Below are 55,048 nucleotides of genomic sequence, written 5' to 3' on the forward strand. Positions count from 1 at the left end.
CGAAGTGATCAACCCGGCCACCCAGGAGGTGCTGGCGCGGGTGCCCTTCGCCACCACTGAGGAGGTACAGCGCGCCGTGGCCAGTGCCAAGGCGGCCTTCGCCACCTGGCGCAAGACGCCCATCGGCGCCCGGGCACGCATCTTCCTGCGCTACCAGCAGCTGATCCGCGAACACATGAGCGAACTGGCCGCCCTGCTCACCGCCGAGCAGGGCAAGACCCTGGCCGACGCCGAGGGCGATGTCTTCCGCGGCCTGGAGGTAGTGGAGCACGCCGCGGCCATCGGCAATCTGCAACTGGGCGAACTGGCCAACAACGTCGCCAGCGGGGTGGACACCTATACGCTGCTGCAACCCCTGGGCGTCTGCGCCGGCATCACCCCCTTCAACTTCCCGGCGATGATTCCGCTGTGGATGTTTCCCATGGCCATCGCCTGCGGCAATACCTTCGTCCTCAAGCCCTCGGAGCAGGATCCGCTGGTGACCATGCGCCTGGCCGAGCTGGCGCTGGAAGCCGGGGTACCGCCCGGGGTGCTCAACGTGGTCCATGGCGGACCGGCGGTGGTGGACGCCCTCTGCGATCACCCGGATATCAAGGCGCTGTCCTTTGTCGGCTCGACCCGCGTAGGTACCCATGTCTATCGCCGCGCCAGCGAGGCTGGCAAGCGCGTGCAGTGCATGATGGGCGCCAAGAACCATGCGGTGGTGATGCCCGACGCGCCCCGCGAACAGACCCTGGCCAACCTGGTGGGCGCCGCCTTCGGTGCGGCCGGTCAGCGCTGCATGGCGGTCTCGGTGGTGGTGCTGGTGGGCGAAGCCAACAGCTGGGTACCGGACCTGGTGGCCAAGGCGCGCAGCCTCAAGGTGGGTGCGGGTCACGAGCACGGCACCGACGTCGGCCCGCTGATCTCCTGCCAGGCCCTGGACCGGGTCAGCGGCCTGATCGAGCGCGGGCTGAGCGAAGGCGCGACCCTGGAGCTGGACGGCCGCAACATCCAGGTCGAGCGCTACGAGAAGGGCAACTTCGTCGGCCCGACGCTGTTTTCCGGGGTGACCACCGACATGACCCTGTACCGCGAAGAACTGTTCGGACCGGTGCTCTGCGTGATGCACGCCGCCACCCTCGACGAGGCCATCGCCCTGATCAACGCCAACCCCAACGGCAACGGCGTTGCCCTCTTCACTCGCTCCGGCGCCGCGGCACGGCGCTTCCAGGAAGACATCGACGTCGGCCAGGTCGGCATCAACGTGCCCATTCCGGTACCGGTGCCGCTGTTCTCCTTCAGCGGTTCGCGCGCCTCCAAGCTGGGTGACCTGGGGCCCTACGGCAAGCAGGCGGTGCTCTTCTATACCCAGACCAAGACCATCACCACGCGCTGGCCCGACGAGCAGGACGTCGGCAGCGCCGGGGTCGTCAACACCACCATCACCCTCAAGTAAGGGAGACGCCAGCATGCATCTGGGATTTCTGGGACTGGGCAACATGGGCGCGCCCATGGCCCGCAACCTGCTCAAGGCCGGCCATCAGCTGACCGTCTTCGACCTCTCCACCGCCGCGCTGGAAGCGCTGCGCGCCGAAGGGGCCGAGGTTGCCGCCTCGCCCACCGCCGTGGCGGAAAGTGGCGCGGAAGTGATCATCACCATGCTGCCCGCGGCCGCCCATGTAAAGACGGTCTATCTCGGTGAAGACGGGCTGATCGCCCGGGCCCGCCCGGGCACCCTGCTGATCGATTCCTCCACCATCGATCCGCTCAGCGCCCGGGCGGTGGCCAGCGCCGCCGCCGAACGTGGCCTGGAAGTGCTGGACGCCCCGGTCTCCGGCGGCACCGGCGGCGCCGCGGCCGGCACCCTGACCTTCATGATCGGCGGCAGCGAGGCGGGCTTCCAGCGTGCCCAGCCGCTGCTGGCCGCCATGGGTCGCAACCTGGTGCACTGCGGCGCCAGTGGCAACGGCCAGGTGGCCAAGGTCGCCAACAACCTGTTGCTGGGCATCTCCATGATCGGGGTGGCCGAGGCCATGGCCCTGGGTACCCGCCTGGGCATGGACGCCAAGACCCTGGCCGGGGTGATCAATACCAGCAGCGGGCGCTGCTGGAGTTCGGAGGTCAACAACCCCTATCCGGACGTACTGCCCCAGGCGCCGGCCTCGCGCGGCTACCAGGGCGGCTTCGCCGCCGAGCTCATGCTCAAGGACCTGGGCCTGGCCACCGAGGCGGCGCGTGCCGTGCGCCAGCCGGTGATCCTTGGGGCGGTCGCGCAGCAGCTCTATCAGAGATTCAGCCGCGCGGGTGGCGGCGGCCTGGATTTCTCAGCCATCATCCAGGACTACCTGGACGAGGACGGTGCATGAGCGACGCCAAGGTACTGCTGGAAAGACGTGGCGGGGTCGGCTATCTGACCCTCGATCGCCCGACCGGGCTCAATGCCCTGGACCTGGAGATGGTGCGCGCGCTGCACGGAGCCCTGCGCGACTGGGAACAGGACCCCGGCGTGCGGGTGATCGTGCTGCGCGGCAACGGCCCCAAGGCCTTTTGCGCCGGCGGCGATGTCCGTGCGCTCTACGACAGCTACCAGCGTGGCGACGACCTGCACCTGACCTTCTTCACCGAGGAATACGCCCTGGACCTAGCGCTGCACCGCTATCCCAAGCCGGTGCTGGCGCTGGCCCACGGCCTGGTCCTGGGCGGCGGCATGGGCCTGGTGCAGGCGGCGCGCCTGCGGATCGTCAGCGAGCGCACCCGCATGGCCATGCCGGAAACAGCCATCGGGTACTTCCCCGATGTCGGCGCCAGCCACTTCCTGCCACGCCTGCCGGATCAGCTGGGCCTCTATCTGGGCCTGACCGGCGTGCAGATCGGTCCGGCCGATGCCCTGGCCGCCGGCCTGGCCGATGTCTTCATTGCCGAAGCGACGACCGACGACCTCCTTCAACGGCTGGAGGCGGCCACTGCCCAGGGGCCGACCGATCTGGCCGCCCTGCTGCAGGAGTTCGCCACGGCGCCGGCCGAGTCGGCGCGTCTGACCGACCTGCGCCCCGCCATCGCCGAACATTTCGCCGCGGCGACCGTGGAAGAGTTGCGCGGCAGCCTGCAGGCAGAAAGCCGCTCCGCCTATCGCGACTGGGCCCAAGAGACCCTGGCCACCCTGGACGCCCGCTCGCCACTGGCGGTCGCCACCGCCCTGGAATTGCTGCGTCAAGGCGGCGGGCTGTCGCTGGAGCAGTGTTTCGCGCTGGAGCTGCACCTGGATCGCCGCTGGTTCGAAAAGGGCGAGATCATCGAAGGGGTGCGCGCCATGCTGGTGGACAAGGACCGCACGCCGCACTGGAATCCGGCTCGCTGGCAGGATCTGGATCCACGCCGCGTCGCGGCCTTTTTCACCGATTTTCGCCATTCCTGAGGAAGGCTTCCATGCACCACATCGAACTCACCGAAGAACAATGCATGATCCGCGACATGGCGCGCGACTTCGCCCGCCGCGAGGTCGCGCCCCACGCCCGGGCCTGGGAAAAGGCCGAGTGGATCGACGACGCCGTGGTCGCCCAACTGGGTGAACTGGGCCTACTGGGCATGGTGGTGCCCGAGCAATGGGGCGGCACCTATATGGACTACGTCGCCTATGCCCTGGCCGTGGAAGAGATCTCCGCCGGCGACGGCAGCCTCGGCGCCCTGATGAGCATCCACAGCTCGGTGGGTTGCGGCCCACTGCTGCGCTACGGCACCGCCGAACAGCAGGATCACTGGTTGCCCGACCTGGCCGCCGGCAAGGTCATCGGCTGCTTCTGTCTGACCGAACCCCAGGCCGGCTCCGAGGCGCACAATCTGCGCACCCGCGCGGTCCTCGACGGCGACAGCTGGGTGCTCAATGGCAGCAAGCAGTTCGTCAGCAACGGGCGCCGCGCCGGCCTGGCCATCGTCTTCGCGGTGACCGATCCGGAGCTGGGCAAGAAGGGCCTGTCGGCCTTTCTGGTACCCACCGACACTCCCGGTTTTCGCGTCGAGCGCACCGAACACAAGATGGGCCTGCGCGCCTCCGACACCTGCGCGGTCACCCTGGACAACTGCCGGATCCCGGCGGCCAACCTGCTGGGCGAGCGCGGCAAGGGGCTGGCTATCGCCCTGTCCAACCTGGAAGGCGGGCGCATCGGCATCGCCGCCCAGGCCCTGGGCATCGCTCGCGCGGCCTTCGAGGCGGCGCTGGGCTACGCCCGCGAACGTATCCAGTTCGACAAGGCCATCATCCAGCACCAGAGCATCGCCAACATGCTGGCCGACATGCACACACGGCTCAATGCCGCGCGGCTGCTGATCCTGCATGCGGCGCGGTTGCGCACGGCGGGCCAGCCCTGCCTCAGCGAGGCCTCCCAGGCCAAGCTGTTCGCCACCGAGACGGGCGAATGGGTGTGCTCCAAGGCCATCCAGATCCATGGCGGCTATGGCTACCTGGAGGACTATCCGGTGGAGCAGTACTACCGCGATATCCGCATCACCCAGATCTACGAAGGCTCCAGTGAAATTCAGCGTTTGCTGATCACCCGGGAACTCGATCGCTACGAAATGTGAGGGCGTCCGGGATGACGGCCGTGACCTGCCCAGCAAAAGCCGAAGATGACACCCAAGCGTCATCAGCAGGCGCTGGGCGGGTGCTACGCTCCTGACAGGGATCGTGTCTGGTCCCGGTCTCGTCAAGGAATACCGTTATGGCCTCCCTGCTCGCCTGCATCGATGGATCCCCCCACGCCGAAAGCGTCTGCGACCACACCGCCTGGTTGTCGCGGCGGCTGGATGCACCCGTCACCCTGCTGCACGTGCAGGAATCGGCCAACAGCGGCAAGAAGGTCGCCAACGGCGCCCCGGTCTATCTGGACGATGATGTCGGTGCCGGGATGGCCAAGGCGCTGTTGCTCAATGCCCGCCAGCGCATGCTGCAGCAGGGCCTGACCTCCGCCCCGCAGATCCTGCGGCGGCCCGAGGGCCTGGTGGATACCCTCAAGACCCTGGAAGCCGACACCCGCCTGCTGGTGATCGGCAAGCGCGGCGAGCGCTCAGGGGACAGCGGCATCGGCAGCCAGCTGGAAGCCGTGGTGCGCGCCGTGCACCGGCCGATCCTGATCTGCTCGGGGCCATTCAAGCCGCCACGGCAATTCACCATCGCCTACGACGGCCGGGAAGCCACTCACCAGGGCATCCTGGCGCTGGCGCGCAGTCCGCTGCTGGCCGGCATGAGCGGCACCCTGCTGCGGGTCGGCGAAGACGATCCGATCCTGCGCAAGCGCCTGGAGGACCTGGCCCTGCTGCTGCGCAGCGCCGGTTGCCGGGTGGACACCACCGTCGCCCATGGTGACGTGGAGCGCATCGTCCCCCGCCACCTCGACGAACGCCGGGCGGATCTGCTGATCATGGGTGCCTACAGCCACTCTTCGGTCTGGCGCTTCCTGCGCGGCAGTCGCACCACCCAGTTGCTGCACAAGACCGAAGTGCCGATGCTGCTGCTGCGCTAATCTCGCGGCTGCGCTCAGGCGCAGCCCATCCGTCTGGGACGCGCTTCGTCGGCCAGCCGACGCCAGCACTCAAGCCCGGCCGAAAGTCGCCGAAGCAACTCCTATAGAGCCCGCCTTCCGCCGGGCTCCCCGGCGCGTCGGTAGGCCCCATGAGCACCCATGTCATCCATTTCACCGGTCCCATCAATTCCACCAGTTGCGGCCAGCTGATCGCCCAGTGCTCTCAGGCGGTCCAGCAGGACGCCTCGCGCATCCTGCTCAAGATCGCCACCATGGGCGGCGATTGCAGCTACGGCTTCACGATGTACAACTTCCTCCTGTCCCTGCCGGTACCGGTGCACACCCACAACCTGGGTACCGTCGAATCCATGGGCAACATCCTTTTTCTCGCCGGTGAGCAGCGTACCGCCAGTCGCCACAGCAAGTTCCTCTATCATTCCTTCTACTGGAATCTGAACAACTCGGTGGACCACGCACGCATGGCCGAATACGCCATGTGCCTGGACTACGACCTCGACCTCTATGCCCGCATCGTCGCTGAGCGCACCGCCGGTGCCGCAGAGGCCCTGGACATCTACAGCTGCCTCAAGGCCAACGCCCGGCTGCTGAGTCCGGAAGCGGCCCTGACCACCGGGGTGATCCATGCCGTGGATGAATGCCGGGTGCAGGCGGGAGAGGTCACCACCTTCATCCATCTTTAAGCGGGCAACAAAAAACCCGGTGGCCGTTGGCCACCGGGTTTTTTGTTGCCTGATCCCGAGGATCAGCGACTGAAGGACATCAGGGTGTTGGGATAGCCGACGCTGGCATCCAGCCGGCTGGCATCGAAGAACACGCCCAGGTTTTTCGCCCCATCCTGCACGTAGCTGATCTTGAGGATCTGGCCGTTGACGAGGCGTACCGAGCCACCCAGCTTGAAGGCCGAGCGATTGGCTGCGGTCGCCGGGATGGAAATGGCCGCGGCGCGACGGTAGACGCCGCGATTCCAGTCGGCGTTGGTGAAGTCGTTGATGGCACTGCTGACGCTGGCGGCGCTGGTCACCCCGGTGGGCGAGACCGTCACGGTCTTGGGATAGCCCACGGCGTTGCCGTTGAAGGGCGTGCCCTCGGTGAAGACGCCCAGGCTATTGCCGGCCTGCACCGAGGAGATCCGCCGTACCTGGCCATCCGCGGTGGTCAGGTAGGCACCGGCCTTGAAGGCGGCGCGATTCACCGCGGTTCCGGGTACCGAGATCGCAGCCTTTTTGAGGAACACCCCCTTGTGCCAGTCCGGGTTGGTGAAGTCGTTGACCACGGAGGTGACAGTGCCTGCGGTGGCACCGGTGCTCGGCGGAATCTGGACCCCGGCGTTGCTCCCCGTATTGCCAGTGTTGCCGGTGTTGCCAGCGCTGCCACCACCGGAATTGCCCACGGCGCCGGCATTGCCACCGGTGGAGCCGCTGTTGCCAGTACCGGTACCGCCGGCGGCCGGCGCGGTGCTGCCACTGGCGTTTGGACCGATGGCGGTGCAGCTGCTGTCGTCCAGGTATTTGCGCAGGGTCGGCCACTGCGGGCGCTCCTGGCCATTGATGGGCTCCACCGACATGAAGTAGCTGCCCCAGCCGGGACCTGCGGCCCAGTAGGAGGCCGGAATGCAGTTCTGCTTCAGGTAAGCCAGCATGTTGTCCATCAGCAGGTTCCAGCGCGGATTGTTGTCCGGGACACCGAACTCGCCGATATAGCCACGCTTGCCGTTCTTCTTCAGCCAATCGACGAAGGGCTTCACTCGCGTCACGCCATAGTTGGCATCGAGCTTGTTGACGTCGGTCTTGTCATAGCTGCCGCCGGCGTTCTCGTCGAAGTAGGAGTGCGCCGAAAAGATGATGTTGTTGGCCGGATCCTTCAGCCCCAGCAGGGCATCGTTGAATTCGGCCCAGCGGGTGGCGCTCGACCAGCCGTTGCCTTCGACGATCACCGGCCGGGTGCTGTCCACCGCCCGGACGCCATTGATGCCGTACTGGGCCGCGGTCGGCCAGTAGGCCATGGCATCGTGGGGCTCGTTCATGATGTCGTAGGCGTACAGCGAGGACTGGCCGCTCCACTGCCGCGCGATGTGGGTCATGATCTCTTGATAGCGGGCGTAAGGTACGCCGCTGGTACCTATCACCTGACCGCGATAGCGGGCGTAGTTGTGCAGGTCGAGGATGATCTTGATGCCGTGCTTCTGCGCATAGCCGAAGGTTTGGTTCACCAGGGCCACGTAGGCGCTATCCAGAGGTCCGCCCAGGCGTGGCTGCAGGCGTTCCCAGATGATGGGGAAGCGAATCAGCTTCACGCCCCGCGCGCTCCACTGCTGGAAGTAGGCTTCCACCGGGAAGATGTAGTTGGTGCCATTGATGCCGGGCAACACCTGGGGCGCGAAGCCCGCACCAGACAGATTCAGACCTACCAGGCTGACAGGCTCGGCCTGGGCGAAGCCAGCGGACAGCGCGACGACAGCAGCGGCCGCGGCGAGCGGACGACGAAGGGCGGTAACAACGGAGCGAATAGGTGTCATGGACAGGTACTGCTTTGGGAGGCGTGGCGTCGATGTCCTTTGTGTACGAGCAAAGCCTGGGTTTAGGTAAGGCCACTGGGACGTGACAAAAAAAGCGCTCTGCGTCCTGCAGTTGTCTCACCTAATACAAGTCATATGCCAGCCAAGTGAAACCTTTCACCCAACGGGAAGTCTCCGCTTCCAAAGAAGCGCTGAAAGCACCGGAACAGAGCCCTTTCGGCAAACGTAACCAAATGTGCGCGACACAGGGTCGCAGCTTGGAAAGCGGGCACCTGGTTGGTCTTTCGACCCCGCGAAGACAGAAATCTGACGCCAAAATTCTCCGAGCTCTCTCAGGGAATTTTCCTCCACCGTTACCCTCCAAGGCTCAGCAATGTCTTGTATATAAGGTCCAGTCATGCGCGCAGAACAGCCGGGAACCCCTGTCTTCCGACCCACTCTCCTGGTGGTGGACGACGAGCCACTGGTAGCGGATTTCGTCCGCGAAATCCTCGAGCCCGAAGGCTTCAACATCATCGCCGCTGACTCGGCCGACACCGCCCTGTCGTTGCTGGAGAAAGAAGACGCCAACATCGACATTCTATTGACGGACATTCGCATGCCCGGCTCGATGGATGGCGCGCAGCTGGCCAACATGGTGTGCCAGCGGTGGCCAGACATGCCGATTATTGTCATGTCCGGCTACGAAACGCCGTCCACGGCCAGCATCAAATGCAAGGTTCGGTTCCTGCCCAAGCCCTGGTCGATCGGTCAGCTGATCGACGCGGTGAATGGCGTGGCCTATTCGGTGACGCCCAGCGCCTGACTGGCGAGGAACCTCGGCAATGTGAACGCTGTCACATTGCCACCTCGACCGTCCGGACCGCCATAATGCTCGCCCTGACCCAGCAATTCGTTGCCCAGCTCCCCAACGTCACCTGCCTGTTCGGCCCGCTCACGCCGGATGGCGGTCTGCCCGCCCAGCTCTGCAACTCCTCCGGTCGACGTCGCCTGACGCTGATGCTGGATATCGCCCGGCTCCGCGATTCGAATTATTGTGCCGTTCAGGCGCAGCAGGTGCGCCGCTCACTGGGCACCTAACCGCTCGCTCGATCGTTCAGAGGGGTGGCGCCGGTCTGAGCAGGACCGCCTTGAGCGAAAAGGCCGAGGTCACGCTGGCCACCCCGGGAATGCAGGTCAGAGTATCGGCCAGAAAGTGCTGGTAGGCCGCCAGATCCTGCACTACCACCCGCAACACATAGTCGGCATCGCCGGTCATCTGGAAACAGCTCATCACCTGGGGTGCCTTGACGATCTCCCGTTCGAAGGCGCGCAGGTAATCGGTGGATTGCTTTTCCAGACGTACCGAGACGAAGACGCTGACACTGCCGGCCAGCCGGGTTTCGTCGAGCTGGGCGTGATACCCCTGGATATAGCGCTCCTCCTCCAGACGCTTGACCCGCCGTAGCGTCGGGGTCAGCGACAGCCCGATCTTCTGTGCCAGATCGCGCCAGCTCAGCCGGCCATCGGCGGACAGGGCATTGAGGATGCGCAGGTCGATACGGTCCAGACCAGCCATGGTGCAAAACCTCTACTGTTGTTCTTGTAGGGAGTTCAATAGCACCAAACGACCCTGCTGCCCACCGCCAAATTGCGGCAAAACGGCTAGCAGAGCCGGCCTATACTCAGGTGACCAATAACAAGAATGCCGAGGCCTCCACCATGTGGCACCCTGCATCGCACCCGGACGGCCAACCCGTCCTGCGACCCGCCCGCCCCCTTACCTACCTGGGGGGTCGGCCATGAGCGACTACCCACCCCTGCGCCTGCACGTCCCCGAACCCAGTGGCCGACCGGGCCGTCCTACCGACTTCAACTATCTGCAGCTCTGCCCCGCTGGCCGTGCGGAAAAGCCACCCGTCGACGTGGCGCCGGTGGATACCCGCGAGCTGGCGACCCAGCTGATCCGCATCCTCGATGAAGAGGGTCGCGCCGTCGGCCCCTGGGCCACGGAAGAGGCGCCCGACCTGTTGCTGCAAGGCCTGAGGGCCATGCTCAAGACGCGGCTGTTCGATGCGCGCATGCTCAAGGCCCAGCGGCAGAAGAAGCTGTCCTTCTATATGCAGTGCCTGGGCGAGGAAGCCATCGCCGTGGGCCAGACCCTGGCGCTGCGCCCGGACGACATGCATTTCCCCACCTACCGCCAGCAGGGCATCCTCATCGCCCGCGAGGCGCCGCTGGACGAGATGATCTGCCAGCTGCTGTCCAATGCCCGGGATCCGCTCAAGGGTCGCCAGTTGCCGGTGATGTACTCCTACCGCGACCTCGGCTTCTTTTCCATCTCCGGCAACCTGGGCACCCAGTACATCCAGGCAGTGGGCTGGGCCATGGCCTCGGCGATCAAGGGGGACACCCGCATCGCCGCCGGCTGGATCGGCGATGGCGCCACCGCTGAAGGCGATTTCCACGCCGCCCTCACCTTCGCCCATGTCTACCGGGCGCCGGTGATCCTCAACATCGTCAACAACCAGTGGGCCATCTCCACCTTCCAGGCCATCGCCGGCGGCGAGGGCATCACCCTGGCCACCCGCGGTATTGGCTACGGCATCGCTGCGCTACGGGTGGATGGCAACGACTTCCTCGCGGTACTGGCCGCCTCGCGCTGGGCCGCCGAACGCGCCCGGCGCAACCTGGGGCCGACCCTGATCGAATGGGTGACCTATCGCGCCGGTCCCCACTCCACCTCCGACGATCCGTCCAAGTACCGACCCGCCGATGACTGGGCGCACTTCCCCCTGGGCGACCCCATCGACCGGCTCAAGGCGCATCTGATCGGTCGTGGTCTCTGGTCGGACGCGCAGCACCAGGCGCTGGCCGCCGAGCTGGAAGCCGAGGTGGCCGCCGCACAGAAGGCCGCGGAAGCCCACGGCACCTTTGCCAGCGATCTCGCCCCTAGCGCCGCCGACATGTTCGAGGAGGTCTACCAGGACCTGCCGTCGCACCTGCGCCGCCAACGCCAACAGCTCGGGAAGTGACGCCATGACCGTACAACAGGAAACCGACCTGCCGACCCAGGCCGGCAGCCGCAGCACCCTGACCATGATCCAGGCCATCCGCTCGGCGATGGACGTGATGCTCGAACGCGACGACAACGTGGTGGTGTTCGGCGAGGACGTCGGCTACTTCGGCGGCGTCTTTCGCTGCACCGAGGGCCTGCAGGCCAAATATGGCGCCTCGCGGGTATTCGATGCGCCCATCTCGGAGAACGGCATTGCCGGCGCCGCGGTGGGCATGGGCGCCTACGGCCTGCGCCCGGTGGCGGAGATCCAGTTCGCCGACTATGTCTACCCGGCCATCGACCAGATCGTCTCCGAGGCGGCGCGCCTGCGCTATCGCTCAGTCGGCCAGTTCACCTCGCCGCTGGTATTTCGCATGCCCTGCGGCGGCGGCATCTATGGCGGCCAGACCCATAGCCAGAGTCCCGAGGCCATGTTCACCCAGGTCTGCGGCCTGCGCACGGTGATGCCCTCCAATCCCTACGACGCCAAGGGCCTGCTGATCGCCTCCATCGAGAGCGACGACCCGGTGATCTTTCTCGAACCCAAGCGCCTCTACAACGGCCCCTTCGACGGCCACCATGATCGTCCGGTAACGCCCTGGTCGGGCCACCCGGCCAGCGCCGTGCCGGACGGCTATTACCGCGTGGAGCTGGAACGGGCCGCCGTGGTCCGCCCTGGCAAGCAGGTCACGGTGCTGACCTATGGCACCACCGTCTGGGTCGCCTTGGCCGCCGCTGCCGAGACCGGCATCGATGCCGAGGTGATCGACATCCGCAGCCTCTGGCCGCTGGACCTGCAGACCCTCACCGATTCGGTGACCAAGACCGGCCGCTGCGTGGTGGTCCACGAAGCCACCCGTACCTGCGGCTACGGCGCCGAGCTGGTGTCCCTGATGCAGGAGCACTGCTTCCATCGCCTGGAGGCGCCCATCGAGCGGGTCACCGGCTGGGATACCCCCTATCCCCACGCCCAGGAATGGGACTACTTCCCGGGTCCGTCCCGGGTCGGCGCCGCGCTCAAGCGCGTCATGGAGGTCTGAGATGGGTACCCATGTCATCAAGATGCCCGACATCGGCGAAGGCATCGCCGAGGTGGAATTGGTCAAGTGGTACGTGGCGGTAGGGGATGAAGTCGGCGAGGACCAGACCCTGGCCGACGTCATGACCGACAAGGCCATGGTGGAGATCCCTTCCCCGGTGGTGGGCCGGGTGGTCGCCCTGGGCGGCCAGCCTGGCCAGGTGCTGGCCGTGGGCGCCGAGCTGATCCGCCTGGAGGTGGCCGGTGACGGCAATCTGCGCGAGGCCAGTCGCCCCGTGCCGATGGAAGCCGCGCCGGCGCCAGCACCGAAGGCGGAAGCGCCCAAGCCCGAGGCGGCACCTGCTCCGCGACACCCGGAAGCGGAGCTCCCGCGCGACGACGAGCGACCGGCCTCCCGACCAGCCCCGGGCAGTCCGCCGCTGGCGTCTCCCGCGGTGCGCCAGCACGCCTGGGACCTGGGCATCGAATTGCGCTTCGTCACCGGCAGCGGTCAGGGCGGGCGCATCCTGCATGGCGATCTGGAAGCCTATGTGCAGCAACGCGACGCCGGACTGCCACCGGCCACTGGCGGCGGTGGCCTGGCGAAACGCAGTGGCGAGGAGCGCATCCCGCTGATCGGCCTGAGACGCAAGATCGCCGAGAAGATGCAGGCCGCCAAGCGGCATATCCCCCACTTCACCTATGTGGAAGAGGTGGATGTCACCGAGCTGGAAGCCTTGCGCGCCACCCTCAACCAGCGCTGGCAGGGGCGTCGTGCCCATCTCACCCTGCTGCCCTTCCTGGCTCGCGCCCTGGTCGTAGCGGTGCGGGACTTTCCGCAGATGAATGCGCGCTTCGACGAAGACAGCAGCACCGTGACGCGTTATGGCGCGGTACATCTCGGCATCGCCACCCAGGGTGAGCAGGGCCTGGCGGTACCGGTGGTGCGCCACGCCGAGGCGCTGGATCTCTGGGGCTGTGCCCAGGAGGTGGCGCGCCTCGCCACCGCAGTGCGCGGCGGCAAGGCCGGGCGCGACGAACTGTCCGGCTCTACCCTGACCATCAGCAGCCTCGGTCCGCTGGGGGGCATCGCCTCCACGCCCATCATCAACCATCCCGAGGTGGCCATCATCGGCGTCAACCGCATCGTCGAGCGCCCGGCCTTCCGCCATGGCCTGGTGGTGCCACGCAAGCTGATGAATCTTTCCGCCTCCTTCGACCACCGGCTGATCGATGGCCAGGACGCCGCCAGTTTCATCCAGGCCGTGCGCCAGCTGCTCGAACAACCCGCCACCCTCTTCCTGGAGTAGCCATGGATACCCGACTCCTCATCATCGGCGGCGGCCCCGGCGGTTATGTCGCCGCCCTGCGCGCCGCCCAGCTGGGCATCGCCACCACCCTGGTGGAGGGCGTCGCCCTCGGCGGTACCTGCCTCAACGTCGGCTGCATTCCCTCCAAGGCGATGATCCATGTCGCCGAGGAATACCATCGCGCCAGCGGTCGCGCTGAGCATGGCAGCCTGGGCATCCGCCACGGCCGCCCGGAGCTGGATCTTGGCCAGGCCGTGGCCTGGAAGAACGGCATCGTCGATCGTCTCACCACCGGCGTCGCCGCGCTGCTCAAGAAGCAGGGCGTGACGGTAATCGAGGGCTGGGCCGAAATCCTCGATGGCAAGACCGTCGAGGTGCAGCGCGCCGGCGGCGATCGGCTGCGCATCCGCACCGAGCACCTGGTGCTGGCGATGGGCTCCACCTCGGTGGAATTGCCCAGCCTGCCCTTCGGTGGTCCGGTGATATCGGCCACCGAGGCCTTGTCACCCACGGAAATTCCCGACCACCTGGTGGTGGTGGGCGCTGGCTATATCGGTTTGGAACTGGGCATCGCCTATCGCAAGCTAGGCGCCCGGGTCGCGGTGGTGGAAGCCCAGTCGCGTCTGCTGCCCGGCTACGACGCCGAGCTCACGGCGCCGCTGCGGCAGCGGTTGGAACGCCTGGGCATTGAGCTGCACCTGGGCTGCACCGTCGCCGGTCTGGCCGCGGACGGCGCGGGTCTGCGGATGACTCGTGGCGACGGTCGGGAAGAGCTTCTGCCGGCCCAGCGCATCCTGGTCGCCGCCGGCCGCCGCCCCCGCACCGAAGGCCTGGAGCGCCTGCCGCTGGACTACGACGGTCGCTACATCCGCGTCGACGACGGCTGTCGTACCAGCATGACCGACGTCTGGGCCATTGGTGATCTCACCGGCGAACCCCTGCTGGCCCACCGCGCCATGGCCCAGGCCGAGGTGGTGGCCGAGCTGATCGCCGGCAAGCGGCGGCGTTTCGCCCCGGTGGCCATCCCGGCGGTCTGCTACACCGATCCGGAGATCGTGGTGGTAGGCCTCACCCCCGAGCAGGCCAAGGCGCAAGGCCTGGAGACCAAGGTCGCCAGCTTCCCCTTCGCCGCCAATGGCCGCGCCCTCACCCTGGAGGCGCCGGAAGGCTTCGTGCGGGTGGTGGCCCGCGCGGATGACCATCGCATTCTCGGCTGGCAGGCCACCGGGCAGCAGGTGGCGGAACTGGCCACGGCCTTTTCCCACAGCCTGGAGATGGGCATGCAACTGGAAGACGTCGCCGCCACCCTGCACCCCCACCCCACCCTGGGTGAGGCGGTGCAGGAGGCGGCGCTGCGTGCCCTGGGCCGGGCGCTGCATCTGTGACCGACCTGCCGCGCGACAGCCTGGCCCCGGGCATCCTCGACGAGGCCCTGGCCGGGCTTTGCCGGCAAAGCGGTCAGTTGCCGGACGCCCTGCTCGCCGCGGAAGGCGTCCGGCTATCCGACCTGCTACTTGGCCGCGAACGTCTCTCGGCGCCGCTGTTCGGCCAGCTGTGGTATCGCCTGGCGCGGCGCTTCGATGACGAATTCTTCGCCCTGGGTCCGCGCCCGTTGCCGGCGGGCAGCTTTGCCTTTCTCTGCCAGAGCACCCGCCTGCAACCGACCCTGGGCAATGCCCTGCGGCACAGCGCCGACTTCCTGCGCCTTACCTTGGGTGTAAACCTGCGGCTGCAACCCGACGGAGAGCGGGCGACCTTGCGACTGGCACCCGGTGGTCTGCCGGGTAGCTTCGCGGTCTTTACCCTCTGGCTGATCCTGCATGGCCTGGCCTGCTGGCTAGTGGGCCGCCGGCTGCCGCTAGAGGAGATCCGTCTGACCGCTCAGACGCCGGGAGCGGACCTGCTGGCCGACTATCAGCAACGCTTCGGGCCACGGCTAAGCTTCGCCAGCGATGACGACTGCCTGGTGCTGGACGCCGCCCTGCTGGTCCTGCCGATCCGGCGCAGTGCCACGGACGCGCGGCGTTTCATCGCCGGCGCGCCGGGCAATCTGCTGGTGCACTATCGCGACGACGCCAACCTGATCGCCCGCATCCGCACCCTGTTGCGCAGCCGTGCACCCGAAGACTGGCCAGACGCCGTCGGCCTGGCGGCAGACCTGGGGCTCTCGCCCGCCACCCTGAGACGCCAGCTGGCGGCAGGCGGCCAGTCCTACCAACGCCTCAAGGACGAACGCCGGTGCCGGCTAGCCTGTCGCCAGCTGGATCAAGGCGCCCTGCCCCTGGATGAACTGGCCCTGCGCCTGGGTTTCGCCGATCCCCGCTCCTTCCAGCGCGCCTTTCGCAAGTGGACGGGCCTCAGTCCCCTGGGCTATCGCCAGCGCCAAAGTCGAGCGGGTTAGCCGTCGGCCAGCTGGGCAGCGATGGCGGCGGTATCTATCACCGAGCGCACCTCGCGGATTCGCCCGTTCTCGAAACGATAGAAGACATGCTCGCTGAAGCGTACCCGCCTCCCGTTCACCGCCAGCCCGAAAAGCTCGCCACGCGGCGTGCAGTCGAAATCCAGCTGCGCGGCCAGCCAGGACGCCTCCACCACCAGCAATCGCGCGGCGAAGTGCAGATCGGGAATCGCGGCATGATCGCCTTCGAGCATGGCCTGGTAGCCCGCCAATCCCAGGGGCCGGCCATTGTGTTCGACGGCCTCGTCGACATAACGGCCCAGCTCCGCCCAGGCCTGGCGGTTGAGGCAGTCGAGGTAGGCCTGATAACGCTCGCGTAACCCGTCGACTGACACGATCTGCCTCTCCTCGTCGCTAGGGCCTAGCGATGCTCGAACTTCGCCGGACGCTTCTCAACGAAGGCGGCCATGCCTTCCTTCTGGTCGGTGCTGGCGAACAGCGAATGGAAGACCCGGCGCTCGAAGCGGATGCCCTCAGCCAGACTGGTTTCGAAGGCGCGATTGACGCTTTCCTTGAGCAGCAGGGTCGCTGGTAGGGAGCGACTGGCGATACCGCGGGCGGCCTCCAGGGTGCGCTCCAGCAGCTCGTCGGCGGGAAAGACCTGGGCGACCAGGCCGGCGCGTTCGGCTTCGGCGGCCTCCAGCTGTCGACCGGTCAGACACAGTTCCATGGCCTTAGCCTTGCCCAGGGCACGGGTCAGGCGCTGGGTGCCGCCGATGCCGGGAATGACGCCCAAGGTGATCTCCGGCAGGCCGAAGCGGGCGGTGTCGGCGGCGTAGATGAAGTCGCACAGCAGCGCCAGTTCGCAGCCACCACCCAGGGCGTAGCCGGCCACGGCGGCGATCAAGGGCTTGCGGCGCTCGGCGATGCGGTCGGCGACGCGGAAATAGTCGTCCAGATAGATCTGCGGATAACCCTGCCCGGCCATTTCCTTGATGTCGGCGCCGGCGGCGAAGGCCTTGGCCGAGCCGGTGAGCACCACGCACCCCACCTCGGGATCGGCGTCCAGCCGCGCCAGCATGGCGTCCAACTCAATGAGTAGCTGGGCATTGAGGGCGTTGAGCGCCTTGGGTCTGTTGAGGGTGATGAGGGCCACACGGTCCTCGATGTCCAGCAACAGGGTGGATTCGGTAGAGGCTTCGCTCATGATCTTGTCCTTGTCTAGTCGTTGAGTTCCAGAGCCAGGGCCGTAGCCTCGCCGCCGCCAATGCAGATGGCGGCTACGCCCCGCCGCAGGCCACGCTGGCGCAGCGCCTGGATCAGGGTCACCAGGATGCGCGCGCCGGAGGCACCGATGGGATGGCCCAGGGCACAGGCACCACCGTGCACGTTCAACCGCTCCGGGTCCAGCCCCAGGGCATCCTGGGCGGCCAGCGCCACCACGGCGAAGGCTTCGTTGATTTCGAAGAGATCGACATCCGCCAATTGCCAGTCGATGCGTTCGAGCAGCGTGCGAATGGCGCCGATGGGGGCGGTGGGAAAGTCGCCTGGCGCGCCGGCATGGGCGGCATGGCCACGGATGGTCGCCAGCGGGGTCAGGCCCTCCCGCGCGGCCGTGCTAGCGCGCATCAGCAGCAGCGCCGCGGCGCCATCGGAGATGGAGCTGGCATTGGCCGCGGTCACTGTGCCGCCTTCGCGGAAAGCCGGCTTGAGCGTAGGAATCCGCGCAGGGTCGGCGCGGCGGGGTTGCTCGTCGGTGTCGAGGCGCAGGGTCTCCTTGCGCGTCACCACCTCCACCGGGACGATCTCGGCGGCGAAGGCGCTGCTGGCCTGGGCCTGACGTGCCCGTGCGAGAGACTGCTGAGCATAGGCATCCTGGCGTTCGCGGCCGATGCCCAGACGTGCGGCGCAATCCTCGGCGAAGGTGCCCATCAGGCGCCCGGGTTCATAGGCGTCTTCCAGGCCGTCGAGAAACATGCTGTCGATCAGGGCGCCATGGCCAAGGCGATAGCCGCTGCGGGCCTTTTCCAGCAGATAGGGCGCACGGCTCATGCTTTCCATGCCGCCCGCCACCACCACCTCGGCGCTACCAGCGCGCAGCAGGTCATGAGCGAGGATGGTCGCCTGCATGCCCGAGCCGCACATCTTGTTCAGGGTGGTGCAGCGCGTGCTCTGGGCCAGACCGGCGCCAAGCGCCGCCTGGCGTGCCGGTGCCTGGCCGAGGCCGGCGGGCAGCACGCAACCCAGCAGCACCTCGTCGACCCGTTCCGGCGACCAACCCGCCCGCTCCAGTACGGCGCGGACCACGGTACTGCCCAGTTGCGGCGCTGACAGCGCGGCCAGCTCGCCACCCAGGGCGCCCATGGGCGTACGGGCGGCGGCGACGATGACAATGGGATCATTCATGGCGATTCTCCTAGCGCGGGGCCATGCGCAGGGCGCCGTCCAGACGGATCACCTCACCGTTGAGCATGGAGTTCTCGATGATGTGGCGGACCAGGGCGGCGAATTCCTCGCCGCGACCGAGCCGCGGCGGAAAGGGCACGTTGGCGGCCAGGGCCTCGCGGACCTCGGGGGTCATGCCGGCCATCATGGGTGTCTCGAAGACACCCGGCGCTATGGTCATGACCCGGATGCCCTGCCCGGCCAGTTCGCGCGCTGCCGGCAGGGTGAGAGAGGCGACACCGCCCTTGGAGGCCGCATAGGCCGCCTGGCCGATCTGGCCGTCGAAGGCGGCGATGGAGGCGGTGTTGATGATCACCCCGCGCTCGCCACCGGCATCGGCCTCGCCCTTGGCCATGGCGGCCGCGGCCAGGCGCAGAACGTTGAAGCTGCCCACCAGGTTGACCGTGACGATACGAGCGAAGGCGGCGAGATCATGGGGACCGTTGCGTCCGAGGATGCGGGCGCCACCGACGATACCGGCGCAATTGACCGCGCCCTGCAGACTGCCCCAGCGGGCCAGTACGGTATCGATGGCCGCGCTCAGGGCCTCGGCATCGGTCACGTCCACCGGCAGCGCCAGGGCCCGCTCACCCAGTCGTTCGGCCTGGGCCTGCACGGCATCGGCCTGCAGATCCAGCAGCGCCACCCGGGCGCCTGCCGCGGTCAGTACCTCGGCCGTAGCGGCGCCCAGGCCGGAGCCGGCGCCGGTTACCAGAAAGGTTCGCTCGTCGATGCGCATGATGACACTCCCCAGGGTGGTGTCTGCATCTTCGATCCTCGACAGAGGTCGGACAAGGGCCAGAACGCTCAGCCGTGCTGAGCGATCCGGTTCCTCGCTCACCAGGGCAGGGCTTGCCCCTGATAGTCGAGAAAGGCGCTGCCGCTTTGGCCGGCCCGAGCGTCGATAGTCGCGACCAGACCCGCGACGCTATCGGCCACCTCGACCGGCGCCTGGTCGCCACTCAGTTCGGTGCGGACCCAGCCCGGGTGCAGCGCCAGCACCGCGAAAGCCGGCTGCCGCCCAACCACCCAGCTCTGCAGCAGGCTGTTCAGCGCCGCCTTGCTGGCGCCATAGAGCGGCATCTCGGCGGCACGCGCCAGGCTGACGCTGCCCATCTGCGAACTCAGGCAGGCCACAACCCCCGCGGCGGCCATCCGTGGCGCCAGGGCGTCTAGCAGGCGTAGCGGGGCCACGGCATTGGTGAGAAACAACTCCCCTAGCTCCGTGGCGGTCGCCCGCTGCCCGTCTTCCTCCAGCGGCCCCATGATCCCGGCATTGACGATCAGCCGGTCCAGCGAGCCGTCGCCCAATTCGTCCAGCAGTCGCGTGCCCAGCTCGGGATCGCGCAGATCGCCAGTCACCACCCGCAGCCGCCCCCCTGCTGTAGCCGCCAGGGCATCCAAGGCCGCATTCGGCGTTCGCACCAGCGCCAGTACCTGGTCGCCGCGGGCCAGATAGGCCTTTACCACCCCTAGTCCTATGCCACGCGAAGCACCAATCACCCAGTTGTTCATGTCGTTCTCCTCAGTCCACCACCGCGATGCGCAGGTGTCGTTTCTTGCCCAGACTCACCCGCCGGCCGGCGTCGCTCGCCGTCAGCAGGACATCGGGATCCACCACCGGTTGCTCGTCCAGCCGCAGGCCACCGCCCTCTGCCAGCCGGCGGACCGCACTGCGCGACGGTTGCAGTCCCGCTTCGACCAGCAACTCCACCAGGGTGACGCCTGCGTCCAGCTGCCGGCGGCTCAGGACGACCTCCGGCAATTGACCCGCGCCGTCGCGAGCGGCGAACACCTGGGCGGCCGCGGCCTCGGCCTCGCGCTGGGCCCGCTCGCCATGGGCCAGTCGGGTCGCCTCGTTGGCCAGCACGGTCTTGGCCAGGTTGATCTCCGCCCCACCCAGGGCGCCGAGCCGCCGGACCTCGTCCAGCGGCAACTCGGTGAACAGCGCCAGGAAACGCTCGACATCGGCATCGTCGCAGTTGCGCCAGAATTGCCAGAAGTCGAAGGCCGACAGTCGCTCCTCGTTGAGCCAGACCGCGCCCTGGGCCGACTTGCCCATCTTGCGCCCGTCACGGGTGGCCAGCAGCGGCATGGTCAGGCCATAGAGTTGGGGACCGCCCTGCCGGCGCGACAGCTCCACACCATTGATGATGTTGGCCCACTGGTCCGCGCCGCCTAGTTGCAGGGTGCAGCCATAGCGCCGCGACAGCTCGACGAAGTCGTAGGCCTGCAACAGGGTGTAGCCGAATTCCTCGAAGGACAGCGAGTGCTCGCGGTCGAGACGATTCTTGATGGCATCGAAGGTGAGCAGCCGGTTGATGGAAAAATGCCGGCCGACGGCGCCGAGAAAATCCAGGTAGCCCAGGCCGTCGAGCCACTCGGCGTTGTCCACCACCTGGGCACGACCGTGGCCATCGCCCACTTCGAGATAGCGGTGAAAGGCCTTGGCGATGCCGGCCATGTTCAGGGCGATCTGGCCGTCGGTGAGTACCGGGCGACTGCTGTCGCGGAAACTGGGATCGCCGATGCGGGTGGTGGCGCCACCGATCAGCAAGAGGATGGGATGGCCAGCACGCTGCAGCCAGCGCATCAGCATCAGGCCTTGCAGATGGCCGACGTGGAGGCTGTCGGCGGTGGCGTCGAAGCCGAGATAGCCGGTCACCGGCCCTGCGGCGAAGGCGCGCGCGAGGCCATCACGATCGGTGGTCTGGTGGACGAAGCCGCGGGCTTCGAGGGTGGCGAGCAGGTCTTGCTGGGTGCTGTCCATGGGGTCTCCTGTGGCTGGACGGTGCCAGGGAGACCGGGAGAAGTTGCCTTGACCGAGCCGCCCTGGGCGGTTCGGTCATGCAGCGCAGTACCTACCACCCGATATTGGTCAGGTAGCGGTAATAGGCGCTGATGGGGCAAAGGAAGGTTCGCATGGGGCGCCACGCTACCGGCTCGCCTGCCGCTTGGCAACTGCGAACCGCTCGCACTGCCGCTTCGACCAGATGTCGCACCTCCTCTGGCGGCGGCTGAACGAACGGCGAGAGTGGCGTTCCGACTCCTGTCCTTTGCCAGCAGTATCGAGACGCAGAGATGAACCTACCCGCTCCACCCCCCGAGATCCCCAGCACCGGCATGGCAGCCCCAGGTGTACCTGGACAAGGAACCGCCCTTGCGTGAAAGGATCTCCCCGATGAAAAGCATTACCCCGGCCAACCTGCTGTTGCTGCTGCTCTGCCTGACCGTACTGGCCTACGCCACCGACCTGATCGGCTAGACGGCGACTGCCCGAGCGTCCGCCACGCGGATCGCTCGGCGGGTTGACGGTTGCCCTCTGGCGTCTCTTGGCCTAGCGTTCAGGGCCTGTCCGTCAGAGAACTACCGTGCCATGCCCAGCCAACCCTCCAGTACCGTCGAAAGCATCGAGCTGCTGGCGTCCCTGGATTCCGTCGCGGCGCTCCTGCGCGTCGTCTGCGATGTCAGCGGCCTTGGAGTCGCCACCGTTGCCGAGGTCACCGAGCAGCGCTGGATCGCCTGCGCGGTGGAGGATCGTATCGCCTTCGGCCTGCGACCCGGCGCCGAACTGGATCTCGAGTCTACCCTGTGCAACCACGTGCGCTCCTCCCACGACGCCGTGATCATCAGCGACGTGACCCGGAACCCCACCTACTGCGATCATCCGGCGCCCAGCCTCTATGGCTGGAAGAGTTATCTATCGGTCCCGGTATTTCGTCCCAACGGGACCTTCTTCGGGACGCTATGCGCCTTCGATCCCCAGCCCAGGCCACTGCTGGAGCAGCGCTCGGTGATCGATACCCTGGACGGTTTCGCCCGTCTGCTGGGTGAATTGCTCGCCCGCGAAGAACAGCGTCGCGAAGAAAGCCCCGGTGCGCGCGTCGACCGGGATCTGACGCCCTTGCACGACCAATTGCTGGTACTGCTGGAGGAGGATCTGCAGCGCCCGCTGCAGGCGCTGGCCGCTCAGGACCTGCGCGCGGACGCATCCCAGATGCGGCACTGGCACACCGAGGCCCAGCGCCTGGCCGAACGCAGCGGCGTGGCCGCCGACTTCGTCCGCGCGCGCCTGGGCCATGGCCTGCCCCTGAAACCGGCGCTGGTTGACGACTTCAATGAGCAGCTCCTGGGCTTGTTCGCCACGCTGCAGACGCGCTTTCCCGGGCAGACCTTGAGCAGCAAATTGCCGGCCTTACCGGCTGCCTTGCGGCTGGATCTGCCGCGGGTGCTGCAGGCGCTGGACGCCGTGCTGGAGCAGGTCGCTTCCCGCAATCCTTCTGGGGGCAACCTGTTGCTGCGTGGCGCGATCAAGGATCGCTGCTACAGCCTTATCGTGGAAAGCAGCACCGCCGTGGTGGAACCTGGCACCCTGAGTCAACTGTTCCAGCCGGCGCTGACCAGGGCCGACCTTGCGCAGCCCGCCCGCCTGGACCTGGGCCTCTATCTCGCCCAGGAAATCGCCCGCGGCCATGGCGGCAGCCTGGTCGCGCGCCTGGAAGCCGGTCACTTGAGATTCCTCCTTACCCTGCCCACTGCTCTGGATTGATGCCCTTGCCCTTCCCTTCTCCCCTGCTGGTGATCCGTCACGGCGAAACCGACTGGAACGCCAGCGGTCGCCTCCAGGGTCGCCAGGACATACCGCTCAACGCGCGCGGTCGTGTCCAGGCCGAAGCCGTGGGCCTGGCCCTGCGCGACCGCCTCGACATCTCTCGCTTCGCCTGCCTGAGCAGTCCGCTGCAACGCGCCAGCGTAACGCTCGATCTGATCCTGGCGCAGCTGCCAGGCACGCCAAGAAACCTGGGCCGCGATGCGCGCCTGGCGGAAAAGGCCTTTGGCGACTGGGAGGGCCTGGACATGCCCACCATCGCCCAGCGTTATCCCGAGCAGCACGCCCGCCGCGCCGCCGAGCCCTATACCTTTCGGGTATCCGGTGGCGAAAGCTATGCCGATGCCGCCGAACGGGTGCGCCCGCTGCTGGAGGAACTCCAGGGCCCCACCCTGCTGGTGGCCCACGGTGCTCTGATCCGCAGCCTGCTGGTAGCCGCCGGCCTGGCCAGCCCGGAGGTGGCGACCCGAATGGTCATCCACCAGGGCCGCTGGCTGGAGCTCACGACCGCGGGCTATGAGTGGTACAGCGCCCCGGGCTGGGGCGAACAGCCCTAACTCAGCCGGCGGGCGAATTGGCTGACCGCGCCCACCACCTGGCGGGCGCCATCCTGGATCTCGGTGATGCGCACCCCGGCGTTGCTGGCCAGGTGCAGCCCCTGCTCCGCCTGCTGCCGGCTGGCGGCCATGTTGCTGACCGCCGTCTGCGCCAGTTGCTGGTTCTGCTGCACCACCCCGACGATCTCTTCGGTGGCCTTGCTGGTGCGCCCGGCCAACTGCCGGACTTCGTCCGCCACCACCGCGAAGCCACGCCCCTGCTCACCGGCCCGGGCAGCTTCGATGGCAGCGTTGAGCGCCAGCAGATTGGTCTGCTCGGCGATGCCGCTGATGGTCTTGACGATGGCGCTGATCACCAGCGACTGCTTGCCGAGGTCTTCGATGCCGTTGGCGGCGACCTGGATCTCGTCGGCGATGCGGGTCATCACCGCCACGGTGTCCTGCACCACGGCCGCGCCCTGACGCGCGCTTTCGTCGGTGGTCTGGGAGATGTCGAAGGCGACCCGTGCGGCCTCGGCCACGGCCAGTTCCTGCTCCACCTGCTCGGTGATGACGGTGGCGAACTTGATGACCTTGTACAGCTCGCCGCGGGTGTTAAGGACGGGATTGTAGGAGGCTTCCAGCCAGACCGTGCGGCCATGGCTGTCGATGCGCTTGAAGCGACTGGCGACGTAGTCGCCACGATTGAGCCGCTCCCAGAAGACGCGATAGTCAGCGGACTCCGACTCTTCGCGGCTGCAGAACATCCGATGATGCTTGCCGACGATCTGCGCCAGCGAATAACCCATGCCCTGCAGGAAGCGCTCGTTGGCGGTGAGCACCTCGCCGGACAGGTTGAATTCGATCACCGCGGTGGAACGCAGCAGCGCATTGATGATGCCCGAGTGCTCGGTGGAGGTTTCCACCTGCTCGGTACGGTCATAGGCATAGCAGCGGATCTGTTTGACCTGGCCCTGGGTGTCGCGCACGGGCGTCCAGATCGCATAGAGCCAGGCGACGCCACCCGTCCCGCGCAGCAGCCGATAGATGCCACTGGCCTGGCGACCTTCGTTGAAGCTGCGCTTCAGATCGCCATAGCAGACCAACTTCTTCACGTAGTCCGGAATGATGTCGTCCAGGTTCCGCCCGGTGAGGCTACCCGGTGCGTAACCCAGGCACTGGGCGAAATTGTCATTGAAGTCTTCGATCCGGCCCTGGGCGTCCAGCAGTAGGCAAAGGGCGTCATTGCAGAACGCCGCGCGCAGCTGACGGTGCTCGGCCAGCTCGGCTTCGAGATCAGCGATACGGCGTTTGAGTGCGGAGTTGAACATGGGATCACCCAGGAAAGTTGTGTCTTTCTCTGGTTCGACGCGCCGCGAGATTTCTTGACCAGGCGCTGATGAACGCTGGACGCGGACACGTCAGTAGAAGCGTCGACGATGCGCTTCGCGTAGTGCCGGCTGGAAAGCGCGACGGGCTCTAGCCTGCCGCTACCGCTTTGATAACAAACTCCGCCGAGGTCGACGAAGGCGCGGGCGATCCGTTACCCGACCGCTCAGCGAAGTGACGAGCGGTCTAGTCAAATAGTCGCGGGCCCAGGCTCGGGCACGGCCTGGCGGGCCTGTCGTTCCAGGCGCTGCACCAGCGCGCCAAGATCGATCAGGGTGGCCTGGCGGCTGTTGCCCCCGGTACTTACGCCCACCCAGCTCTGCGCCCGCTGTGCCGGCATCGCCCCACCCTCCCCGGGCAATTGCCAGCTGCGCGCCAGGGCATCCGCCCGCAGGTCGGTAAAGGCCTCGATGGCCTCCACCCGCTGTACCACGAAGCCCAGGCGCTGGCGCTGTCCTTCCACCACGATCACCTGATCGCCCGGACCGGACTCGACCCTCTGCGCACCGGCCAGGGTCCGCAGGCACACCAGGGTGATCTGCTGGCCCCGGACCTCCATCACCCCCAGCAGCCGCGGATCCCGCTGCCCGAGGCGCAGGTAGCGCGACGGCAGGGGCAAGACCTCGGCCACCTGCTCCAGCGGGACGGCGAACAGCAATTCGGCGAGAAAGGTGAGGCAAGGCTGGCGGCGGATCTGGCGCCGTTCCTCCTGCAACAGATCGCGGTCGGTGCGATAGATCCGCGCATAGGCGACCGCCGCCGCCTGGCAACCCAGGGCCAGGTGATCGATCACGATCGCCGTCTCGCCATCCGCTGCGCTGAAAACCCCGCACAACAGCTCGGGCTGCTCCAGGCCAAAGCCGAGCAGCGGCGCGCACTGCGCCGGATCCCGTCGCCACATGCCGAGCAGCCGCTCGAAACCGAAGGCCACCCGATACTGACCCTGGTCGCCCGCCGCCAGCACCAGCAGTTGCTCCCGGCGACTGTGCGCGGGCGTGGTCAGCCCCAACAGTGCGGACAGCTCCAGCACCGGCAACGTCTGGCCGCGTAACTGCACCTGGTGGCGACAGCTGTCGCTGGCGAATTCGCTAGGCGCCAGCTGCGGTCGATCCACCAATTCCTGCACCACCGCCGCATCCAGGCAGAGGCGACGCCCGTCGCATTCGAACAGCAGATAGAGCCGCTCGCCATCCTTGCCGGCGCTGGCCCCCTGCCGATGGGCGTGGGGCACGTCGGCGCTGACCTCGAAGCCTGGCAAGGCGGCCAGGGCTTCCAGGTCCAGCAGATGGACCAGCCGGCCGCTTTCCGGGCGCAGGTGGACCTGCCCCAGGAGGCGCCCGGGTGCCCCCTGCAACTGCACGATGGCGTCCGCCGGCAGCCTGAGGATATCCACCACGTTATCGATGGCCAGGCCGAAGCGACCGCCGCCCTGGCGAATCACGGCGATCCGGCGCTCGCGCTCGACCGGCGGCACCCCCAGCAAGCCATGGCCGTCCACCAGCGGCAGTGGCTGACCGCCCAACTCGAAGAGACCGAGCAGCCAGGGCACCGGACTCGGATGGGCGGCCAGGCGGTCCGGCCAGGGCACCACGCGTTCCAGGGCCTGGGCGGGCAAGGCGACTTCCAGTTCGCCGATCCGCACGATACCCCGCATCACGAACGGGTGCCTCCGATGATGGGCGCCACCGTGGTGGCCGCGTCGAGCTCCTGGATCAACTGATTGACCCGCGCCGCATCGTCGAGCTGGGCGGCGGTGGAGCCGTTGATCGCCTCGATGGACTGTTGGGTCTTGCCCACCCCTTCGGCGATCAGCCCGAAGGCCTCGCCCACGCTGCGCGAGATTTCGCTGCCCTGGGCGATGCTCTTGACCGATTCCAGGATCAGCTTGTTGATCTCCTTGGTCGCCTGGGACGACTTCTCGGCCAGCTTGCGCACCTCGTCGGCCACCACCGAGAAGCCCAGGCCATGCTCACCGGCGCGGGCGGCTTCGATGGCCGCGTTGAAGGCCAGCATGTTGGTCTGGTTGGCGATATCGCTGATCACCTGGACGATGTCCTGGATGCCGCCGGCGGTGGTGCCTATGGCCGCCATTGCGTCCAGCGAGCGCGTCAAGGTCAGGGAGCCGCGCTCCGCTTCCTCTAGCGTGCGGCGGGCCATGCGGTTGGCGTCATCGGTGGTCTCGGCGATCTGGTTGATGGAGCGGGTCAGGGCGTGCAGCGAGAGATTCATCTGCTCGATCTTCTGCCGCACATGCTGCTCCATCTCCACCTGCCGGGTGATGTCGGTGGCGAACTTCACCACCTTGTGCACCTGGCCTTCGGCATCGAAGATCGGGTTGTAGGTGGCCTGGATCCAGATGCGCTGACCGAACTTGCTCAGGCGCATGAAGCGGCCGCCGAACACCTCGCCCTGGGCCAGCCGCGCCCAGAATTCGCGGTACTCGCTGGAGGCGACGTGGTCGGCCTCGCAGAAGATGCGGTGGTGCTGACCGCGGATCTCCTCCAGGCGATAGCCCAGGGTCGCCAGGAAATTGCGGTTGGCCTCGAGGATCTTGCCGGTCAGGTCGAATTCGATCACCGCCTGGCCGCGGTCGACGGCCGCCACCTTGCCGGCATAGTCGCTGTTGCGAATCTGGCTTTCGGTGATGTCCACGGCGAACTTCACCACCTTGCACGGCTTGCCGTCGGCGTCGAAGATGGGGTTGTAGGTGGCCTGGATCCAGATCTCCTCACCCCGGCTGTTGCGCCTCTTGTACACCCCGGCGTCGAATTCGCCGCGCGCCAACTTATCCCAGAACAATCGGTACTCGGCCGAACGGGCGTAGTCGTCGGAGCAGAAGAGGCGGTGGTGTTTGCCCACCACCTCGTCGGACTGGTAACCCAGGGCCAGCAGGAAGTTGCGGTTGGCGGTGAGCACCGTGCCGTCGACGGAGAACTCGGCGATGGCCTGGGATCGGTCGATGGCCGCCACCTTGCCTTCGTAGTCGCTGTTGCGCAGCTGGCTCTCGGTCACGTCGCTGGCGAACTTGACCACCTTGTAGGGCTTGCCCTCGGCGTCGAGGATGGGATTGTAGGTCGCCTGGATCCATACCTGGCGGCCGTCGCTGGCGCGTCTCTTGTACAAGCCGGCATCGAAGTCGCCCCGACCGAGCTTTTCCCAGAACAGGCGATAGCCCGGCGAACGGGCATGCTCGGGTTCGCAGAAGATCCGGTGATGCTTGCCACGTACCTCGTCCAGGCTGTAACCCAGGGCGGACAGGAAGTTTTCGTTGGCGGAGAGGATGTTGCCGTGCAGATCGAATTCGATCACCGCCTGGGCGCGGTCGATGGCGGCCATCTTGCCTTCGAATTCGGCAGCCTGCAGTTGCGCATCGGTGACGTCAGTGGCGAACTTCACCACCTTGTAGGGACGACCGTCGCTGTCGAGGATGGGATTGTAGGTGGCCTGGATCCAGATCGGCCGGCCATCCCGGCGGATGCGCTTGTAGACCCCGGTATCGAAGAGACCCTGCCCCAGGCGATTCCACAGCAGCGCGTATTCTGGCGAACGGGCATAGTCGGCCGGGCACATCAGGCTGTGATGGCGGCCGCGCAACTCCTCCAGCGCATAGCCGGTCATGCCGAGGAAATTGTCGTTGGCCCAGAGCACATTACCCTGCAGGTCGAATTCGATCACCGCCTGGGAGCGGTGAATGGCAGCGATCTTGCCCTCGTACTCCACCGCCTGCAGGCGACTCTCGGTAATGTCGGTGGCGAACTTGATGATGCGCTGCGGTCGTCCCTCGGCATCCAGCAGCGGATTGTAGGTGGCGCGGATCCACCTCAGGCTGCCATCCTTGTGCTGGCGCCGATAAACGCCGCTGTGGAACTCGCCGCGCCCCAGGGTCTGCCAGAACTGCTGATAATCCTCGCTCTCCACCACCCCTGGCGGGCAGAACAGACGATGATGCCGGCCGCTGACTTCCTCCAGGCGGTAACCGAAGGCCTGCAGGAAGTTGTCATTGGCGTGCAGCACCTTGCCTTGCAGATCGAATTCGATCACTGCCAGGGAACGGTCCAGCGCCTGACGCAAGGCATGATAGGCGGAGGTATCGTCGACAGTGACAGATTCGGAAAACATGGGCAGCTCCAGGAAGGGGACTCGACAATCAGGTTATCGGCAATCGCGATAACAAATTGAACGCTGCCTATCCTAGAACCGTTTTCCGCTGGTGGAATCGCCAATGGTCGTCCGACGAACGACCCCCATGCTGGCCAGACGCCTTCAGACCACCAGCTTGGTGCCTATGACCAATAGCATGACCGCCAGACAGGGCCGCAGCACGCCATCCGGTACCCGCCCCGACAGGTGACTGCCCAGGAAGATGCCTGGCAGTGAGCCCAACAGCAAAAAGCCCAGCACATGCCAGTCCAGATTGCCCAGGCCGGCATGCCCAAGTCCCGCCACCAGGGTCAGGGGCACCGCATGGGCGATCTCGGTGCCGACCAGGCGCCGAGTCGCCATCAGCGGATAGAGCAGGAACAGCGCCACCGTGCCCAGGGCGCCGGCGCCGATGGAGGTCAGGGTCACCATGAAGCCCAGCACCGCACCGGTCAGCACCGTGAGGGCATTGAGACGCCCCGCACTCAGGTGAAATCGGTCGCCGGCGTGTCGGCTGGCGAAGGCGAAAATCTGTTGCTTGAACAGGATGGCCAGGGCGGTCAGCAGCAGCACGATACCGAGGGCATGCTTGATGAGCGCATTGGTGGCGTGTTGGTCACCCGGGAGCAAAGCCAGCGCGAGGAGTGTGAGAGCCGCGGCGGGTACGCTGCCAGCGGCCAGCCAGCCGGTCACCGTCCAATCGATGTTGCGATTACGTTGATGGACGAAGACGCCGCCCGCCTTGGTGATGGCGGCATAGAGCAGATCGGTGCCCACGGCCGCGGCCGGGTTGATGCCGAACCAGAGCAGAATGGGCGTCATTAGGGACCCACCGCCTACCCCTGTCATACCCACGATGAAACCTACCACCAGCCCCGCGATCACGAAGCCCATTGCCCCAACTTCCATTACAGCCCCAATTGCCGTTGTCGGCTCATCTTGCGGCCGCACAGGATAACCACTCAGGTTATGCCGAGATATATTGAAAGAGTCTTTGCTTATAACAGCTGGAACTATGAATCAGCCGTCATCGTGGGCGACGGGTGTCCAGATAGGCCAGGACTTCCTCATCGCCATAGCCCGCACGTCGCGCATGGGCCTCAATGGCCGCGCGGCAAGCGGGATCGGTGATGGTCGCCGGCATTGAGGCGCCGCAGGGCGCCAGTGCGGCCTGGGCCAGGAAGCTGTCCAGATCCTGCTTGTGTTCGTCAGCAACGGCGTGGGTGCCCGTGGTGGGCGCATGCGCTGCGACTGGCGGCGTGGTGGTCGCCACGACGGCGGGCTCGCTGGCTGTCGAATCGTCTTTGTGCGTGGTCGCCACCGCAGCCACCACCAGCAGGCCAAAGCCTGCCGTCAACACCAGCAACTTGCGTGTCGAACTTCCGCTCATGATCTCTTCTTCCCTCTAAAAAGCTTACCGTCCTGGACCTGAAAACGACCTGGGCCGCCTAACGTCCGACTTTTGACCAATCGAATTGGACAATATTTTTCCGGCTTGTGTTCAGCCCACGGTGGCTCATGCCACACTCGGCGGCATCAGGAGACAGGAGCGGCTCATGCGGCAGAAGGATTTCATCGGCCCCCGTTTGCGCCAGCTCAGCGCCGATCTCTCGCTCGCCGATCGACTGGCCGAGAGCGCTCAAATCGATCTCAACGCCGATCTCAAGCGCCGGGTCAGGGATGACCTCGAACGGGCGCTGCGGGAGATCGGGCAGCTCAGCGAAGAGCAGACCCTCTGGCTGAACTGGGCGAACACCTAATCCAGGCACGCCCAACGTCGTCGCGCTGTAACGCGCGGCTGCTATCTGTAGCGGCATCCACCCTCTGGAGCCGAGCATGAAAGCGGAATACGAAATCAGTGACGACATCGCCCAGTTCGTCGGCGGCGCCTTGATCAGCCTGGTATTGCTCAGTGGCGGAGCCATCGGCGGCGCCTGCTTCCTGCTAGCCGAGACGCTTGGTTGACCGCCCACCGCCTGCCCCCTAGCTAGCGTCCGGGCTGCGCAGCCATTCTTGAGCGAATGCCTGGCCGCCTACCCGGCTGACATCCATTGATTCATAGGCAACTTGCATTGCGCTGAGGGCGCATTACTCTTGAAAGGTGACAGTAACAATTAGCGCACACAGTTAAGAGGTCGGATCATGCGAACCCAACTGACCCGCTCGATCACCCTGTTCGACGCCCCTCGCCCCCAGGCGCAAGCCAAAGATGAGTCGGCGGTGCCCGCCGATAACGGTTTTACCGGTCGTACCAACCAGCGGTGGACGGCAACCTTTCTCTGCGGCACTGCCCTGGCGTTCGTCTTCTGCGCGCCACTGTTCCGGCATCTACACTAGCTCTGCTGGCCGATAGCAGCTATTCGGGAACGGTGCGCAACCATGGCGTTCCAGCTGCTAGCTGAATCGCGCGCACAAAAAAACCGGCGCTGGGCCGGTCTCTTGCTGTGCATCTTGAATGGTGCGGACGGAGAGACTCGAACTCTCACACCTTGCGGCGCCAGAACCTAAATCTGGTGTGTCTACCAATTCCACCACGTCCGCGAGACGCTTGAAAGACGAACGCCAGACACGAGGTCTGGCGTTCGCTGAATATGGGGTGGACGATGGGAATCGAACCCACGACACCAGGAGCCACAATCCTGTGCTCTACCAACTGAGCTACGCCCACCATATCTTACCTGCTTGCCGTCGCCGAACCGCCAATGGCGCGCCCGGCAGGACTCGAACCTGCGACCATCCGCTTAGAAGGCGGATGCTCTATCCAGCTGAGCTACGGGCGCCTGTTACGGCAGCTGCCCTAGCAGAGACTTCCTTGGTGAGAAGTCTCTTGCCTGGCCCTTGTCAGTGACTTGGGCTGTGCTCGGCAAGCGGGGCGAATGTTATAAAGCTCCCGCAGGTCCGTCAACTAGTTTTTTAAAAATTTTTAAGCAGAAAGAATGAGTTAGCCGCCACAGAGGCTTCTCTGTTGCCAGCGGGCCCGTCCATGCGAAAATAGCCGACCCTTTTCCGTCACCACCAGAAATCGCCCATGACCGCCCAACTGATCGACGGCAAGTCCATTGCCGCCCGCCTGCGCCAGGATATTGCCCAGCGAGTCTCTCAACGTCGTAGCGCCGGCCTGCGCGCCCCTGGCCTCGCCGTCATCCTGGTCGGCACCGATCCCGCCTCGCGCGTCTATGTGGCGCACAAGCGCAAGGATTGCGAAGAGGTCGGTTTCGACTCCTATGCCCATGACCTGCCGGCCAGCACCACCCAGGCCGAGCTGGAAGCCCTGATCGACCGGCTCAACGACGACACCAGCGTCGACGGCATCCTGCTGCAGCTGCCCCTTCCCGCGCACCTGGATGCTACCCAGCTGCTGGAGCGCATCCGTACCGACAAGGACGTGGACGGCTTCCACCCCTACAACCTGGGTCGTCTGGCGCAGCGCAACCCCCAGCTGCGCCCCTGTACGCCCAAGGGCATCATGACCCTGCTGCACAGCACCGGCGTCGACCTCTATGGTCTGGATGCGGTGGTGGTCGGCGCCTCCAACATCGTCGGCCGCCCCATGGCGCTGGAATTGCTATTGGCCGGCTGCACCGCCACCGTGACCCACAGATTCACCCGCTCCCTCGAACACCATGTCAGCCAGGCCGATCTGGTAGTGGTGGCCGTGGGCAAGCCTGGACTGGTCAAGGGTGAATGGATCAAGCCCGGCGCCATCGTCATCGACGTCGGCATCAATCGCCAGGCCGATGGCCGCCTGGTCGGCGACGTGGAATACGAAAGCGCCTGCGAACGCGCCAGCTGGATCACCCCCGTTCCGGGCGGCGTAGGCCCCATGACGCGGGCCTGCCTGCTGGAAAATACCCTGTACGCAGCCGAGCAGCTGCACAGCTAGCAAAACGGGCCCCGCGGGGCCCGTTCTTCATTCGGCCAGGCTTCAGGGCAGCCAGGACTTCACGCGATCCGGATGGGCCGCGATCCAGGCCTTGGCGGCCTCTTCCGGCTTCTTGCCCTCTTCCACGGCCAGCATCACCTCGTTGACCTCACCGGGTTGCCAGGCGAACTTCTTCAGGAAATCCCAGACTGGCTTGGCCTTGGCTTCCAGGGCCGGGTTGGCCACGGTGTCCACGTGCTCGGAACCGCCGAACACGCCCTTGGGATCTTCGAGGAACTTGAGTTTCCACTTGGCGAACATCCAGTGCGGCACCCAACCGGTCACCACGACGGCCTTCTGGTCCTTCTCGGCGCGGGTCAGCTCGGCGATCATGCCGCTGCCCGAACTGGCCACCAGCTTGTAATCCAGGCCGTAGTCCTTGATCGCCTGATCGGCCTTGATCATGACCCCGGCACCGGCGTCGATACCGACGATACGGCCACCGAAGTCGGCCTTCTGCGCCTGCAGATCGGCGATGCTGTTGGCCTTGACGTATTCCGGCACGATCAGACCGATCTTGGCGTCGGGTGTATTGACGTTCAGATTGACCACCTGGTCCTTCATCTTGTCGTAATAGGCACCATGGGTGACCGGCAGCCAGGCGGACAACATGGCATCGAGCTTGCCGCGCGCGACGCCCTGCCACATGATGCCGGCGGCGACCGGCATGAGCTTGACCTCGTAGCCCAGATTCTGGCGGATCACTTCAGCTGCGGTGTGGGTCGTGGCCACGCTATCGGCCCAGCCATCGACATAGCCGATGGTGATTTCGGGCTTGGCCGCCTGAGCCAGGCTCATGGCCGAGGTCAGCGCGACACCGAGTCCTATTCCCAACAGTTTCTTCACCATGCTCATGCAGCAGTCCTCTCGCTATGGAAGTCGGGCGGTTGCCCCACCTCCATCATTCGGGCAATGCAAGATGGCCACTACCGCCTGGACGACGCATAACGACCGGTTAGCGACAGAAGCTGCACTTTCCGCGACATCCGATGTCGCTTGACGCAGCCCGTCGACCGCTCTGTAATCGACGCCTCGCAGAAACCTGCGGCTGCCGATGCAACCTATTGGCGGACCGTTGTCTTACCTACGCTCTCAAGCCCTCTGAAAGGACTCTGTCCATGCGTCTTCCGTTGCGCGTCGCCGCCCTGCTGGGCGCGCTGTTTTCCGGCCTCTGGGGTACCGCGCACGCGGCCGCCGAAGTGGATGCCGCCACCTATGGCTATCCACTGGTCAATCCTTTCGAAGCCACCATCGTCACCACCCCAGAAAAATTCCGGCCCGAGCTGCCGCCCGAAAGCACCATCGACCAGGACGACTACAGCCTCAACCTGCGTCCCGAGCGGGAGTATCAGCTGCCTGGCAACTTCTGGCCGGTGAAGAAATTCCATTACCGGCTCGCACGGCAGGACCATCCGGCCCCGCTGATCTTCCTGATCGCCGGCACCGGGGCCAACTACTCCTCCAGCACCCAGGAATACCTGAAGCGGCTGTATTACGCGGCCGGTTACCACGTGGTGCAGCTGTCGTCGCCCACCAGCTGGGACTTCATGGTGTCGGTATCGCGCACTGCCACGCCGGGCTACACGCCGCATGATGCCGAAGATCTCTATCGCGCCATGCAGGCGGTGCGCGCCCAGCATCCCAAGCTGCCGGTCACCGACTATTACCTGACCGGCTACAGCCTGGGCGGCCTGGATGCCGCCTTCGTCTCCTATCTCGACGAGACCCAGCGCAGCTTCAACTTCAAGAAGGTGCTGATGGTGAATCCGCCGGTCAACCTGCTGACCTCGGTACGCAACCTGGATCGCCTGGTACAGACCGAAGTGAGGGGCGTCACCAACAACCGCACCTTCTATGAGCTGATCCTGTCCAAGCTGACCCGCTACTTCCAGGAGAAGGGCTACGTCGACTTCAACGATGCCGTGGTCCGCGACTTCCAGCGCTCGCCGGAGCGACTGAGCAACGAAGAGCTGGCCATGCTGATCGGCTCGTCCTTCCGTTTCTCCGCGGCGGACATCGCCTTCACCTCCGACCTGATCAACCGGCGCGGCCTGATCACCCCGCCGACCTACCCGATCAGCGAGGGCACCAGCCTGACGCGCTTCTTCGCCCGTTCGCTGCAGTGCGACTTCGACTGCTACATGACCGAGCAGGTCATGCCGTTCTGGCAAAAGAACTTCAAGGGGCAGAACCTCGACGATCTGGCGCGCAAATCCAGCCTCACGGCGCTGGAAGACTATCTGAAGAGCAGCTCCAAGATCGGCGTCATGCACAATGCCGACGACATCATCCTCGGCCCGGGCGACCTGGGTTTCCTGCGCAAGACCTTTGGCGATCGCTTGACCGTCTACCCCCACGGCGGCCATTGCGGCAATCTCAACTACCGCGTCAACGCGAACGCCATGCTGGAGTTCTTCGCCCGTGGTTAAGTCCCTGCTCGCTCTCCTCCTGATGGCCAGTGCCTCGGTATTCGCTGCCGAATCGAGCCCGCCGCCCTCCTCCACTCTGACCATCGGCTCGGACACCATGCCGGCCGCCCCCGTGGGCGCCGACGGTTTCAGCAATCCGCTGTCGACCCTCAAGTACAACCCAGGGCTGGATCAGCGCGAATTCGAACGGGCCTCCCTGGTTGCACTGGACGTCTACGATCCTTTCGAATCCTGGAATCGTCACGTCTACCACTTCAACTATCGGCTGGACGAGTGGGTCCTGCTGCCGGTGGTCAACGGCTATCGCTGGATCACCCCGCGCTTCGTGCGTTCGGGCGTGAGCAACTTCTTCAGCAACCTGGGCGACGTCAACAACCTGCTCAACAGCGTGCTGCAGTTCAAGGGCCGCCGCGCCCTGGACACCACCGGCCGGCTGCTGCTTAACACCACCGTCGGGGTGTTCGGCCTGTGGGATCCAGCGACCCGGGTGGGGCTGATCAAGCAGCCGGAAGACTTCGGCCAAACCCTCGGCTTCTATGGCGTGGGCGATGGTCCTTTCCTGATGCTGCCGGTCCTCGGCCCGTCCAACCTGCGCGACACCGGCGGCTTGGCGGTGGACTTCGCCGCCGAGGCGCAGATCAACTTCCTCAACGTCAGCGACGAAAGCGGTCGCCACCCGGAGATCATGGTGCTGCGCGGCATCAACCTCAGGTACGTGACCGACATGAGATACGGCCAGCTCAATTCGCCCTTCGAGTACGAGAAGATCCGCTATTTCTACACCAAGGCGCGGGAACTGCAGATCGCCGAATAAGGCCTAGGCGTTGGCGAGAAAGGCCCGCAGCTCCGGCAGGCGGGCCTGCGCATCGGCCCGCCCCAGCGCCATCAGCTCCTGGCAGTAGGGGGCCTCGAACAGCAGATAGCTGAGCAGGGCGCTGCCTGAAGGCCGATTCACCCCAACCCCCCGCAACAACTGCCGCAACGCCGGCGGCAGGCGCTTGCGGTGCCGGGTGGCGATGTCGCCCAGTGGCTGGCTGGGTGAGATCACCAGCATCTCCACCGGTCGGCACAGGCGACCACTGACCGGATCTCCCGCCGGCAGCGCATTGCTCAGCAGGTTGAGGCGGCGCAGGGTTTCGGTATCGCTGTCCAGGGCATCGACAAAGGTGCTGTTGAGCAGGTGGCCGCCGATCTGCGCCACGGTCGGCGGCCGGCCCTGCACGCCATGCTCCTGGCCACCCGGCGCGCCCAGCCCTATCACCAGGATGCGATCCGCGCCCAGATGCAGCGCCGGACTGATGGGCGCCGTCTGCCGGACCGAGCCATCGCCCAGGAACTCACGCCCCACCTTCACCGGCGGAAAGAACAGCGGAATGGCCGTGCTGGCCAGCAGGTGGTCGACCGCCAGCCGCGCCGGCACCCCGACGCGCCGATGGCGGAACCAGGGATCGAGGACGCCCTGACTCTGGTAGAAGGTCATCGCCTGTCCCGAGGCATAGCCGAAGGCGGTCACCGCCACCGCTCGCAGCGCGCGCTGGCGCAAGGCCGCGGTGATGCCGGAGAAATCCAGCTCGCGGCTGAGCAGCGCCCGCAGGGGCGCGTTGTCGAGCAGCGCCAGCGGTTCCTGCCGCCAGGCACCGAACAGGGTCTGCAAGCCGAAGCGCGCCGCCTGGCGGGTCACCCCGCCCCAATCGCTGCGATAGATCATCGCGGTTTCCAGGCCCGACCAGACCGCGGCCAGGCGCTCCACCGCGCGACCGAAATCCAGGGCGCCGCAGCCCAGCACCGCCGCGTTGAGGGCACCGGCCGAGGTGCCGACCAGAATGGGAAAGGGATTCTCGGAGCGCACCGCCAGGGTATCCGCCACCACCTGCAGCACCCCGACCTGATAGGCGGCCCGCGCGCCACCGCCGGCCAGAATCAGCCCCGTGCGCTGCTCGGCGGCCGGGCTCATCTAGCGCCTCTTCTTCGGATACAGCTTGGGCTCGCCAGGCGGGCGGGTCTTGAACCGCCGGTGGGCCCAGAGGTATTGCTCGGGCAGCTGGCTGACGCAGCGTTCCACCCACCGATTGATGCGCAGGCAGTCGGCCTCCTCGCTCTCGCCGGGGAAATCGGCCAGGGGCGGATGGATGACCAGGCGGTAACCCGATCCATCCGCCAGGCGCTCCTGGGTGAAGGGCAGCACCCTGGCCCGGCCCAGGCGGGCGAACTTGGTGGTGGCGGTAACGGTAGCGGCGGGAATGCCGAACAGTGGCACGAACAGGCTCTGCTTGGCGCCGTAGTCCTGGTCGGGCGCGTACCAGATGGCGCGACCGGCCCGCAGCACCTTGAGCATGGTACGCACGTCCTCGCGCTCGATGGCGGTGGCGTCCAGGTTGTGGCGCTCGCGACCGCTACGCTGGATGAAGTCGAACAGCGGATTCTTGTGCTGGCGGTACATGCCATCGATGGTATGCCGCTGACCGAGCAGCGCCGCGCCGATTTCCAGGGTGGTGAAATGCAGCGCCATGAGGATCACGCCCTGCCCGTCGCGCTGAGCGGCCTGCAGATGTTCGAGGCCTTCGATATGGGCCAGCCGGGCCAGGCGCCGGCGCGGCCACCACCAGCTCATGGCCATTTCCAGCAGGGCCATGGCGCTGCTGGCGAAGTTGCGCCGCAACAGCCGATCGCGCGCCCGCTCGTCGAGCTGGGGAAAACAGAGTTCCAGATTGCGGCGAGCGATGGCCCGGCGCTGGCCGGCGACGTGGTAGAAGATCCAGCCGAGGCCCTGGGCGAGACGCAGCAGCACGCCATAGGGCAGTTGCACCAGCAGCCAGAGCAGGCCAAGCCCCAGCCAGAGCGGCCAGTACCGTGGATTGAGAAAGGCGAGGCGGAAAGACGGCCGCTCCATCGGAACTCCTGCATGAAAAAGTCGCGCCATTCTACAGGCCTCGCGCAGATTTCCCGTAGCCTTCACAGTCACGGCCCCCCACACCCGGTGAGGGTTGCGGCACGCGGGGCATCCCGCTATAAGTCCCGCCATCCAAGCACAAGTACCCACCATGACCGCAGCCGATCCTTCCGAAAGCGACTCCGTCTTCCAGCTCAAGGGCAACATGCTCGCCGTGACCGTGCTGGAGCTTCTCCGCAACGACCTGGGGCGCCTGGACCGGCAACTGGCCCAGAAGGTCGCCCAGGCGCCCAATTTCTTCCAGGAAACGCCGTTGGTGCTGGGCCTGGACAAACTCGCCGAGGACGCCGGCCCGCTCGACCTGGGCGCCCTCCTCGATCTCTGCCGTCGCCACGGCCTGCGTACCCTGGCGTTGCGCGCCAGTCGCAGCGGGGATCTGGCCGCCGCCAACGACTACGACCTGCCGATCCTGCCGCCCAGCTCCGGCGGTCGTGAGCGCCAGGTCGACCCACGTGACCGCGAACCGGTCAAGCCAGCCGAACCTGTCGTACCGCCCGCCCCGGCGATCAATCCGACCAAGATCATCACCGCGCCGGTGCGCGGTGGGGTGCAGCTCTATGCCCCGGCCGGAGACCTGGTGGTACTGGCGCCGGTCAGCCCGGGCGCCGAGTTGCTCGCCGACGGCAACATCCACGTCTACGGCCCCATGCGTGGCCGAGCATTGGCGGGCGTAAAAGGTGATACTAAAGCGCGGATTTTCTGCCAGCAGCTGACCGCGGAACTGCTCTCCATCGCCGGCCAGTACAAGGTCGCCGAAGACCTGCGACGCCATCCGCAATGGGGCAATCCGGTACAGGTCGCTTTGGTGGGAGATGTGTTGAACATCACCCGCCTTTAACGGATAATTTCGCGAATTTTTCGCAATTGGCGCCTAAACCGCCAAGGGCAATACGAAGCGCGACACTGCCTGCAATCTCGTCACCGAGGGCACCGAGTCGCTTCAGTTATTACTTTCGATCAAGGTGAATCAGTTTGGCCAAAGTACTCGTAGTCACCTCCGGCAAGGGCGGCGTCGGCAAGACCACCAGCAGCGCTGCCATCGGTACCGGTCTCGCTCTGCGCGGCCACAAGACCGTCATCGTCGACTTCGACGTTGGCCTGCGTAACCTCGACCTGATCATGGGTTGCGAGCGCCGGGTGGTGTATGACTTCGTCAACGTGATCAACAACGAAGCCACCCTGAGCCAGGCCCTGATCAAGGACAAGCGCCTCGAAAACCTGTTCGTGCTGGCTGCCAGCCAGACCCGCGACAAGGACGCCCTGACCCAGGACGGCGTCGAGCGCGTGATCAACGAACTCAAGCAGACCTTCGACTTCATCGTCTGCGACTCTCCCGCAGGGATCGAGAAGGGTGCCCACCTGGCGATGTACTTCGCCGACGAGGCCATCGTGGTCACCAACCCCGAGGTCTCCTCGGTGCGTGACTCCGACCGCATGCTCGGCCTGCTGGCCAGCAAATCGCGCCGCGCCGAAAAGGGCGAAGAAGCCATCAAGGAGCACCTGCTGCTGACCCGCTACAACCCCGAGCGTGTCACCAAGGGCGAGATGCTTGGCGTCGAGGACGTGGAAGAGATCCTGTCCATTCGCCTGCTCGGCGTGATCCCCGAATCCCAGGCGGTGCTCAAGGCCTCGAACCAGGGCATTCCGGTGATTCTCGACGAACAGAGCGACGCCGGTCAGGCTTACAGTGATACCGTGGAGCGACTGCTCGGCAAGGAAGTGGCCTATCGCTTCCTCGACGTGAAGAAGAAAGGCTTCCTGCAACGTCTGTTCGGGGGTGGTGCCGAATGAACATCTTCGACTTCTTTCGCGACCGGAAGAAGCAGAACAGCGCTTCGATAGCCAAGGAACGGCTACAGATCATCGTGGCCCACGAGCGTGGTCGCCACGAGCAGCCGGACTATCTGCCGCAGCTGCAGAAGGACCTGCTGGAAGTGATCCGCAAGTACGTGCCGATCGAGCAGGACCAGATCCAGGTAGAGCTGGAAAACCAGGGCAGCTGCTCCATCCTCGAACTCAACATCACCCTGCCCGACCGCTAACGCGAACCAGGCAGGACAGCGGCGGCCCCAGGGCCGCCGTTGGCGTTTAAGCCCTGTCGAATTTCCGGGCACCTGCCAAGCGGACGCCAGGATTCGAAACCATGGCCTCTAGGAATCCCATGCCTCTCTCCAACATCCGCATCATTCACCAGGACGACGCCCTGCTGGTGGTCGACAAGCCCACCCTGCTGCTGTCGGTCCCCGGTCGCGCCGAAGACAACCGCGATTGCCTGGTGACCCGCCTGCAGGACAACGGCTATCCAGAGGCCCGCATCGTCCATCGACTGGACTGGGAGACCTCCGGGGTCATCGTGCTGGCGCGGGATGCCGACAGCCATCGCGAGCTGTCGCGACAGTTCCATGATCGGGAAACGGAAAAAGCCTACACCGCGCTCTGCTGGGGCGAGCCGGAGGCCAACAGTGGCCGCATCGAATTGCCGCTGCGCTACGACCCGCCGACCAAGCCGCGCCATGTTGTGGATCACGAACTGGGCCGCCATGCCCTGACCTTCTGGCAGCTGCTGGAGCGCCACGGCCACTACAGCCGGGTGGAACTCACCCCCATCACCGGACGGTCGCATCAGCTGCGGGTCCATATGCTAAGCATCGGTCATCCGCTGCTGGGCGATCAACTCTATGCCGAGGGCGAGGCCCTGGCGGCCCAGCCGCGGCTCTGCCTGCACGCGCGCCTGCTGACGCTGACCCATCCCCTCTCGGGCGAGCGCATGAGCTTTACCAGTCCCGCGCCTTTCTGACCGTCGGTGCTGGCATACTGAGGCGCTCAGCCAAAGGAGTGCCTCTTGTCCTCCTGGACCTCCTACTACGCCGCCACCGCCCAGGGTGCCCCGCGCGACACCCTGCTGCAGGCGCTCGCCTGCTGGTCGAGTCCGCCAGGATTGGCGCTGGATCTGGGCTGTGGCACCGGACGCGATACCCTCGTCTTGCTGGAACGCGGCTGGCAGGTGCTGGCGGTGGATGCCGAGGCCGAAGCCCTGAGCGGATTGCGCCAGCGCGTGCCGGTCCTGCTGCAGGCCCGTCTGGAGACCCGCCAAGAGCGCTTCGAGACGGCCAAAATTCCCCGCTGCGACCTCGTCAATTCCAGCTTCGCCCTGCCCTTTTGCGAACCGGCGCGTTTTCCCGCGCTCTGGACTAGGATCACCGCGGCCGTGCGCCCGGGTGGTCTGTTCTGCGGCCAGCTCTTCGGCGAGCGGGACAGCTGGGCCAGCAGGGGCGTGACGGTCGTCGCCGCCGCTGCCCTGGAGCAGCTGCTCCAGGACTGGCAAGTCCTCCAGCATGTCGAGGAGGAAGAGGACGGCCACACCGCGGTCGGACGGTCGAAGCACTGGCACATCCACCACCTGGTGCTGCAGCGCCGTTGAGCCTGGGCGCTACGCTCGACTCCCCTTGGTCCAGAACCTAGACTGGACGCCTTGTCGTCCGGAGTCGTCCATGCGTACCGATCAGATCCAAGGCCTCATCGATTTCCTCTCCACTTCGCCCACGCCCTTCCACGCCACCGCGGCCCTCGCCCGCCGTCTCGAAGCCGCCGGCTACCAGCGCCTGGACGAACGCGAAAGCTGGTCCGTGCAGCCGGGTGGCCGCTACTACGTCACCCGCAACGATTCCTCGCTGATTGCCGTGCGCCTGGGCGCCCAGCCGCTGGAGCGTGGCCTGCGCCTGGTCGGCGCCCATACCGACAGCCCCTGCCTCAAGGTCAAGCCGCAGCCGGAGCTGCAGCGGCAGGGCTTCTGGCAACTGGGCGTCGAGGTCTACGGCGGCATGCTCATGGCGCCCTGGTTCGACCGCGACCTGTCCCTGGCGGGCCGGGTGACCTATCGCGCCGCGGGCCGGGTGCAGAGTCGGCTGATCGACTTCCGCAAGCCGCTGGCGATCATCCCCAACCTGGCCATCCACCTCAATCGCGAAGCCAACCAGGGCTGGGCCATCAATGCCCAGAACGAGCTGCCGCCGATCCTGGCCCAGGTGCCTGCCGGCGAGCGGCGCGACTTCCGCGCCCTGCTGGCCGCGCGCCTGCACCAGGAACACGGCATAGACCAAGCCGAGGTGCTGGATTTCGAACTGAGCTTCTATGATGTCCAGCCCGCCGCCCTGATCGGGCTGGACGATGACTTCATCGCCGCCGCTCGCCTGGACAACCTGCTGTCCTGCCATGCGGGTCTGGAAGCTCTGCTGGCCGCCGAGGGCGACGAGAACGCCGTGCTGGTCTGCACCGATCACGAGGAAGTGGGCTCCACCTCCTGCTGCGGCGCCGATGGTCCCTTCCTCGAACAGGTGCTGCAACGCCTGCTGCCCGCCGGGGATGCCTTTACCCGCACCCTGCAACGTTCGCTGCTGATCTCGGCCGACAACGCCCATGGCGTGCACCCCAACTATGCCGACAAGCACGATGGCAACCACGGCCCGAAACTGAACGGCGGCCCGGTGATCAAGGTGAACGCCAACCAGCGCTATGCCACCAGCAGCGAAACCGCGGCCTTCTTCCGCGACCTCTGCCAACGCGAAGCGGTGCCGGTGCAAAGCTTCGTGGTACGCAGCGACATGGGGTGCGGCTCCACCATCGGCCCCATCACCGCCGGTCAGCTGGGAGTGCGCACCGTGGACATCGGCCTGCCCACCTTCGCCATGCATTCCATCCGCGAATTGGCCGGCAGCCACGACCTCGGCCATCTGATCAAGGTGCTGACGGCCTTCTATGCGAGCAGCGAACTGCCGCTCTGAAGCCAGCCTAGTCCGGTACTTCGACCCTGACCTGGATGGCGTCGTGCCGCCAGAATTCCAGGTCGCAATCGATCAGTCGCCCCTGCTGGTCGTGGTTGATGCGGGTGATGTGCAGCGCCGGACTACCCTGCGCCACTCGCAGGGCCTGGGCAGCCTCCGGCAACAAGGCGGTCGGCAGAATTTCGAAGCGCACCTCGCCGTAGCGGATGTCGTAGCGGTCGCGATACAGCTCGGTGAGGGAACGCTGCAGGTCGTGCTCCAGCAAGCCCGGGAAGTAGGCCGCATTGAGGTAGTGCTCGACATAGAGCACCAGCCGGCCGTCCACGCGGCGCACCCGGCGGATCTGATAGACGCTGGACAACGCCGGTAACTCCAGCAGGCGACATATCTCCGCGGACGCCAGCATCTGCCGCGCCGCCAACACCTCGGTGGCCGGTCGACGACCCTGGGCTTCCACCATGGCGTGGAAATGGGTGCGGGCCAGGGGGTTGTAGGCCAGGCGTGGCGGCGCAACGAACCAGCCGCGCCGCTCTTCGCGATAGATCAGGCCCAGGGCTTCCAGTTGCAACAGGGCCTCACGCAGGGTGATGCGGGTGGTGGCGAACAGCTCGCTCAGCTGGCGCTCGGACGGCAAGCGCTCCATCGCCAGCAGCAGGCCATGGGCGATCTGCTCCTGCAGCGCCTGGCGGATGGCGCTGGCGCCCGGCGCACCTCTTTGGACTAGACCAGCTTCGGATTGGTGCACCCGGAACGCCTCGACTAGGGTTTGCTGGGAGACTAGGGCGGCCAGATGACCGCTTGGTGACGACTGCAGCGCCGGTGCCAGCGGTGGAACGGGGCGAACTGCCATCAAATCGTCATACCTCGCTCCTAGATTGGCCGGTGTCTTGCTGACCTAGACCAAGCCCTAACACCTGGAGCGCCCGTATGACCCGTCTGCTTGCTTCCTTGTTGGCCACTGCCGTTGCGGTACAGGCCGGTACCGCCTTCGCCGATACCGTCGATCTCAAAGCCCTCGAAGCCGCCGCCCGCAAGGAAGGCCAGGTGAACAGCGTCGGCATGCCCGATACCTGGGCGAACTGGAAAGGCACCTGGCAGGACCTGGAGCAGAAGTACGGCCTCAAGCACCAGGACACCGACATGAGCTCCGCCCAGGAGATCGCCAAATTCGCCGCCGAAGGCGAAAACGCCTCCGCCGACATTGGTGACGTCGGTGCCTCCTTCGGCCCCATCGCCGTGCAGAAGGGCGTTACCCAGCCCTACAAGCCGAGCACCTGGGACCAGGTGCCGAGCTGGGCCAAGGACAGCGACGGGCACTGGGCGCTGGCCTACACCGGCACCATCGCCTTCATCGTCAACAAGCAGACCGTCAAGGACGTGCCCCACTCCTGGGCCGACCTGCTCAAGGGCACCTACAAGGTCACCATCGGTGACGTCAGTGCCGCCTCCCAGGCGGTGAGCGGCGTGCTGGCCGCGGCCTACGCCAACGGCGGCGACGAGAAGAACATCAAGCCGGCGCTGGATTTCTTCGCCAAGCTGGCCAAGCAGGGCCGCCTGTCCTTCACCAACCCGGTAGTGGCCAACCTCGAGAAAGGCGAGGTAGAGGTGGGCGTGGTCTGGGACTTCAATGCCCTGAACTACCGCGACCAGATCGACCGCTCGCGCTTCGAGGTGCTGATCCCTTCCGACGGCTCGGTGACCTCCGGCTACACCACCATCATCAACAAGTACGCCAAGCACCCCAATGCCGCCAAGCTGGCTCGTGAGTACATCTTCTCCGACGCGGGCCAGATCAACCTGGCCGAGGGCTATGCCCGGCCGATCCGCGCCGAGCACCTGACCCTGCCGGCGGACGTCCAGGCCAAGCTGCTGCCCCAGGCGCAATACGCCAAGGCGCGCCCCATCACCGACGCCAAGGCCTGGGAAGAGACTTCCAAGCGCCTGCCACGGCTCTGGCAGGAACACGTCCTGATCAACATGCAGCAGTGACGTCATGAAGGTCATCCTGGTCGTGCTGGACGGACTCGCCCTGAGGGTCGCCGAACACGGACTCGGCTTCCTTCAGGCGCTGTGCCTGGCCGGCCGGGGTCGCCTCTACCGCCTGGAGTGCGAGTTGCCTTCGCTCTCCCGGCCGCTCTACGAATGCCTGCTCACCGGGGTGCCACCGGTGAGCAGCGGCATCGTCCACAACGGTGTCAATCGACTCTCGACCGAGACCAGCCTGTTCCATCTGGGGCGGGCCGCCGGTCTCACCACCGCGGCAGCCGCCTATCACTGGGTCAGCGAACTCTATAACCGCAGCCCCTTCGAGCCGGGCCGGGACAGGCACGTCAGCGACACCGGCCTGCCGATCCAGCACGGCCACTTCTACTACGCCGACCACTACCCGGATTCCCACCTGTTCGACGACGCCGAGCACCTGCGCCTCACCCATGCCCCGGACATCCTGCTGGTGCATCCGATGAACATCGACGACGCGGGCCACAAGCACGGTCTCTCCAGCCCCGAATACCGCAATGCCGCGCGCCGCGCCGATGGCCTGTTGTCACACTATCTGCCTACCTGGCTGGACGCCGGCTACCAGGTGCTGGTGACCGCCGATCACGGCATGAACGATGACCGTAGCCATGGCGGGACGCTGGCGGAAGAACGCGAGGTTCCGCTGTTCGTGTTCGGCGAAGGCTTCTCCCTGGGCGAGGCCACGCCGCGGCAGGTGGAGATCTGCGGAACGGTGTGCAGCCTGCTGGGGCTGGCCCACGACAAACCCTGGTGCCGGGAGCTGCTGGCATGAAGCGGCCCTGGCTCGCCCTGCTGCTGATCCTGCCTTTCCTGCTGGTGTTCGGCGCCTTCCAGCTGGCGCCCCTGACCTGGATCGCCTTCAACAGTTTCGACTCCAGCGAAAGCGGCTGGGGCCTGGGCAATTACGCCGAGATCCTCGGCTCGCCCTTCTACCTGCAGGCCATCCGCTTCTCCCTGGAGATCTCGCTCTGGTCCAGCGTCTGCGGCCTGCTCATCGCCCTGGTCGGTGCCTATTCGCTGACGCGGGTGGACTCGCGACTGCGCGGCTTCGTGGTGGCCTTCACCAACATGACCAGCAACTTCGCCGGGGTACCGCTGGCCTTCGCCTTCATCATCCTGCTCGGCATCAATGGCTGCCTGACCCTGGCGCTCAAGCAGCTGGGACTGATCGAGAGCTTCAACCTCTACACCAAGGGCGGCCTGATCCTCATCTACACCTACTTCCAGATCCCCCTGGGCGTATTGCTGCTGTTTCCGGCCTTCGAGGCCCTGAAGCAGGACTGGCGCGATGCGGCGGCACTGCTCGGCGCCGGCACCTGGCAATACTGGCGGCATATCGGCCTGCCGGTGCTCAGCCCGGCGCTAGTGGGCACCTTCATCATCCTGCTGGCCAACGCCCTGGGCGCCTACGCCACCGTCTACGCCCTCACCGTGGGCAACTTCAACGTGGTGCCGGTGCGCATCGCCGCCCTGGTCTCCGGCGACATCTATCTGGAGCCCAACCTGGCCGCCGCCCTGGCCATGCTGCTGGTGGCCTTCATGACCCTGATCACCCTCGTCCATCAGTGGCTGCTGCGGCGGAGTCGTCATGTCCAGAGCTGAGCATCTCTATCATCGCCTGGTGGTCTGGCTGCTGTTTCTGATCCTGTTCGCACCCCTGGCCGCGACCCTGGTCTATTCCCTCGCCACCCAGTGGTCGGCGACCCTGCTGCCGGCCGGCTTCACGTTCAAGTGGTACCTGCAACTGTGGAGCGATCCGCGCTTTCTCGCCGCCTTCGGCCGCTCCCTGGCGATCTGTTTCGGCGCCCTGGCGTTGTCCTGCGTGCTGATCCTGCCGGCCATGTTCGCCATCGCCTACCACTTCCCGCGGCTGGATGCATTGATGAATGTACTGATCCTCTTGCCCTTCGCGGTACCGCCGGTGGTCTCGGCCGTGGGTCTGCTGCAGCTCTATGCCGGCGGCCCACTGCCGCTGACCGGCACACCCTGGATTCTGGTGTTCTGCTACTTCACCATCGCCCTGCCCTTCATGTACCGGGCCATCAGCAACAACCTCCAGGCGCTCAACCTGCGTGACCTGATGGACGCCGCCCACCTGCTCGGCGCCAGCTCCTGGCGCGCCGCGCTGCTGGTGGTGCTGCCCAATCTGCGCACCGGGCTGATGGTGGCGCTGTTCCTGTCCTTTTCCTTTCTCATCGGCGAATTCGTCTTCGCCAACCTACTGGTGGGAACGCGCTACGAGACCCTGCAGATCTATCTCTACAACCTGCGCAACGGCAGCGGCCACCTGACCAGCGCCCTGGTCATTTCCTACTTCTTCGCGGTGCTGCTGATGACCTGGATCGCCAATCGCCTGAATCGGGAGCGGACATGAGCTATCTCGCGGTCAAGGGACTGCACAAGCGCTACGGCGCCAACACCCTGTTCACCGACATCGAATTCCACGCCGAACAAGGCGAACTGGTGACGCTGCTCGGCCCCTCGGGCTGCGGCAAGTCCACCCTGCTGCGCTGCCTGGCCGGCCTCACCGAGGTCGATCGCGGTGCCATCGTGCTGGCCGGCCAGGACATCACCAAGCTGCCGCCGCAACGCCGTGGTATCGCCATGGTGTTCCAGAGCTATGCCCTGTTCCCCAACATGACCGTGGCGCAGAACGTCGCCTTCGGCCTGCGCATGCAGCGGCTGGCGCGGGACGAAATCGGGCAGCGGGTGGGCGAGGCCCTGACCCTGGTTGAACTGCAGGGCTTCGCCGAGCGCTATCCGCATCAGCTCTCCGGTGGCCAGTGCCAGCGCGTGGCCCTGGCGCGCTCGCTGATCGTGCGGCCGCGCCTGCTGCTGCTCGACGAACCCCTCTCAGCGCTGGATGCCCGCATCCGTCGCCACCTGCGTGAACAGATCCGCGCCATCCAGCAGGAGCTGGGCCTGACCACGGTGTTCGTCACCCATGATCAGGAAGAAGCCCTGACCCTGTCCGATCGCATCGTGCTGATGCGCGAAGGACGCATCGTCCAGAGCGGCGATGCCGAGACGCTCTACACCGCGCCGGTGGATGCCTTCGCCGCCGGCTTCATCGGCAACTACAACCTGCTCAGCGCCGACCAGGCCAGCCGGCTGTTCGGCCAGACCTTCCAGGGGCAGGTGGCGATTCGCCCCGAGGCCATCCGCCTCGGCGTAGCGGGTGGCTTCAACGGCCGCATCGTCGGCCACAGCCTGCTGGGTAACGTGATCCGCTACCGGATCGCCACCGAAGCCGGCGAACTCAATGTCGACGTTCTCAACCATGGCCCGACGGCCTTGCAGCCGAACGGCACAGCCGTCACCCTGGCCGTCGATTCCGACAGCCTGAGAGAAGTGGCATGACCCTGGCGATTTTCGATCTCGACGAAACCCTTATCGACGGTGACTGCTCCAGTCTCTGGAGCCAGCAGATGGGCGTCCTTGGCTGGGTCGACCGCGAGTCCTACGTGCGGCGCGACAGCGACCTGATGGCGGCCTATGCCCAGGGCGAACTGGCCATGGAAGACTACATGGCCTTCCACCTCGAACCCCTGGTGGGCCGCACGCCCGAAGAGGTGGATTTCGAGGTCGGACCCTGGGTCGAGGACGTCATCGAACCGCTGATCTTCAGCGACGCCATGAAGTGCATCGCCGCTCACCGCGCCGCTGGCGACCGGGTGATCATCGTCTCGGCCTCCGGGGTGCATCTGGTGGAGCCCATCGCCGAACGACTCGGCGTGGAAGAGGTGCTGGCCATCGACCTGCAGGTCAGCCACGGCGTCTACAGCGGCCAGGTGGAGGGGGTCATGACCTTTCGCGAAGGCAAGCTCACCCGCCTGCTGGAACTGCTCGGCGGCGACCGCAGCCTGCTGGATTCCGCCAGCTTCTACTCCGACTCACGCAACGACCTGCCGCTGCTGGAAGCAGTGGGCAAGCCACACGTGGTCAACCCCGATCCGGTACTGCGCGAACGCGCCACAGCGGCCGGCTGGCCGATCCTCAGCTGGCGGTAACTCGCACCGCGTCCATGGCGGCGCGGGGACGTAGGTTGGGCTGAGACGGCTTTATCGTCGAAGCCCAACATGGCCGGTTCCGAGCAAGATCCGTTGGGCTTCGCTGCGCTCAACCCAACCTACGGGCGCTCCCATGGATTACCGATGTTCGTAGGTTGGGCTGAGACAGCCCCATCGTCGAAGCCCAACATGGCCGGCTCCGAGCAGGGCCCTGTTGGGCTTCGCTACGCTCAACCAACCTACGACCGCTCCTACGGACGCCGATGCTTTCGTAGGTTGGGCTGAGACGGTTCCATCGTCGAAGCCCAACATGACCGGCTCCGAGCAAGATCCCGTTGGGCTTCGCTGCGCTCAACCCAACCTACGGACGCCGATGCTTTCGTAGGTTGGGCTGAGACGGTTCCATCGTCGAAGCCCAACATCGCCGGCTCCGAGCAAGACCCGTTGGGCTTCGCTGCGCTCAACCCAACCTACGCCCAATCGTCGGCGGACCGCCCTGACCGCGATCAATAGGCGCCTGCCGGTACTATTCCAACCCTTCGTCCAGCACCAATACCACCTTGCCGTTCACCTCGTTGCTTTCCAGGGCAGCAAAGGCGGCTTCGGCGTTCTGGGCGGTGAAGCGGCGTTCCAGGTTGACGTTCAGCTTGCCTTCGGCGAACAGTGGCCAGACCTTGGCTTCCAGGGATCTCATGGTCTTGGCCTTGAATTCCACGGAGCGGTTGCGCAGGGTCGAGCCGATGATGCGGATGCGCTTGCCAAGCACCTTGCCCAGATCCATCTCGGCCTGGCGGCCGCCCATGAGGCCGATCAGCACCCAGCGCCCGTCCTGGCCCAGCAGATCCAGGTTGAGCGACGCATAGTTCGCCCCGACCGGATCGAGGATGACGTGGAAGGGCGCGAAGTCGCGCAGGCCTTCCAGATCGGTCTTGCGCAGCACCCCACCCTCGGCGCCGAGGCGCTCGCAGTGGGCCAGGCGCTCCTGGGAGCCGACGCTGACCCAGCAGGGATTGCCGAAGGCCTTGCACAGCTGGATGGCGGCCGAGCCGACGCCGCTGGCACCAGCATGCAGCAGCACCTTTTCCCCCGGCTGCAGCGCGGCCAGGTCGAACAGATTGCTCCAGGCGGTCGCCCAGACTTCGGGCAGCGCCGCCGCCTCGATCAGCGACAGGCCGTCCGGCACGGACGCCGCCTGGCGTCCATCCACCACCACCTCGCTGGCCATGCCACCGCCGGCCAGCAGCGCGCAGACGCGGTCACCGACCTGCCAGCGCGAATCCGCGGTGGTCTCGCTGACCACCCCGGCGCATTCGAGACCCAGGGTGGCCGGCGCACCGGGCGGCGGCGGATAGTTGCCGGCCAATTGCAGCAGGTCGGCGCGGTTGAGACCGGCGGCCGCCACCTTGATGCGAATTTCCCCGGGCGCCAGAGCGCGAGCGCTCAGTGACTGCCATTCCAGTTGCCCTTCGATACCTTGCAATGCGTTCACGGTGCCTCCATAGTGGCTCAGGCTTTGACGAAAAGCGCCTGCGCCGGCGGGTTCTGCGGGAGTCGAGCGGACCGGAAGACGCGGGGCTGTCACAGCCGTCCCCTCCGATCGTCGCTATCCTTCAGACCGCCGTCAGACGACTTTCGTCAGCGCCCGTCATACTTCCCCAGGCCGCGGAACCGCCCGGGCCGGGAAGGGCCTATAGCCTATTCCTTTCCGTGCATTAGTCGAATACACATGAAGCAGCTCTTGTCCCGTACCGCCCTCGTTGTCCTGCTTGGCGTCAGCGCAACGCCCCTCTTCGCCAAGCCCAACGCGCCGGTAGGCGCCGAGAAACTGCAACCCGACCGCGACCAGGTCATCGCCAGCCTCAACATCGTCGAGCTGCTCAAGCGCCACCATTACAGCAAGCCGCCGCTCAACGATGCCCAGTCGATCAAGATCTACGACAGCTATCTGAAGATGCTTGATCCCGGCCGGCTGTATTTCAATGCCGCCGATATCCGCGAATTCGACGCCGCGCGCACCCGTTTCGACGACTACCTCAAGCAGGGCAATCTCGAACCGGGCTTCGCCATCTACCGCCGTTATGCCCAGCGCATGACCGAGCGGCTGAACTACGGCCTGGGTCTGCTCAACGCCGGTATCGGCAAGCTCGACTTCACCGTCGACGAATCCTTCAACACCAATCGCGAGAAGGCGGCCTGGCCGGCGGACACCGCCGCATTGGACGATCTCTGGCATCGCAAGCTCAAGGACGAGGTCCTGCGCCTGCGGCTGTCCGGCAAGACCGACCCGCAGATCCAGCAGCAGTTGACCAAGAGATACAAGAACCAGCTGGCACGCCTCAACCAGACCCGCAGCGAAGACGTCTTCCAGGCCTATATCAACGCCTTCGCCGAGTCCTATGACCCGCACACCCAGTACCTCTCGCCGGAAAGCGCCGAGAACTTCGACATCAACATGAGCCTGTCGCTCGAAGGCATAGGTGCGGTACTGCAGAACGACAACGACTACGTGCAGATCCTGCGCCTGGTCCCGGCTGGCCCGGCCGACAAGTCCAAGCAGATCGCGCCGGCGGACAAGATCGTCGGTGTCGCCCAGGGCGATGGCGAGATGGTCGATGTCATCGGCTGGCGTCTGGACGAGGTGGTCAAGCTGATTCGCGGACCCAAGGGTTCCAAGGTGCGGCTGGAGATCATTCCGGCGAGCAACGCGCCGAACGACCAGAAGACCAAGGTGGTCGCCATCACCCGCGAAGCGGTCAAGCTCGAGGAACAGGCCGCCCAGAAGCACGTGATCGACGTTCCCCACGAGGGCAAGCACTACAAGCTCGGGGTGATCAACGTGCCGGCCTTCTACCTGGACTTCAAGGCCTACCGCGCGGGCGACCCGAACTACAAGAGCACCACGCGTGACGTGAAGAAGCTCATCGGCGAGCTGCAGAAGGAAAAGGTCGACGGCATCGTCCTGGACCTGCGCAACAACGGCGGTGGCTCGCTGCAGGAAGCCACCGAGCTGACCGGTCTGTTCATCGACCAGGGGCCCACCGTGCTGGTGCGCAATGGCGATGGCAAGGTCGAGGTGCTGGCCGACGACGAAGGCGGTGCCTTCTACAAGGGCCCCCTGACCGTGCTGGTCAATCGGCTGTCCGCCTCGGCGTCGGAGATCTTCGCCGGTGCCATGCAGGACTATCACCGCGCGCTTATCGTCGGTGGCCAGACCTTCGGCAAGGGCACCGTCCAGACCATCCAGCCGCTCAACCATGGCGAGCTGAAGCTGACCATCGCCAAGTTCTACCGCGTCTCCGGCCAGAGCACCCAGCACCAGGGCGTGCTGCCGGATATCGACTACCCGGCGGTGGTGGACACCAAGCAGATCGGCGAAAGCGCCCTGCCCGACTCCATGCCCTGGGACACCATCCCCCCGGCGGTGAACGGCCTGAGGAACCCCTTCGCCAACTATCTGCCGGAGCTGGTCAAGCGGCATGACGTGCGGGTGCAGAAGGATCCCGACTTCATCTTCGCTCGCGAGCGGCTGAAGCTCGCCCAGGAACTGGCGGCGGATACCACCGTCAGCCTCAACGAGCAGAAGCGGCGCGCTGCACAGACCGCCCTGGACAACCGCCAGTTGGCCATGGAAAACCAGCGTCGCCAGGAGAAGGGCGAAGCCCCGCTCAAGGAGTTGAAGAAGATCGACGAGGACAATCCCGCGATCGACGACGACAAGACCAAGCCGCAGGATGACGCCTACCTGATGGAGTCCGGTCATGTAATGCTGGACTATCTCGACCTGAGTCAGACACCGCCCAAGCGCTGACATCAAAGCGTCACATCTCTGTCGTGAAATGCCCGGGGGTCGCCAAGTGCGACCCCCGGGCATTTTCGTTTCTGGGTTCTTACAGGCTTACCATGACGCTTAACGATCAGGCTGGGGTGTTGGATCGCATTCTCGCCAACAGCGAGCTGCATTCGCTCTTTCAACCCATCGTTTCGTTGAGCGAGCGGCGCATCCTGGGCTATGAGGCCCTCATTCGCGGCGCCTCCAATACCCCGCTGCACTCGCCCTTGCCCCTCTATGCCACCGCCCGTCAGGCCGGGCGCCTGTCCGAATTGGAAATCGCCGCGCGCCAGCAGTCCTGCCTGACCTTCCGCGAGCTGGCCCTGGATGGTCTGCTGTTTCTCAACGTCTGCCCGGAAACCCTGCTGGAACCGGCGCACCAGTCGGGCCAGACCCTCAAGTTGCTGCAGCGCCTGGGGTTGTCTCCCGCGCAGGTGGTCATCGAACTGACCGAGCAGGCGCCCATCGATGACTTCGCGCTGCTGGCCACCGCCCTGCATCACTACCGGGCCATGGGCTTTTCCATCGCTCTGGACGATCTGGGTGCCGGCTATTCCAGCCTCAGACGCTGGTCGGAATTGCGCCCGGACTTCGTCAAGATCGATCGGCATTTCATCGAATCCATCCACCGCGATGCGGTGAAGCGCGAATTCGTCGGCTCCATCCTGAAGATGGCCGCAGCCTCCCGCGCCCAAGTCATCGCCGAAGGCATCGAGACCCACGAAGAGTTGTCGACCCTGGCCAGCATGGGTGTCGACCTGGTCCAGGGCTATCTGCTGGGCCGCCCCACCGCCGCGCCACCGCGGGAGATCCAGACCCTGTTGCCGGTCATGGTCAGCCGCAGTTCGGAGCTCGCCGAGGAGTCCACCACGGTCGCCGGCCTCCGGGTGGAACAGGTCGCCGTAGGCCAGGACATGCTGATCCCGGCGGTGCTGGAGCGCTTTCGTCTGCAACCCAGCCTCAATACCCTGGCGGTGGTGGATGACGACGACCGCCCGGTAGGCATCGTCCATCACCACGAGCTGAGTTCGGCGCTGCTCAAGCCCTTCGCCCACGAGGTGTTCGCCCGCAAGCCCATCGCCCGGTTGATGAGCCAGGACTTCCTGGCGACCGAATCCAACCAGTCGCTGCAACAGGTCAGCCGCCTGCTCACCACCCGCGCCCGCCAGCGCATCGAAGAGGACTTCATCATCACCGAAGGCGGCCGCTATGTCGGGGTCGGTCGAGTCATGGATGTCTTGCGGCTGATCACCGAGCAACGCATTCAGCAGGCCAAGCATGCCAACCCGCTCACCCAGCTGCCCGGTAATGTGCCCATTCAGCAGTGCCTCACGCGTTTGCTGGATCAGCAGCGCGAAGCCGTGGTGTGCTACGTCGACATCGACGGTTTCAAGCCCTTCAATGATCTCTATGGCTACGCCAAGGGCGACGAGGTCCTGCTCTGCCTGGCGCAGACGCTTTCCGAGCGCCTGGATCCGCAGCAGGATTTCGTCGGCCACATCGGCGGCGACGACTTCCTGGTGGTGCTGGGTTCGGCGGACTGGCGGAAAAGACTGAACGGTCTGATGGCGGCCTTCCAGGAGCGCTGCCGGCATTTCTATCGCAGCGAGCACCTGGAGGCTGGCTGTTTTCTTGCCTACGACCGAGATGGTCGCCGTCGCGAGTATCCGCTGTTGTCGCTATCACTGGGGGTCGTGGAGCTGGACAAGGAGGCCGGCAAGCGAGTGGATGCCAGCGGCCTGGCCGGCCTCGCCTCGGAAGCCAAGCGCAACGCGAAGCAGGTGCCCGGCTACAGCCTGCACCTGATGCGCGCCTGACGCCTACTCCTGGTGGTGATCGGGATAGCGGTGCTCGAACACCCGCGTCACCTCGGCCGCATGCCAGCTGACGGCATCGGTCACCTGGGGCGAGCCCTCCAGCGCACCCAGGCGCAGGGCGCAATCAAAGAAGCCCTCACGGGGGATACGGGTGCCGCTCTGGCTGACCACCAGCGCACTGCGCAGCGGTCGACCCTCGCGACGATCGAGAGCGGCCAGGTATTCCAGCGCCGTGGTCAGGGTCACCATCGCCGGCTGGGGCAATCCCAACCGTTCGATGACCGAGCGATAGGTCAGAAGGCTGCGGCTACGCCGCGCGCTCTCCAGTTCATCCAGCAGGGCCAGCCAGTGCTGGCGACTGATGCGTACGCTCAA

General features: G+C 65.8%; 54 protein-coding genes and 3 tRNA genes (1 of these 57 running past the window's edge). 35 read left to right on the plus strand and 22 right to left on the minus strand.

Annotated elements, in window-relative coordinates:
- From FEZ61_RS08495 to FEZ61_RS08520, 6 genes are all read left to right on the plus strand, one after another.
- Positions 1-1,438, plus strand: partial view of a CoA-acylating methylmalonate-semialdehyde dehydrogenase gene (locus FEZ61_RS08495; protein ID WP_017642595.1) — the 3' portion only. The gene continues 77 nt to the left of window position 1, outside the view; 1,438 of the gene's 1,515 nt are visible here — the last part of the coding sequence; its start codon lies off the left edge, out of view; it ends in the stop codon at positions 1,436-1,438.
- Positions 1,439-1,451: 13 nt separating this feature from the next.
- A complete protein-coding gene (mmsB, locus tag FEZ61_RS08500) occupies positions 1,452-2,348 on the plus strand; it encodes a 3-hydroxyisobutyrate dehydrogenase (RefSeq protein WP_173148242.1) in 897 nt (298 codons plus the stop codon).
- Positions 2,345-3,397 carry an enoyl-CoA hydratase/isomerase family protein gene (locus tag FEZ61_RS08505; RefSeq protein ID WP_173148244.1) on the plus strand — a complete coding sequence of 351 codons (1,053 nt, stop codon included), beginning with the start codon at positions 2,345-2,347 and terminating at the stop codon, positions 3,395-3,397. Before mmsB ends, FEZ61_RS08505 begins: the two co-directional genes overlap by 4 nt.
- An 11-nt stretch (positions 3,398-3,408) precedes the next feature.
- Positions 3,409-4,560 (plus strand): acyl-CoA dehydrogenase family protein, encoded by a 1,152-nt coding sequence (locus FEZ61_RS08510; RefSeq protein ID WP_173148246.1) that lies wholly within the window; start codon positions 3,409-3,411, stop codon positions 4,558-4,560.
- A 137-nt stretch (positions 4,561-4,697) separates the two neighbouring features.
- Positions 4,698-5,498 (plus strand): universal stress protein, encoded by an 801-nt coding sequence (locus tag FEZ61_RS08515; protein WP_173148248.1) that lies wholly within the window; start codon positions 4,698-4,700, stop codon positions 5,496-5,498.
- Between the two features lie 149 nt (positions 5,499-5,647).
- Complete coding sequence (locus tag FEZ61_RS08520) at positions 5,648-6,199, plus strand: ATP-dependent Clp protease proteolytic subunit (protein ID WP_064308849.1); 552 nt, start codon at positions 5,648-5,650, stop codon at positions 6,197-6,199.
- Between the two features lie 62 nt (positions 6,200-6,261).
- Here FEZ61_RS08520 and FEZ61_RS08525 read toward each other — a convergent pair whose 3' ends face one another.
- Positions 6,262-8,034, minus strand: a complete 1,773-nt coding sequence (locus tag FEZ61_RS08525) for a glycoside hydrolase family 5 protein (protein ID WP_017642827.1) — start codon at positions 8,032-8,034, stop codon at positions 6,262-6,264.
- Positions 8,035-8,431: 397 nt separating this feature from the next.
- Here FEZ61_RS08525 and FEZ61_RS08530 point away from each other — a divergent pair, with 397 nt between their 5' ends.
- Both FEZ61_RS08530 and FEZ61_RS08535 read left to right on the plus strand, forming a co-directional pair.
- Positions 8,432-8,839 (plus strand): response regulator, encoded by a 408-nt coding sequence (locus FEZ61_RS08530; RefSeq protein WP_026084051.1) that lies wholly within the window; start codon positions 8,432-8,434, stop codon positions 8,837-8,839.
- Between the two features lie 65 nt (positions 8,840-8,904).
- Complete coding sequence (locus FEZ61_RS08535) at positions 8,905-9,114, plus strand: hypothetical protein (protein WP_017642825.1); 210 nt, start codon at positions 8,905-8,907, stop codon at positions 9,112-9,114.
- Positions 9,115-9,130: 16 nt separating this feature from the next.
- On the opposite strand, the gene FEZ61_RS08540 is transcribed toward FEZ61_RS08535, so the two are convergent.
- Complete coding sequence (locus FEZ61_RS08540; RefSeq protein ID WP_017642824.1) at positions 9,131-9,592, minus strand: Lrp/AsnC family transcriptional regulator; 462 nt, start codon at positions 9,590-9,592, stop codon at positions 9,131-9,133.
- 223 nt (positions 9,593-9,815) lie between these two features.
- On the opposite strand from FEZ61_RS08540, the gene FEZ61_RS08545 reads away from it, so the two are divergent.
- From FEZ61_RS08545 to FEZ61_RS08565, 5 genes are read left to right on the plus strand one after another with little or no spacing between them, the layout of a single operon-like run.
- Positions 9,816-11,048: a thiamine pyrophosphate-dependent enzyme gene (locus tag FEZ61_RS08545; protein ID WP_173148250.1), complete on the plus strand. Its 1,233-nt coding sequence runs from the start codon at positions 9,816-9,818 to the stop codon at positions 11,046-11,048.
- Between the two features lie 4 nt (positions 11,049-11,052).
- Positions 11,053-12,111 (plus strand): alpha-ketoacid dehydrogenase subunit beta, encoded by a 1,059-nt coding sequence (locus FEZ61_RS08550; protein WP_017642822.1) that lies wholly within the window; start codon positions 11,053-11,055, stop codon positions 12,109-12,111.
- A 1-nt stretch (position 12,112) separates the two neighbouring features.
- Positions 12,113-13,399: a dihydrolipoamide acetyltransferase family protein gene (locus FEZ61_RS08555; protein WP_017642821.1), complete on the plus strand. Its 1,287-nt coding sequence runs from the start codon at positions 12,113-12,115 to the stop codon at positions 13,397-13,399.
- Between the two features lie 2 nt (positions 13,400-13,401).
- Entirely contained in the window at positions 13,402-14,784 is a 1,383-nt protein-coding gene (lpdA, locus tag FEZ61_RS08560) for a dihydrolipoyl dehydrogenase (protein ID WP_173148252.1), read from the plus strand.
- Positions 14,781-15,800, plus strand: coding sequence for an AraC family transcriptional regulator (locus FEZ61_RS08565; RefSeq protein WP_173148253.1), 1,020 nt, complete (start codon positions 14,781-14,783; stop codon positions 15,798-15,800). The genes lpdA and FEZ61_RS08565 overlap by 4 nt, the downstream gene beginning before the upstream one ends.
- Here FEZ61_RS08565 and FEZ61_RS08570 read toward each other — a convergent pair.
- The 6 genes from FEZ61_RS08570 to tyrS all read right to left on the minus strand — a co-directional run bounded on the left by FEZ61_RS08570 (position 15,797) and on the right by tyrS (position 21,012).
- Entirely contained in the window at positions 15,797-16,192 is a 396-nt protein-coding gene (locus tag FEZ61_RS08570) for an ester cyclase (protein ID WP_017642818.1), read from the minus strand. The genes FEZ61_RS08565 and FEZ61_RS08570 overlap by 4 nt on opposite strands.
- 26 nt (positions 16,193-16,218) lie before the next feature.
- Entirely contained in the window at positions 16,219-17,004 is a 786-nt protein-coding gene (locus FEZ61_RS08575; RefSeq protein ID WP_064308928.1) for an enoyl-CoA hydratase, read from the minus strand.
- 14 nt (positions 17,005-17,018) lie between these two features.
- The gene (locus FEZ61_RS08580; RefSeq protein ID WP_173148255.1) at positions 17,019-18,203 is read right to left on the minus strand and encodes an acetyl-CoA C-acyltransferase; all 1,185 of its coding nucleotides are present in this window, start codon (positions 18,201-18,203) and stop codon (positions 17,019-17,021) included.
- 10 nt (positions 18,204-18,213) lie between these two features.
- Complete coding sequence (locus FEZ61_RS08585) at positions 18,214-18,981, minus strand: SDR family NAD(P)-dependent oxidoreductase (RefSeq protein WP_017642815.1); 768 nt, start codon at positions 18,979-18,981, stop codon at positions 18,214-18,216.
- Between the two features lie 98 nt (positions 18,982-19,079).
- Positions 19,080-19,757 carry an SDR family NAD(P)-dependent oxidoreductase gene (locus FEZ61_RS08590; RefSeq protein ID WP_173148257.1) on the minus strand — a complete coding sequence of 226 codons (678 nt, stop codon included), beginning with the start codon at positions 19,755-19,757 and terminating at the stop codon, positions 19,080-19,082.
- Between the two features lie 10 nt (positions 19,758-19,767).
- Positions 19,768-21,012, minus strand: a complete 1,245-nt coding sequence (gene tyrS, locus FEZ61_RS08595) for a tyrosine--tRNA ligase (protein WP_173148259.1) — start codon at positions 21,010-21,012, stop codon at positions 19,768-19,770.
- 606 nt (positions 21,013-21,618) lie between these two features.
- Between tyrS and FEZ61_RS08600 the strand changes: the two genes are divergently transcribed.
- Positions 21,619-22,791, plus strand: coding sequence for a GAF domain-containing protein (locus FEZ61_RS08600; protein WP_173148261.1), 1,173 nt, complete (start codon positions 21,619-21,621; stop codon positions 22,789-22,791).
- Between the two features lie 5 nt (positions 22,792-22,796).
- On the plus strand, positions 22,797-23,408 hold the full coding sequence (locus tag FEZ61_RS08605) for a histidine phosphatase family protein (protein WP_173148263.1): 612 nt from the start codon (positions 22,797-22,799) through the stop codon (positions 23,406-23,408).
- On the opposite strand, the gene FEZ61_RS08610 is transcribed toward FEZ61_RS08605, so the two are convergent.
- The 5 genes from FEZ61_RS08610 to FEZ61_RS08630 form a co-directional block, all read right to left on the minus strand.
- A complete protein-coding gene (locus tag FEZ61_RS08610) occupies positions 23,405-24,718 on the minus strand; it encodes a PAS domain-containing methyl-accepting chemotaxis protein (RefSeq protein ID WP_017642810.1) in 1,314 nt (437 codons plus the stop codon). The genes FEZ61_RS08605 and FEZ61_RS08610 overlap by 4 nt on opposite strands.
- Before the next feature lie 248 nt (positions 24,719-24,966).
- A complete protein-coding gene (locus tag FEZ61_RS08615) occupies positions 24,967-26,430 on the minus strand; it encodes a chemotaxis protein CheW (RefSeq protein WP_178121446.1) in 1,464 nt (487 codons plus the stop codon).
- Complete coding sequence (locus FEZ61_RS08620) at positions 26,430-28,895, minus strand: PAS domain-containing methyl-accepting chemotaxis protein (RefSeq protein ID WP_173148264.1); 2,466 nt, start codon at positions 28,893-28,895, stop codon at positions 26,430-26,432. Before FEZ61_RS08620 ends, FEZ61_RS08615 begins: the two co-directional genes overlap by 1 nt.
- Before the next feature lie 144 nt (positions 28,896-29,039).
- On the minus strand, positions 29,040-29,825 hold the full coding sequence (locus FEZ61_RS08625; protein WP_064307149.1) for a sulfite exporter TauE/SafE family protein: 786 nt from the start codon (positions 29,823-29,825) through the stop codon (positions 29,040-29,042).
- Between the two features lie 118 nt (positions 29,826-29,943).
- A complete protein-coding gene (locus FEZ61_RS08630; RefSeq protein ID WP_173148266.1) occupies positions 29,944-30,306 on the minus strand; it encodes a hypothetical protein in 363 nt (120 codons plus the stop codon).
- Between the two features lie 166 nt (positions 30,307-30,472).
- On the opposite strand from FEZ61_RS08630, the gene FEZ61_RS08635 reads away from it, so the two are divergent.
- The 3 genes from FEZ61_RS08635 (at position 30,473) to FEZ61_RS08640 (ending at position 31,253) form a co-directional block, all read left to right on the plus strand.
- Positions 30,473-30,676, plus strand: coding sequence for a hypothetical protein (locus tag FEZ61_RS08635; protein WP_173148268.1), 204 nt, complete (start codon positions 30,473-30,475; stop codon positions 30,674-30,676).
- A gap of 76 nt (positions 30,677-30,752) precedes the next feature.
- Positions 30,753-30,881 (plus strand): hypothetical protein, encoded by a 129-nt coding sequence (locus FEZ61_RS24605; protein WP_017642804.1) that lies wholly within the window; start codon positions 30,753-30,755, stop codon positions 30,879-30,881.
- A gap of 177 nt (positions 30,882-31,058) precedes the next feature.
- Complete coding sequence (locus FEZ61_RS08640) at positions 31,059-31,253, plus strand: hypothetical protein (RefSeq protein ID WP_064307152.1); 195 nt, start codon at positions 31,059-31,061, stop codon at positions 31,251-31,253.
- A 119-nt stretch (positions 31,254-31,372) separates the two neighbouring features.
- On the opposite strand, the gene FEZ61_RS08645 is transcribed toward FEZ61_RS08640, so the two are convergent.
- The 3 genes from FEZ61_RS08645 to FEZ61_RS08655 form a co-directional block, all read right to left on the minus strand.
- A tRNA-Leu gene (locus tag FEZ61_RS08645) sits at positions 31,373-31,457 on the minus strand.
- Between the two features lie 51 nt (positions 31,458-31,508).
- Positions 31,509-31,584 (minus strand) — tRNA-His (locus tag FEZ61_RS08650).
- Positions 31,585-31,619: 35 nt separating this feature from the next.
- Positions 31,620-31,696: transfer RNA gene (locus FEZ61_RS08655), tRNA-Arg, on the minus strand.
- A 248-nt stretch (positions 31,697-31,944) separates the two neighbouring features.
- Here FEZ61_RS08655 and folD point away from each other — a divergent pair.
- On the plus strand, positions 31,945-32,799 hold the full coding sequence (folD, locus tag FEZ61_RS08660; protein WP_017642802.1) for a bifunctional methylenetetrahydrofolate dehydrogenase/methenyltetrahydrofolate cyclohydrolase FolD: 855 nt from the start codon (positions 31,945-31,947) through the stop codon (positions 32,797-32,799).
- Between the two features lie 42 nt (positions 32,800-32,841).
- Here the strand turns inward: folD and FEZ61_RS08665 are convergent, their stop codons facing one another.
- Positions 32,842-33,693: a glycine betaine ABC transporter substrate-binding protein gene (locus FEZ61_RS08665; protein ID WP_173148270.1), complete on the minus strand. Its 852-nt coding sequence runs from the start codon at positions 33,691-33,693 to the stop codon at positions 32,842-32,844.
- Positions 33,694-33,956: 263 nt separating this feature from the next.
- Here FEZ61_RS08665 and FEZ61_RS08670 point away from each other — a divergent pair, with 263 nt between their 5' ends.
- Positions 33,957-35,267, plus strand: coding sequence for an alpha/beta fold hydrolase (locus FEZ61_RS08670; RefSeq protein ID WP_160923094.1), 1,311 nt, complete (start codon positions 33,957-33,959; stop codon positions 35,265-35,267).
- A gap of 97 nt (positions 35,268-35,364) precedes the next feature.
- On the plus strand, positions 35,365-36,081 hold the full coding sequence (locus FEZ61_RS08675; protein ID WP_231893032.1) for a VacJ family lipoprotein: 717 nt from the start codon (positions 35,365-35,367) through the stop codon (positions 36,079-36,081).
- 3 nt (positions 36,082-36,084) lie between these two features.
- Here the strand turns inward: FEZ61_RS08675 and FEZ61_RS08680 are convergent, their stop codons facing one another.
- Both FEZ61_RS08680 and FEZ61_RS08685 read right to left on the minus strand, forming a co-directional pair.
- Positions 36,085-37,221 (minus strand): patatin-like phospholipase family protein, encoded by a 1,137-nt coding sequence (locus tag FEZ61_RS08680; protein WP_173148272.1) that lies wholly within the window; start codon positions 37,219-37,221, stop codon positions 36,085-36,087.
- Positions 37,222-38,157 carry a lipid A biosynthesis lauroyl acyltransferase gene (locus FEZ61_RS08685; protein ID WP_017642796.1) on the minus strand — a complete coding sequence of 312 codons (936 nt, stop codon included), beginning with the start codon at positions 38,155-38,157 and terminating at the stop codon, positions 37,222-37,224.
- 151 nt (positions 38,158-38,308) lie between these two features.
- Between FEZ61_RS08685 and minC the strand changes: the two genes are divergently transcribed.
- The 6 genes from minC (at position 38,309) to FEZ61_RS08715 (ending at position 42,998) form a co-directional block, all read left to right on the plus strand.
- Positions 38,309-39,055 (plus strand): septum site-determining protein MinC, encoded by a 747-nt coding sequence (gene minC / locus FEZ61_RS08690; RefSeq protein ID WP_017642795.1) that lies wholly within the window; start codon positions 38,309-38,311, stop codon positions 39,053-39,055.
- A 134-nt stretch (positions 39,056-39,189) separates the two neighbouring features.
- Entirely contained in the window at positions 39,190-40,008 is an 819-nt protein-coding gene (gene minD, locus FEZ61_RS08695) for a septum site-determining protein MinD (RefSeq protein ID WP_017642794.1), read from the plus strand.
- Complete coding sequence (gene minE, locus FEZ61_RS08700; protein ID WP_017642793.1) at positions 40,005-40,259, plus strand: cell division topological specificity factor MinE; 255 nt, start codon at positions 40,005-40,007, stop codon at positions 40,257-40,259. Before minD ends, minE begins: the two co-directional genes overlap by 4 nt.
- Positions 40,260-40,378: 119 nt before the next feature.
- A complete protein-coding gene (locus FEZ61_RS08705; protein ID WP_064307155.1) occupies positions 40,379-41,014 on the plus strand; it encodes an RluA family pseudouridine synthase in 636 nt (211 codons plus the stop codon).
- Positions 41,015-41,059: 45 nt separating this feature from the next.
- Complete coding sequence (locus tag FEZ61_RS08710; RefSeq protein ID WP_017642791.1) at positions 41,060-41,638, plus strand: class I SAM-dependent methyltransferase; 579 nt, start codon at positions 41,060-41,062, stop codon at positions 41,636-41,638.
- Between the two features lie 70 nt (positions 41,639-41,708).
- Entirely contained in the window at positions 41,709-42,998 is a 1,290-nt protein-coding gene (locus FEZ61_RS08715; protein WP_064307156.1) for a M18 family aminopeptidase, read from the plus strand.
- Between the two features lie 7 nt (positions 42,999-43,005).
- Here FEZ61_RS08715 and FEZ61_RS08720 read toward each other — a convergent pair whose 3' ends face one another.
- Complete coding sequence (locus FEZ61_RS08720; RefSeq protein ID WP_017642789.1) at positions 43,006-43,743, minus strand: UTRA domain-containing protein; 738 nt, start codon at positions 43,741-43,743, stop codon at positions 43,006-43,008.
- Between the two features lie 182 nt (positions 43,744-43,925).
- Here FEZ61_RS08720 and FEZ61_RS08725 point away from each other — a divergent pair, with 182 nt between their 5' ends.
- From FEZ61_RS08725 to FEZ61_RS08750, 6 genes are read left to right on the plus strand one after another with little or no spacing between them, the layout of a single operon-like run.
- Entirely contained in the window at positions 43,926-44,987 is a 1,062-nt protein-coding gene (locus tag FEZ61_RS08725) for an ABC transporter substrate-binding protein (protein WP_017642788.1), read from the plus strand.
- Between the two features lie 4 nt (positions 44,988-44,991).
- Positions 44,992-45,789 (plus strand): alkaline phosphatase family protein, encoded by a 798-nt coding sequence (locus FEZ61_RS08730; RefSeq protein ID WP_173148274.1) that lies wholly within the window; start codon positions 44,992-44,994, stop codon positions 45,787-45,789.
- The gene (locus tag FEZ61_RS08735; protein ID WP_093249171.1) at positions 45,786-46,619 is read left to right on the plus strand and encodes an ABC transporter permease subunit; all 834 of its coding nucleotides are present in this window, start codon (positions 45,786-45,788) and stop codon (positions 46,617-46,619) included. Before FEZ61_RS08730 ends, FEZ61_RS08735 begins: the two co-directional genes overlap by 4 nt.
- Positions 46,606-47,391, plus strand: coding sequence for an ABC transporter permease (locus tag FEZ61_RS08740; protein ID WP_017642785.1), 786 nt, complete (start codon positions 46,606-46,608; stop codon positions 47,389-47,391). Before FEZ61_RS08735 ends, FEZ61_RS08740 begins: the two co-directional genes overlap by 14 nt.
- Positions 47,388-48,377, plus strand: coding sequence for an ABC transporter ATP-binding protein (locus tag FEZ61_RS08745; protein ID WP_017642784.1), 990 nt, complete (start codon positions 47,388-47,390; stop codon positions 48,375-48,377). The genes FEZ61_RS08740 and FEZ61_RS08745 overlap by 4 nt, the downstream gene beginning before the upstream one ends.
- A complete protein-coding gene (locus tag FEZ61_RS08750; RefSeq protein WP_173148276.1) occupies positions 48,374-49,027 on the plus strand; it encodes an HAD family hydrolase in 654 nt (217 codons plus the stop codon). The genes FEZ61_RS08745 and FEZ61_RS08750 overlap by 4 nt, the downstream gene beginning before the upstream one ends.
- Before the next feature lie 526 nt (positions 49,028-49,553).
- Here FEZ61_RS08750 and FEZ61_RS08755 read toward each other — a convergent pair.
- Entirely contained in the window at positions 49,554-50,516 is a 963-nt protein-coding gene (locus tag FEZ61_RS08755) for an NAD(P)H-quinone oxidoreductase (RefSeq protein WP_026084048.1), read from the minus strand.
- Positions 50,517-50,753: 237 nt separating this feature from the next.
- Between FEZ61_RS08755 and FEZ61_RS08760 the strand changes: the two genes are divergently transcribed.
- On the plus strand, positions 50,754-52,835 hold the full coding sequence (locus tag FEZ61_RS08760; RefSeq protein WP_173148278.1) for a carboxy terminal-processing peptidase: 2,082 nt from the start codon (positions 50,754-50,756) through the stop codon (positions 52,833-52,835).
- 92 nt (positions 52,836-52,927) lie between these two features.
- Positions 52,928-54,673, plus strand: coding sequence for a bifunctional diguanylate cyclase/phosphodiesterase (locus FEZ61_RS08765; protein ID WP_173148280.1), 1,746 nt, complete (start codon positions 52,928-52,930; stop codon positions 54,671-54,673).
- 3 nt (positions 54,674-54,676) lie between these two features.
- Here the strand turns inward: FEZ61_RS08765 and FEZ61_RS08770 are convergent, their stop codons facing one another.
- Entirely contained in the window at positions 54,677-55,048 is a 372-nt protein-coding gene (locus FEZ61_RS08770; protein ID WP_064307163.1) for a hypothetical protein, read from the minus strand.

It is taken from the genome of Pseudomonas sp. MS15a(2019) (genome assembly GCF_013277805.1).
In the GTDB taxonomy this organism is placed as follows: domain Bacteria; phylum Pseudomonadota; class Gammaproteobacteria; order Pseudomonadales; family Pseudomonadaceae; genus Chryseomonas; species Chryseomonas benzopyrenica.

What these genes read in the sequence shown, in the direction of transcription:
- FEZ61_RS08635 (WP_173148268.1), top strand. Translation starts at nt 30,473, where the DNA reads ATGCGGCAGAAGGATTTCATCGGCCCCCGTTTGCGCCAGCTCAGCGCC.
- FEZ61_RS08525 (WP_017642827.1), bottom strand. Translation starts at nt 8,034, where the DNA reads ATGACACCTATTCGCTCCGTTGTTACCGCCCTTCGTCGTCCGCTCGCC.
- mmsB (WP_173148242.1), top strand. Translation starts at nt 1,452, where the DNA reads ATGCATCTGGGATTTCTGGGACTGGGCAACATGGGCGCGCCCATGGCC.
- FEZ61_RS08515 (WP_173148248.1), top strand. Translation starts at nt 4,698, where the DNA reads ATGGCCTCCCTGCTCGCCTGCATCGATGGATCCCCCCACGCCGAAAGC.
- FEZ61_RS08580 (WP_173148255.1), bottom strand. Translation starts at nt 18,203, where the DNA reads ATGAATGATCCCATTGTCATCGTCGCCGCCGCCCGTACGCCCATGGGC.
- FEZ61_RS24605 (WP_017642804.1), top strand. Translation starts at nt 30,753, where the DNA reads ATGAAAGCGGAATACGAAATCAGTGACGACATCGCCCAGTTCGTCGGC.
- FEZ61_RS08705 (WP_064307155.1), top strand. Translation starts at nt 40,379, where the DNA reads ATGCCTCTCTCCAACATCCGCATCATTCACCAGGACGACGCCCTGCTG.
- lpdA (WP_173148252.1), top strand. Translation starts at nt 13,402, where the DNA reads ATGGATACCCGACTCCTCATCATCGGCGGCGGCCCCGGCGGTTATGTC.
- FEZ61_RS08535 (WP_017642825.1), top strand. Translation starts at nt 8,905, where the DNA reads ATGCTCGCCCTGACCCAGCAATTCGTTGCCCAGCTCCCCAACGTCACC.
- FEZ61_RS08625 (WP_064307149.1), bottom strand. Translation starts at nt 29,825, where the DNA reads ATGGAAGTTGGGGCAATGGGCTTCGTGATCGCGGGGCTGGTGGTAGGT.
- FEZ61_RS08685 (WP_017642796.1), bottom strand. Translation starts at nt 38,157, where the DNA reads ATGGAGCGGCCGTCTTTCCGCCTCGCCTTTCTCAATCCACGGTACTGG.
- FEZ61_RS08665 (WP_173148270.1), bottom strand. Translation starts at nt 33,693, where the DNA reads ATGAGCATGGTGAAGAAACTGTTGGGAATAGGACTCGGTGTCGCGCTG.
- FEZ61_RS08520 (WP_064308849.1), top strand. Translation starts at nt 5,648, where the DNA reads ATGAGCACCCATGTCATCCATTTCACCGGTCCCATCAATTCCACCAGT.
- FEZ61_RS08600 (WP_173148261.1), top strand. Translation starts at nt 21,619, where the DNA reads ATGCCCAGCCAACCCTCCAGTACCGTCGAAAGCATCGAGCTGCTGGCG.
- FEZ61_RS08610 (WP_017642810.1), bottom strand. Translation starts at nt 24,718, where the DNA reads ATGTTCAACTCCGCACTCAAACGCCGTATCGCTGATCTCGAAGCCGAG.
- FEZ61_RS08590 (WP_173148257.1), bottom strand. Translation starts at nt 19,757, where the DNA reads ATGAACAACTGGGTGATTGGTGCTTCGCGTGGCATAGGACTAGGGGTG.
- FEZ61_RS08765 (WP_173148280.1), top strand. Translation starts at nt 52,928, where the DNA reads ATGACGCTTAACGATCAGGCTGGGGTGTTGGATCGCATTCTCGCCAAC.
- tyrS (WP_173148259.1), bottom strand. Translation starts at nt 21,012, where the DNA reads ATGGACAGCACCCAGCAAGACCTGCTCGCCACCCTCGAAGCCCGCGGC.
- FEZ61_RS08750 (WP_173148276.1), top strand. Translation starts at nt 48,374, where the DNA reads ATGACCCTGGCGATTTTCGATCTCGACGAAACCCTTATCGACGGTGAC.
- FEZ61_RS08740 (WP_017642785.1), top strand. Translation starts at nt 46,606, where the DNA reads ATGTCCAGAGCTGAGCATCTCTATCATCGCCTGGTGGTCTGGCTGCTG.
- FEZ61_RS08675 (WP_231893032.1), top strand. Translation starts at nt 35,365, where the DNA reads ATGCCGGCCGCCCCCGTGGGCGCCGACGGTTTCAGCAATCCGCTGTCG.
- FEZ61_RS08545 (WP_173148250.1), top strand. Translation starts at nt 9,816, where the DNA reads ATGAGCGACTACCCACCCCTGCGCCTGCACGTCCCCGAACCCAGTGGC.
- FEZ61_RS08550 (WP_017642822.1), top strand. Translation starts at nt 11,053, where the DNA reads ATGACCGTACAACAGGAAACCGACCTGCCGACCCAGGCCGGCAGCCGC.
- folD (WP_017642802.1), top strand. Translation starts at nt 31,945, where the DNA reads ATGACCGCCCAACTGATCGACGGCAAGTCCATTGCCGCCCGCCTGCGC.
- FEZ61_RS08505 (WP_173148244.1), top strand. Translation starts at nt 2,345, where the DNA reads ATGAGCGACGCCAAGGTACTGCTGGAAAGACGTGGCGGGGTCGGCTAT.
- FEZ61_RS08735 (WP_093249171.1), top strand. Translation starts at nt 45,786, where the DNA reads ATGAAGCGGCCCTGGCTCGCCCTGCTGCTGATCCTGCCTTTCCTGCTG.
- FEZ61_RS08575 (WP_064308928.1), bottom strand. Translation starts at nt 17,004, where the DNA reads ATGAGCGAAGCCTCTACCGAATCCACCCTGTTGCTGGACATCGAGGAC.
- FEZ61_RS08615 (WP_178121446.1), bottom strand. Translation starts at nt 26,430, where the DNA reads ATGCGGGGTATCGTGCGGATCGGCGAACTGGAAGTCGCCTTGCCCGCC.
- FEZ61_RS08540 (WP_017642824.1), bottom strand. Translation starts at nt 9,592, where the DNA reads ATGGCTGGTCTGGACCGTATCGACCTGCGCATCCTCAATGCCCTGTCC.
- FEZ61_RS08585 (WP_017642815.1), bottom strand. Translation starts at nt 18,981, where the DNA reads ATGCGCATCGACGAGCGAACCTTTCTGGTAACCGGCGCCGGCTCCGGC.
- FEZ61_RS08640 (WP_064307152.1), top strand. Translation starts at nt 31,059, where the DNA reads ATGCGAACCCAACTGACCCGCTCGATCACCCTGTTCGACGCCCCTCGC.
- FEZ61_RS08630 (WP_173148266.1), bottom strand. Translation starts at nt 30,306, where the DNA reads ATGAGCGGAAGTTCGACACGCAAGTTGCTGGTGTTGACGGCAGGCTTT.
- minE (WP_017642793.1), top strand. Translation starts at nt 40,005, where the DNA reads ATGAACATCTTCGACTTCTTTCGCGACCGGAAGAAGCAGAACAGCGCT.
- FEZ61_RS08620 (WP_173148264.1), bottom strand. Translation starts at nt 28,895, where the DNA reads ATGTTTTCCGAATCTGTCACTGTCGACGATACCTCCGCCTATCATGCC.
- FEZ61_RS08715 (WP_064307156.1), top strand. Translation starts at nt 41,709, where the DNA reads ATGCGTACCGATCAGATCCAAGGCCTCATCGATTTCCTCTCCACTTCG.
- FEZ61_RS08760 (WP_173148278.1), top strand. Translation starts at nt 50,754, where the DNA reads ATGAAGCAGCTCTTGTCCCGTACCGCCCTCGTTGTCCTGCTTGGCGTC.
- FEZ61_RS08555 (WP_017642821.1), top strand. Translation starts at nt 12,113, where the DNA reads ATGGGTACCCATGTCATCAAGATGCCCGACATCGGCGAAGGCATCGCC.
- FEZ61_RS08730 (WP_173148274.1), top strand. Translation starts at nt 44,992, where the DNA reads ATGAAGGTCATCCTGGTCGTGCTGGACGGACTCGCCCTGAGGGTCGCC.
- minC (WP_017642795.1), top strand. Translation starts at nt 38,309, where the DNA reads ATGACCGCAGCCGATCCTTCCGAAAGCGACTCCGTCTTCCAGCTCAAG.
- FEZ61_RS08680 (WP_173148272.1), bottom strand. Translation starts at nt 37,221, where the DNA reads ATGAGCCCGGCCGCCGAGCAGCGCACGGGGCTGATTCTGGCCGGCGGT.
- FEZ61_RS08745 (WP_017642784.1), top strand. Translation starts at nt 47,388, where the DNA reads ATGAGCTATCTCGCGGTCAAGGGACTGCACAAGCGCTACGGCGCCAAC.
- FEZ61_RS08670 (WP_160923094.1), top strand. Translation starts at nt 33,957, where the DNA reads ATGCGTCTTCCGTTGCGCGTCGCCGCCCTGCTGGGCGCGCTGTTTTCC.
- FEZ61_RS08510 (WP_173148246.1), top strand. Translation starts at nt 3,409, where the DNA reads ATGCACCACATCGAACTCACCGAAGAACAATGCATGATCCGCGACATG.
- FEZ61_RS08725 (WP_017642788.1), top strand. Translation starts at nt 43,926, where the DNA reads ATGACCCGTCTGCTTGCTTCCTTGTTGGCCACTGCCGTTGCGGTACAG.
- FEZ61_RS08530 (WP_026084051.1), top strand. Translation starts at nt 8,432, where the DNA reads ATGCGCGCAGAACAGCCGGGAACCCCTGTCTTCCGACCCACTCTCCTG.